This is a genomic window from Pseudomonas sp. ICMP 460, assembly GCF_002723595.1.
GTDB lineage: Bacteria > Pseudomonadota > Gammaproteobacteria > Pseudomonadales > Pseudomonadaceae > Aquipseudomonas > Aquipseudomonas kitaguniensis.
The window spans coordinates 1-49,953 of record NZ_LKBR01000034.1 but is presented as its reverse complement, the minus strand read 5'-3'; the positions used below and the strand labels follow the sequence as shown (position 1 = coordinate 49,953).

41 protein-coding genes, 1 rRNA gene and 1 pseudogene are annotated in these 49,953 nt (G+C 61.1%); 23 read left to right on the top strand and 20 right to left on the bottom strand.

Features of this window, described 5'->3' with window-relative positions:
- Positions 1-232 (top strand): hypothetical protein (locus AO240_RS28755; protein ID WP_218244396.1); only part of this gene is annotated, 232 nt, incomplete at its 5' end.
- A gap of 674 nt (positions 233-906) precedes the next feature.
- Here the strand turns inward: AO240_RS28755 and AO240_RS29395 are convergent.
- Both AO240_RS29395 and AO240_RS20400 read right to left on the bottom strand, forming a co-directional pair.
- On the bottom strand, positions 907-1,950 hold the full coding sequence (locus tag AO240_RS29395; protein ID WP_371918664.1) for a methyl-accepting chemotaxis protein: 1,044 nt from the start codon (positions 1,948-1,950) through the stop codon (positions 907-909).
- A 971-nt stretch (positions 1,951-2,921) separates the two neighbouring features.
- Complete coding sequence (locus tag AO240_RS20400) at positions 2,922-4,592, bottom strand: PleD family two-component system response regulator (RefSeq protein ID WP_099238726.1); 1,671 nt, start codon at positions 4,590-4,592, stop codon at positions 2,922-2,924.
- A 391-nt stretch (positions 4,593-4,983) separates the two neighbouring features.
- On the opposite strand from AO240_RS20400, the gene AO240_RS20395 reads away from it, so the two are divergent.
- The 5 genes from AO240_RS20395 (at position 4,984) to AO240_RS20375 (ending at position 10,079) form a co-directional block, all read left to right on the top strand.
- Positions 4,984-5,961 carry a DUF2333 family protein gene (locus AO240_RS20395; RefSeq protein ID WP_371918663.1) on the top strand — a complete coding sequence of 326 codons (978 nt, stop codon included), beginning with the start codon at positions 4,984-4,986 and terminating at the stop codon, positions 5,959-5,961.
- 2 nt (positions 5,962-5,963) lie between these two features.
- Positions 5,964-6,500 (top strand): NUDIX hydrolase, encoded by a 537-nt coding sequence (locus AO240_RS20390; RefSeq protein ID WP_099238722.1) that lies wholly within the window; start codon positions 5,964-5,966, stop codon positions 6,498-6,500.
- Between the two features lie 181 nt (positions 6,501-6,681).
- Positions 6,682-7,053, top strand: coding sequence for a translation initiation factor Sui1 (locus AO240_RS20385; RefSeq protein ID WP_025857628.1), 372 nt, complete (start codon positions 6,682-6,684; stop codon positions 7,051-7,053).
- Between the two features lie 143 nt (positions 7,054-7,196).
- Positions 7,197-9,110 (top strand): arginine decarboxylase, encoded by a 1,914-nt coding sequence (gene speA, locus AO240_RS20380; RefSeq protein WP_099238720.1) that lies wholly within the window; start codon positions 7,197-7,199, stop codon positions 9,108-9,110.
- Positions 9,111-9,185: 75 nt separating this feature from the next.
- Positions 9,186-10,079: an alpha/beta hydrolase gene (locus AO240_RS20375; RefSeq protein WP_099238718.1), complete on the top strand. Its 894-nt coding sequence runs from the start codon at positions 9,186-9,188 to the stop codon at positions 10,077-10,079.
- A gap of 7 nt (positions 10,080-10,086) precedes the next feature.
- Here AO240_RS20375 and AO240_RS20370 read toward each other — a convergent pair whose 3' ends face one another.
- A complete protein-coding gene (locus AO240_RS20370) occupies positions 10,087-10,542 on the bottom strand; it encodes a hypothetical protein (RefSeq protein ID WP_099238716.1) in 456 nt (151 codons plus the stop codon).
- Between the two features lie 100 nt (positions 10,543-10,642).
- A complete protein-coding gene (locus tag AO240_RS20365) occupies positions 10,643-11,998 on the bottom strand; it encodes an MATE family efflux transporter (protein ID WP_099238715.1) in 1,356 nt (451 codons plus the stop codon).
- Between the two features lie 303 nt (positions 11,999-12,301).
- Between AO240_RS20365 and AO240_RS20360 the strand changes: the two genes are divergently transcribed.
- Positions 12,302-17,200 (top strand): alpha-2-macroglobulin, encoded by a 4,899-nt coding sequence (locus AO240_RS20360; RefSeq protein WP_099238713.1) that lies wholly within the window; start codon positions 12,302-12,304, stop codon positions 17,198-17,200.
- Between the two features lie 95 nt (positions 17,201-17,295).
- Here AO240_RS20360 and AO240_RS20355 read toward each other — a convergent pair whose 3' ends face one another.
- Positions 17,296-17,586, bottom strand: a complete 291-nt coding sequence (locus AO240_RS20355) for a hypothetical protein (protein ID WP_058414647.1) — start codon at positions 17,584-17,586, stop codon at positions 17,296-17,298.
- Positions 17,587-17,789: 203 nt separating this feature from the next.
- Between AO240_RS20355 and pbpC the strand changes: the two genes are divergently transcribed.
- From pbpC to AO240_RS20325, 5 genes are all read left to right on the top strand, one after another.
- Positions 17,790-20,117 carry a peptidoglycan glycosyltransferase PbpC gene (gene pbpC, locus AO240_RS20350; RefSeq protein WP_099238734.1) on the top strand — a complete coding sequence of 776 codons (2,328 nt, stop codon included), beginning with the start codon at positions 17,790-17,792 and terminating at the stop codon, positions 20,115-20,117.
- A 662-nt stretch (positions 20,118-20,779) separates the two neighbouring features.
- Positions 20,780-21,088 carry a MazG-like family protein gene (locus AO240_RS20340; protein ID WP_071486172.1) on the top strand — a complete coding sequence of 103 codons (309 nt, stop codon included), beginning with the start codon at positions 20,780-20,782 and terminating at the stop codon, positions 21,086-21,088.
- Positions 21,081-21,830, top strand: a complete 750-nt coding sequence (locus AO240_RS20335; protein WP_099238711.1) for a methyltransferase — start codon at positions 21,081-21,083, stop codon at positions 21,828-21,830. The genes AO240_RS20340 and AO240_RS20335 overlap by 8 nt, the downstream gene beginning before the upstream one ends.
- 24 nt (positions 21,831-21,854) lie before the next feature.
- Positions 21,855-22,466: a DUF4136 domain-containing protein gene (locus tag AO240_RS20330; RefSeq protein ID WP_099238709.1), complete on the top strand. Its 612-nt coding sequence runs from the start codon at positions 21,855-21,857 to the stop codon at positions 22,464-22,466.
- A gap of 45 nt (positions 22,467-22,511) precedes the next feature.
- Positions 22,512-23,069 carry a DUF4136 domain-containing protein gene (locus AO240_RS20325; protein ID WP_099238707.1) on the top strand — a complete coding sequence of 186 codons (558 nt, stop codon included), beginning with the start codon at positions 22,512-22,514 and terminating at the stop codon, positions 23,067-23,069.
- Positions 23,070-23,087: 18 nt separating this feature from the next.
- Here AO240_RS20325 and AO240_RS20320 read toward each other — a convergent pair whose 3' ends face one another.
- Both AO240_RS20320 and AO240_RS20315 read right to left on the bottom strand, forming a co-directional pair.
- Entirely contained in the window at positions 23,088-23,936 is an 849-nt protein-coding gene (locus AO240_RS20320; protein ID WP_099238705.1) for a MaoC family dehydratase, read from the bottom strand.
- A gap of 2 nt (positions 23,937-23,938) precedes the next feature.
- The gene (locus AO240_RS20315) at positions 23,939-25,291 is read right to left on the bottom strand and encodes a 3-oxoacyl-ACP reductase (RefSeq protein WP_099238703.1); all 1,353 of its coding nucleotides are present in this window, start codon (positions 25,289-25,291) and stop codon (positions 23,939-23,941) included.
- A 109-nt stretch (positions 25,292-25,400) separates the two neighbouring features.
- On the opposite strand from AO240_RS20315, the gene AO240_RS20310 reads away from it, so the two are divergent.
- Together AO240_RS20310 and AO240_RS20305 are read left to right on the top strand one after the other, a co-directional pair.
- Positions 25,401-26,678, top strand: coding sequence for an acetyl-CoA C-acetyltransferase (locus AO240_RS20310; protein WP_099238701.1), 1,278 nt, complete (start codon positions 25,401-25,403; stop codon positions 26,676-26,678).
- 135 nt (positions 26,679-26,813) lie between these two features.
- The gene (locus AO240_RS20305; protein ID WP_058414639.1) at positions 26,814-27,713 is read left to right on the top strand and encodes a PA4780 family RIO1-like protein kinase; all 900 of its coding nucleotides are present in this window, start codon (positions 26,814-26,816) and stop codon (positions 27,711-27,713) included.
- 124 nt (positions 27,714-27,837) lie between these two features.
- Here AO240_RS20305 and cueR read toward each other — a convergent pair whose 3' ends face one another.
- The 3 genes from cueR to AO240_RS20290 all read right to left on the bottom strand — a co-directional run bounded on the left by cueR (position 27,838) and on the right by AO240_RS20290 (position 30,896).
- Complete coding sequence (gene cueR, locus AO240_RS20300) at positions 27,838-28,251, bottom strand: Cu(I)-responsive transcriptional regulator (protein WP_099238699.1); 414 nt, start codon at positions 28,249-28,251, stop codon at positions 27,838-27,840.
- Entirely contained in the window at positions 28,248-30,449 is a 2,202-nt protein-coding gene (locus AO240_RS20295; protein ID WP_099238697.1) for a cation-translocating P-type ATPase, read from the bottom strand. Before AO240_RS20295 ends, cueR begins: the two co-directional genes overlap by 4 nt.
- A gap of 66 nt (positions 30,450-30,515) precedes the next feature.
- Positions 30,516-30,896 carry a hypothetical protein gene (locus AO240_RS20290; protein WP_099238695.1) on the bottom strand — a complete coding sequence of 127 codons (381 nt, stop codon included), beginning with the start codon at positions 30,894-30,896 and terminating at the stop codon, positions 30,516-30,518.
- 159 nt (positions 30,897-31,055) lie between these two features.
- Between AO240_RS20290 and AO240_RS20285 the strand changes: the two genes are divergently transcribed.
- A complete protein-coding gene (locus tag AO240_RS20285; protein ID WP_099238693.1) occupies positions 31,056-31,253 on the top strand; it encodes a heavy-metal-associated domain-containing protein in 198 nt (65 codons plus the stop codon).
- Between the two features lie 87 nt (positions 31,254-31,340).
- On the top strand, positions 31,341-32,534 hold the full coding sequence (locus tag AO240_RS20280; protein WP_099238691.1) for a multidrug effflux MFS transporter: 1,194 nt from the start codon (positions 31,341-31,343) through the stop codon (positions 32,532-32,534).
- An 8-nt stretch (positions 32,535-32,542) separates the two neighbouring features.
- Here the strand turns inward: AO240_RS20280 and AO240_RS20275 are convergent, their stop codons facing one another.
- From AO240_RS20275 to AO240_RS20265, 3 genes are all read right to left on the bottom strand, one after another.
- On the bottom strand, positions 32,543-32,725 hold the full coding sequence (locus tag AO240_RS20275; protein ID WP_058414633.1) for a hypothetical protein: 183 nt from the start codon (positions 32,723-32,725) through the stop codon (positions 32,543-32,545).
- A gap of 145 nt (positions 32,726-32,870) precedes the next feature.
- A complete protein-coding gene (locus tag AO240_RS20270; RefSeq protein WP_099238689.1) occupies positions 32,871-33,884 on the bottom strand; it encodes a zinc-binding alcohol dehydrogenase family protein in 1,014 nt (337 codons plus the stop codon).
- 25 nt (positions 33,885-33,909) lie between these two features.
- Entirely contained in the window at positions 33,910-34,203 is a 294-nt protein-coding gene (locus AO240_RS20265) for a putative quinol monooxygenase (protein WP_099238687.1), read from the bottom strand.
- A gap of 117 nt (positions 34,204-34,320) precedes the next feature.
- On the opposite strand from AO240_RS20265, the gene AO240_RS20260 reads away from it, so the two are divergent.
- The 3 genes and pseudogenes from AO240_RS20260 to AO240_RS20250 all read left to right on the top strand — a co-directional run bounded on the left by AO240_RS20260 (position 34,321) and on the right by AO240_RS20250 (position 37,544).
- The gene (locus AO240_RS20260; RefSeq protein WP_058414630.1) at positions 34,321-35,250 is read left to right on the top strand and encodes a LysR family transcriptional regulator; all 930 of its coding nucleotides are present in this window, start codon (positions 34,321-34,323) and stop codon (positions 35,248-35,250) included.
- Between the two features lie 134 nt (positions 35,251-35,384).
- Positions 35,385-36,071, top strand: coding sequence for a helix-turn-helix transcriptional regulator (locus AO240_RS20255; RefSeq protein ID WP_099238685.1), 687 nt, complete (start codon positions 35,385-35,387; stop codon positions 36,069-36,071).
- A 103-nt stretch (positions 36,072-36,174) separates the two neighbouring features.
- Positions 36,175-37,544: pseudogene (locus tag AO240_RS20250) on the top strand (MFS transporter).
- A 79-nt stretch (positions 37,545-37,623) separates the two neighbouring features.
- Here AO240_RS20250 and AO240_RS20245 read toward each other — a convergent pair.
- Positions 37,624-38,577, bottom strand: a complete 954-nt coding sequence (locus tag AO240_RS20245; protein ID WP_099238683.1) for an adenosine deaminase — start codon at positions 38,575-38,577, stop codon at positions 37,624-37,626.
- 193 nt (positions 38,578-38,770) lie between these two features.
- Here AO240_RS20245 and AO240_RS20240 point away from each other — a divergent pair, with 193 nt between their 5' ends.
- Positions 38,771-39,865, top strand: coding sequence for a calcium:proton antiporter (locus tag AO240_RS20240; protein WP_099238681.1), 1,095 nt, complete (start codon positions 38,771-38,773; stop codon positions 39,863-39,865).
- Positions 39,866-40,241: 376 nt separating this feature from the next.
- On the opposite strand, the gene AO240_RS20235 is transcribed toward AO240_RS20240, so the two are convergent.
- The 6 genes from AO240_RS20235 to AO240_RS20210 all read right to left on the bottom strand — a co-directional run bounded on the left by AO240_RS20235 (position 40,242) and on the right by AO240_RS20210 (position 46,217).
- The gene (locus tag AO240_RS20235) at positions 40,242-41,600 is read right to left on the bottom strand and encodes an 8-oxoguanine deaminase (RefSeq protein WP_099238679.1); all 1,359 of its coding nucleotides are present in this window, start codon (positions 41,598-41,600) and stop codon (positions 40,242-40,244) included.
- A gap of 127 nt (positions 41,601-41,727) precedes the next feature.
- Positions 41,728-42,414: an SDR family oxidoreductase gene (locus AO240_RS20230; RefSeq protein WP_099238677.1), complete on the bottom strand. Its 687-nt coding sequence runs from the start codon at positions 42,412-42,414 to the stop codon at positions 41,728-41,730.
- A gap of 57 nt (positions 42,415-42,471) precedes the next feature.
- Complete coding sequence (locus AO240_RS20225; RefSeq protein WP_099238675.1) at positions 42,472-43,053, bottom strand: YigZ family protein; 582 nt, start codon at positions 43,051-43,053, stop codon at positions 42,472-42,474.
- 12 nt (positions 43,054-43,065) lie between these two features.
- A complete protein-coding gene (locus tag AO240_RS20220) occupies positions 43,066-43,725 on the bottom strand; it encodes a TetR/AcrR family transcriptional regulator (RefSeq protein WP_058415645.1) in 660 nt (219 codons plus the stop codon).
- Positions 43,726-43,813: 88 nt separating this feature from the next.
- Entirely contained in the window at positions 43,814-45,208 is a 1,395-nt protein-coding gene (locus AO240_RS20215) for a uracil-xanthine permease family protein (RefSeq protein ID WP_099238732.1), read from the bottom strand.
- 88 nt (positions 45,209-45,296) lie between these two features.
- Positions 45,297-46,217 carry a LysR family transcriptional regulator gene (locus AO240_RS20210; RefSeq protein ID WP_058415646.1) on the bottom strand — a complete coding sequence of 307 codons (921 nt, stop codon included), beginning with the start codon at positions 46,215-46,217 and terminating at the stop codon, positions 45,297-45,299.
- Positions 46,218-46,343: 126 nt separating this feature from the next.
- Between AO240_RS20210 and AO240_RS20205 the strand changes: the two genes are divergently transcribed.
- The 3 genes from AO240_RS20205 to AO240_RS20190 all read left to right on the top strand — a co-directional run.
- Complete coding sequence (locus tag AO240_RS20205) at positions 46,344-47,693, top strand: aspartate aminotransferase family protein (RefSeq protein ID WP_099238673.1); 1,350 nt, start codon at positions 46,344-46,346, stop codon at positions 47,691-47,693.
- Positions 47,694-47,732: 39 nt separating this feature from the next.
- Positions 47,733-49,226 (top strand): CoA-acylating methylmalonate-semialdehyde dehydrogenase, encoded by a 1,494-nt coding sequence (locus AO240_RS20200; RefSeq protein ID WP_099238671.1) that lies wholly within the window; start codon positions 47,733-47,735, stop codon positions 49,224-49,226.
- Positions 49,227-49,851: 625 nt separating this feature from the next.
- Positions 49,852-49,953, top strand: a 16S ribosomal RNA gene (locus AO240_RS20190); the annotation flags it as partial.

Sequence of the window (49,953 nt, the reverse complement as noted above, 5' to 3'; positions counted from 1 at the left end):
GTTCGGCCATCGTGGTTTAACGGGGCGCCTTAGATCAAGATCACAATCACAAGCAGGCGGCCTGAAAGCCGACCCAATCTCACACGCTGAATGCGGTCAAATGTGGGAGATTCCATGGCTGAAAAAGCTATCACAAGCAGGCGGCCTGAAAGCCGACCCAATCTCACACGCTGAATGCGGTCAAATGTGGGAGATTCCATGGCTGAAAAAGCTGGACGCAGAGCGTCCGTAGCGGCATTACCACGCAGAGCGTGGGAACGATCATCTAAGCCGACCCAATCTCCCAAGCCGAATGTGGTCAAACTGTGGGAGGGGGCTTGCTCCCGATGGCGGTGGGCCAGTCAACTCATGTATCAACTGTAAAACTGCTATCGGGAGCAAGCCCCCTCCCACAGAAAGCAGAAAAAGCAAAAAAAGCAGATCTGCTGTGTATGCAAAAGCCGCCCTTGATCTGCTTCAACCACTCAGGTCGGCTTTCAGGCCGCCGTGCTTTTGCTCTTGATCTTTGTGATCTTGATCTGAGAAGCGCCCCGTTAAACCACGATGGCCGCACGCAGGCTTGAATCCGTGGGTAACCCGGCAGGACGCCGGGTTAGCCGCGCTGGGCCAAGGATGGCCCATCGCGGCGGCCCACGGATTCAAGCCTGTGGGCGGGCATGCCGAGCCTAAGCGAGGCACCAAGGGGTGGGGCGAGGACCTTTTGGTTACTTTTGGGTCCTTTCAAAAGTGACTCGCTGTAAGAGCGAAACCGATATAAGCCATAAACTAAATAACGGATATACACGAAAATCCAAAGAACACCCCAAGCCCGTTTCCCGCGCGACAGCGCCACACCAAAGACGCAGCAGCCCCTCCCACCCACAGCCCTGCGCAGATTTTTTGATAGCCCCCCGGCAAGCACCCGGCTCAGACCCGGAAGGCCTGCACCGCGGTGCTAAGCTGGCCGCCAAGCACCAGCAAGTGCTCACCCTGGCGACGGCCCTCGCCGATGCGCAGCAAATTATCCTCACCCAACTGATGAATCCGCTCACTGTTATCGCGAATCTCGCTGACCGCGCCACTCTGCTGGGCCGTCACATCGGCGATGCGTACCGCCGTATCGGAAATAGTCTGGATCGCCTCGACGATTTCATCCAGCGCACCGTCGGCGGCCTGGGCTTGCTGCGCGGTGGCTTCAGCGTGTTCGACCTGAGCGCGCATGCCTGCCACCGATTGGCCGGCAGCGGTTTGCAGGCCCGCAATCAGTGCCTGTATTTCGGCTGTCGCACCGGCCGTGCGCTGAGCCAGCGAGCGCACTTCATCGGCGACCACGGCAAACCCGCGCCCGGCCTCACCGGCACGCGCTGCTTCGATGGCGGCATTCAGCGCGAGCAGGTTGGTCTGGTCGGCAATCGAGCGAATCACCGTGAGTACGCCGCCAATGGTGGCGGATTCTTCGGCGAGTTTTTCGATCATTTGCGCGTTTTGCTGCACTTCGCCGACCAAGGCATGCAGCCCGGTCAGGCTCAGGCCGATCACGTGTTGGCCCTGTTGCACTGCCTGGCCGGCGCTGCGGCTGGCAGCGGCGGCCTGGCTGGCATCACCGGCCACTTGCTGAATGGTCGCTTCCAGCTCGCCCAACGAATCGCGGATCTGCGCGGTATCGCCCGCCTGGCGTTCGGCGCCGTCATGCAGGCCGCTGCTCAGCTCGGCAAGCGCGCGGCTGGTGCCGGCGACTTCTTCGGCATTGCCGCGAATAGTCCCCACCAAGTCCACCAGATAAGCGCGCAGGCGGTTGAGCGAGGCTTCGATGTCGCGCAGTTCGCGGTTGGTTTTGCCCAAGGCAATCGGCTTGCTGAAGTCACCTTCGGCCCAAGTCGACAGCGCCGGTGCGAGGTTGGTCAGCACACGTGCCAGGCGCCGTTGCAGGGTGTCGATGAGCAGCGCGATCAGCAGGATCAGGCCGATCATTACGCCTTGCATCAGGCGTACTTCGCCCTGGATCTTGCCGTGCTGCTCGCGCACCACCGGCTCCAGGCCGGCGATGGCATGTTGCACGGCGGCGATTTTCAAGTGAGTGCGGTCGGCCAGCGCCGTGCGCAGTTGAATTTGCTCGCGGGTACGCTTGAGTTCGCCGGGGTAGCGGGTCAGCAGGCTGTTGAGTTCGCGTTTAAGGTCGACGCCGGTGTCTTGGGCTGCAGTTTTTTCGCTGTTTTCCAGGCCCATCATGGCGGAAAAATCATCGGCGCTGGATTCCGCGCTGGCCTTTACACCGAGCAACGGTAATTGCGCCACTACGTCGGCCTGTGTGCGCATGCTGGCGACTTCGCGCTCAACCTCATCGGCCAGTTCTGCGCGCCCGCTGCTCACCAGTTTGTCGCGCGCCAGTGACAGTTTGCCCAAGTGCTGGGCCGCAGCCAGCAGCGGCGGCAGGTAGCGTGCGGCGTCTGGCGAATTAACGCCGATGGCGTACTGGCCCAGTTGCTCCAGGTTGGCGCCGAGTTCGCGTTCGGCTTGCAGCAGCAGCGCTTGCGGGTCACCGGCCAGCTTGCCAGCGGCCAGCAGGTCGGTCTTGCTGAAGGTGTCGAGGTCTACCAGGCTGGGGCGCAGGGTTTGCGCCAGTTCGGCGGGCAGTTCATCAAGGTTTTTCAACAGGCTTTCGAGGCTCTGGCCGGCGCTGCTCAAGCGCAAGGCGTCGCCGCTGGCCAGGTAGTCGTCGATGTTGCGCGCGGCCTGGTTCTGAAACGTCTGCGACAGGCCCAAGTAGCGTTCCATTAGCAGGTAAGGCCGCTCCAGCGCGCGTTGCGACCACCACAACGTCGCCCCGAGTGCCAAGCATACGGCCACCAGCAGAAGGGTATTCAAATTGGTCAGCAGCTTCAGGCGCATGCGTGGTTTCAACCGACAGCAAAAGATAAGTGCCTGAACTTATTGCGTTTTAGTTACAGAGTGATGACGGGCTGAGTGAATTCTGATGAAAAGATGGCACTTTGCTTTGATGCGTGTACGGCTTGCACGCGGTTACGCCCGGCGTCCTTGGCGCGGTACAACGCTTCATCCGCTTGGGCCGCCATCATCAAGCTGTCGGAACCGTCGCAGAGCTCCACCAGCCCGGCGCTGAAGGTGCAACATAAATCCTGGGGCTGCGCCGGGTAGTGAATTTCGGCAAAGCGCCCACGGATTTCGTCGAGTACCTTGCAGGCCGATTCCAGGTCGGTGTCGGGCATCACGATGGCGAACTCTTCACCGCCGTAGCGGCCGATGTAGTCGGTCTTGCGCAACCGTTGCTTGAGAAACAGCGCCAGGCTTTTGATCACGCGGTCGCCCATCGGGTGGCCGTGGCTGTCATTGACCCGCTTGAAGTGGTCAATATCGAGCATGGCAAAGCTCAATGGCTTGTTTTCACGGCGCGCGCGAAAGCTGCAGTCTTCGAGCAATTGCAGAATATGCGTGTGGTTGTACAGCCCGGTGAGGCTGTCGCGCACCATCCGCGCCTTGAGGTTGCGCGCGCGTGCGGCGCGGTTGCGCACAGTGGTGATCAGGTGGCGCGGCTTGATCGGCTTGGTGAGGAAGTCGTCGCCGCCTTCGCTCATGGCATCCAATTGTTTGTCGAGGTCGTCTTCGGCCGACAGGTAAATGATCGGCACGCTGACATAGCGGTCGTTATGGCGAATCACCTTGGCCAGTTCGGTGCCGGTACACGCGGGCATGTACATGTCGAGGATGATCAGGTCCGGCTGGAAATCCGCCAGCTCGGCCATGGCCTGGATCGGCTCGATCAAGGTGCGGGTGACGATGCCGGCGCTGTTCAGCAACCGCTCGGTGTGCAGCGCCTGCGCGCGTGAGTCGTCGATGATCAGTACTTTATATGGCTCGTACTGCGCGACGCAGGTGAGGACTTCGATCTTTTCCAGCAGGCTTGAGGCTTCCAGCGTGCCGGTGAGAAATTCCTGGCCGCCAGCGCGCACGGCGGCCAGGCGCGTCGGCGTGTCGGTTTCATGCAGGCTGAAAAACAACAGCGGCAGCTTGTGCTCCAGGCCTTCCTGGGCTTGGGCCGCGAGCTTGAGGCCCAGCCCCGTGCCGCAAAAGTCCACGTCCATTACAATCGCCGACGGCAGGCGCTCGGCCATCGAGGCGTGAAACGCCGCCACGCTGCCGAGGGACTGCGCGCTCATGCCAAAGAATTCGAGTTGCTTGGCCAGCCGCTCGGCGCGGTCGTGATCGGCCAGCATCACGTAGATCGGCTTGCGCATCGGCGGCAAAAGCGTTTGCTCAAGCTGGTCGCCCTGGCGCAGGCCGGTGCGGGACAAGCGCTGCATCAGGCGGTTGAGTTCGGTGATGACATGGCTGCTGAGGCGGCCACGATTTTCGTCGACCGCCTTCAGGGACTCGCCGATATGCCGCGCCAGGTGGCCGTGCTCCGGCTGTTCAAAGCGCTCGGCAAAACGCAGCAAGCGCAAGTTGGCATCGCTGAGTTCGGCTAAATCTGCGCTCGACCATTCGTTGTGTTGCAGACGCTGCCATATCTCAAGAATTTGACGTGCCTGATGAATTACCCGCTGGGCAAAATGCTGCTTGAGACGCTCACGGCTGGGGTCTTCTGGCTCGGTCATATCCTGACTACTACGGTAGGGTGCATGCTGAGGTCGACTGATGGCGCTATGCTAGCACCTCTTTTCTATTACATGAGTGTCATACGTCAATTAAGTACAAGTCTTTGCTATTCAGTTTCCGACCTTGTGGTCGCGCAGCGTAAAAAGCGTGCATCCTTTATAGTCGAACCTGCCCTGTGCGCCACTTTTGGCTAAAAGCCCCGCACTGATGGGCACGATGGAGTAGGGTTGCGGTCGGAATGTTTGAACGCACCCGGACAATTTGACGTGCATGAACTCAAGTGATTGAAAGGATATCGCCATGCTGGACTGGAAAAACCGTGCAGGCAGTGCCAAAGGCCCCGCCCCTGAATCGACCTCGGCCAACCGCGGCTACTTTCGCAACCTGCTGATGAGCAAAGCCTTGCTCTGCTTGTTGGCGGTGTATTTGTTGATCACAGGCGGCCTGGGTTGGTTTTGGAGTGAAGAACCCGCGCTGTTCCCGGTCCAGCAAAATGCCCAGCTTGCCGCCGAAAAGGAAGGCAAGCAGATGGTGGTGGGCTACACCACCGTTGAAACCCTCAAAACCGTGGTCGGCACGTTGCTCAACAAGCCCGGCGGTTACATTTCCAATGACCGCTTCCCGCCAGGCCTGTGGATGGACAACATGCCGAGCTGGGAGTACGGCGTGCTGGTGCAGGTGCGTGACCTGACCCGCGCGTTGCGTAAAGACTTCGCCCGCTCCCAGTCGCAGTCGGCCGAAGATGCTGACTTGGCCAAGGCCGAGCCGCGCTTCAACTTCGATAACAAGAGCTGGGTGTTGCCGTCGAGTGAGTCGGAATACCAGGAAGGCATCAATTCGCTGAATCGTTACGAGGCGCGCCTGTCTGACCCCAACCAGCGCGGCGCGCTGTTTTATGCGCGTGCCGATAACCTGAATAACTGGCTGGGCGACGTCGCTACCCGTTTGGGCTCGTTGTCGCAGCGCCTGTCGGCCAGCGTGGGCCGCGTCAAGCTGAACACCACATTGAAAACCGAAGCGCTGAAGCCGGGCGAAGTGCCGCAGGTCGATGAAGAAGTGGTCGAAACCCCATGGATGCAAATCGACAATGTGTTCTACGAAGCGCGTGGCCAGGCGTGGGCCTTGTCCCATCTGCTGCGCGCTATCGAAGTCGATTTTGCCGACGTGCTGGCGAAGAAAAACGCCACCGTCAGCGTGCGCCAGATCATTCGTGAGCTGGAGGCTTCGCAAGAGCCGGTGTGGAGCCCGATGATCCTGAACGGCAGCGGCTTCGGCGTTCTCGCCAACCACTCGCTGGTCATGGCCAACTATATTTCCCGGGCCAATGCCGCAGTGATCGACTTGCGTCAGCTGCTTAACCAAGGGTGATGATGGACGCTACCCAAAAGGAGGCCGCGCACCGCGCGGCCTCCGACGCTGAACTGATCTGCTGGGTCGACGAGCGCGACAACCTGCTCGGCAGCCTGGTCAGGTCCGACCTTCGCCAGCGCGGCCTGATTGGCCGTTGCACGTTTATCTTCCTGTTCAATTCGGCCGGCCTGCTCTGTGTGCATCGGCGCACGTTGAGCAAAGCCGTGTATCCCGGTTTTTGGGACACGGCGGCGGGCGGGATGGTCGCGGCAGGCGAGAGTTACGCCGATTCGGCAGCCCGTGAGCTGGAAGAAGAGCTTGGGGTTGGCGGCGTGGAACTGGTCGAGCATGACCATTTCTACTTTGAGGACGGTGACAGCCGGCTGTGGTGCACCTCCTACTCGGCCGTCTGGGATGGCCCTTTGCATCTGCAGCCCGAAGAAGTCATGGAAGCGCGCTTTTTACCGATCGAAACAGTGCTGCAGGAAGCGCAACACAAGCCTTACTGCCCGGACGCCCAAGAGGGCTTGCGGCGCTATCTGGCCTCACGTCGCTAAACTTGCATAAATTGGCGCCATTTGGCCCTTAGCAAGTTGGCTTTTTGCCGTTACACTGCGCGACTTTTCACCCGAACCACCTAGGCGGTTCGGTAGCGCTGCCCCTGCCTGAGTGGGGCTTCGCGGTCGGTAGGCGCCTTGCGAGTACCGATCAGTCTTTGTCCTCCCAAGAGGATTGCCGGTGGCCAAAAAAGCCGCATCCTTCGCCGCCCTTGGTGGCTTGGTATTTTCCACCGACGCAGGTCGACACTGCCCGGACTGTCGACAGCCCGTGGATTCGTGCACCTGCAAACAAACCCTGATCCCTGAAGGTGACGGCATTGCCCGCGTGCGACGCGAGAGCAAAGGCCGTGGCGGCAAGACGGTGACCACCATCACCGGCGTGCCCCTGGCCGAAGACGCCCTGAAGGAGCTGGCCACTGCGCTGAAAAAACGCTGTGGCACCGGTGGCGCGTTGAAAGACGGGGTCATCGAGATTCAGGGCGATCACGTCGAATTGCTGTTAGCCGAGCTGATCAAGCTGGGTTACAAGGCCAAGAAGTCCGGCGGCTGAAAGCCTCTTCCCAACCTGTGTCTAAACTCTGTCCTGCGAGCGCGGTCTTACCTTGCTTACAGGCAAATCGTCATTTTCATTCTTTAGACTGCGCCAGCCTCTACCAGAGGTGGCGCCTTCGCCTTCATATATAGGGGACTTCGATGTCCGTACGACGCACACGCAAAGACGATGGCAGCCAATGGACAGTTGCGGACAGCCGCAGTGTTTACGGGATTCGCCATTGGGGGGCCGGGTATTTCGCGATCAATGAAGCCGGTCGCGTTGAAGTCCGTCCGAACGGCCCGAACAGCACGCCCGTCGACCTGTACGAGCAAGTCGACGAGCTGCGCAAAAGCGGCCTGTCCTTGCCATTGCTGGTGCGTTTCCCCGACATCCTGCAAGACCGCGTGCGCCAGTTGACCGGTGCGTTCGACGCCAACATCGAACGCCTCGAATACCAAAGCAAGTACACCGCGCTGTACCCGATCAAGGTGAACCAGCAAGAAGCCGTGATCGAAAACATTATCGCCACGCAAGACGTGTCGATTGGCCTGGAAGCCGGCTCCAAGCCTGAGCTGCTGGCCGTGCTGGCCCTGGCACCCAAGGGCGGCACCATCGTGTGCAACGGTTACAAGGACCGTGAGTTCATCCGCCTCGCGCTGATGGGCCAAAAGCTTGGCCACAACGTGTTCATCGTGATCGAAAAAGAATCCGAAGTAGCGCTGGTGATCGAGGAGGCGGCAAACCTCAAGGTCAAGCCTCAGGTTGGCCTGCGCGTGCGTTTGTCGTCCCTGGCGTCGAGCAAGTGGGCCGACACCGGCGGCGAAAAATCCAAGTTCGGTTTGTCGGCGGCGCAACTGTTGTCGGTGGTCGAGCGTTTTCGCGCGGCGGGCCTGGACCAGGGCATCCGCTTGCTGCACTTCCACATGGGTTCGCAAATCGCCAACCTGGCCGACTACCAGCACGGGTTCAAGGAAGCCATTCGTTACTACGGCGAACTGCGTAACCTCGGCCTGCCGGTGGACCACATCGACGTCGGCGGCGGCTTGGGCGTGGACTACGACGGCACGCACTCGCGTAACGCCAGCTCGATCAACTACGACATGGACGACTACGCCGGTGTAGTCGTGGGCATGCTCAAGGAATTCTGCGACGCGCAGAGCCTGCCGCACCCGCATATCTTCTCCGAGAGCGGCCGCTCGCTGACCGCGCACCACGCCATGCTGGTGGTGCAAGTCACCGACGTCGAAAAACACAACGACGAAATCCCGCTGATCGAGAACAAGGAAAACCTGCCGGAAACCGTGCAGTGGCTGGTCGACCTGCTAGGCCCGACCGACATTGAGATGGTCACCGAAACCTACTGGCGCGCCACGCACTACATGAGCGACGTGGCCACCCAGTACGCCGACGGCAAACTGACCCTGGCCGAAAAAGCCTTGGCCGAACAGTGCTACTTCGCAGTGTGCCGCCGTTTGCACAACTCGTTGAAAGCCCGCCAGCGCTCGCATCGCCAGGTGCTCGACGAACTCAACGACAAGCTCGCCGACAAGTACATCTGCAACTTCTCGGTATTCCAGAGCCTGCCGGACACCTGGGCCATCGGCCAGGTGTTGCCGATTCTGCCGCTGCACCGCCTCGACGAAGAGCCGATGCGCCGCGCCGTGCTGCAAGACTTGACCTGCGACTCCGACGGCAAGATCAAGCAATACGTCGACGAGCAGAGCATCGAGACCAGCCTGCCGGTGCACGGCTTGAACGAAGGTGAAGACTACTTGCTGGGGATCTTCCTGGTGGGCGCTTACCAGGAAATTCTCGGTGACATGCACAACCTGTTTGGTGACACCGACTCGGTAAACATCTACCAGCGTGAAGACGGCTCGGTGTACAGCGCCGGGATCGAGACCCACGACACCATCGAAGACATGCTGCGCTACGTGCACTTGTCGCCGGAAGAACTGATGACGCATTACCGCGACAAGTGCGCGAGCGCGAACATCAGCGCCGGTGAGCGTACGCAGTTCCTCGATGCGCTGCGCTTGGGCCTCACGCGTTCGTCTTACCTGTCGTCATAACAGTGGGGGAGGGGCTCACCGCCCCTCCCGTATTTGCGTCGCCGCAAGTCCTACAGTTTTTATAGGGCCTGAATAATGTCGAAACCGCTCCTGCACGTGTTCACCCTGGCGATCGCCGCTTTGCTGGCGGCCTGCTCGCCGGTCAAAGTGCTCAACGCACTGACGCCCTCCAGCACCTTCACTAAAACCTCGGCCATTGCATACGGCGATGACCCACGGCAAAAACTCGACGTTTACCGACCTGCCCCCGCCCTGGCCAATGCCCCCGTGGTGGTGTTTTTCTATGGCGGCAGTTGGAACAGCGGCGCCAGGGAAGACTACGCGTTTGTCGGCGAAGCCTTGGCATCACGCGGCATCGTGGCAGTGATCGCCGACTACCGGCTCTACCCGCAAGTGCGTTACCCGGCGTTTCTTCAGGACGGCGCCCGAGCGGTGGCCTGGGCGCACCAACACATTGCCGACTACGGCGCCGACCCACAGCAGATGTATGTGATGGGCCACAGCTCCGGTGCCTACAACGCGTCGATGTTGGCGCTGGATGCGCGCTGGCTTAAGGCAGTGAACCTGTCGCCATCGATATTCAAGGGCTGGATCGGCCTGGCCGGGCCGTATGACTTCCTGCCGATTGAAAACAAGGACGTGCGGCCGGTGTTTTTCTTTCCCGACTCACCGCCGGAGTCGCAACCGATCAACCACGTCAGCCATGACGCACCGCCGAGCCTGTTGATCGCCTCAGTCAGCGACACGTTGGTCAACCCCACGCGCAACACCGGCGGGCTGGCGAAAAAACTGCGCGAAGCGGGTGTGCCGGTTGAAACGTTTTACGTGACCAAAACCAACCACGTGACCTTGGTCGCATCCCTGGCAAAGCCGCTGCGCTGGCTGGCGCCGGTGCTGGATCGCGTCACGGCGTTTATCCACGCTACTGACCCTGGCGCTGCAAGCACCGGGCAAGCGCCAACACCGTAAAGACGCGCTATTTTTCGAGGCTGTGCACGATCAGGCATTGGCGTTCGCCGCCAGTGCCGGTGCCCTGCAACGAGACAGAGTGCAAGGTGTTATCCGATGTCGCGGGATTGACGGTCAGAGGGAACCGGCTATCCATTTGCGCTCTGCCTTGGGGCGCCAGTGTCGCTCTAATGCCTTGTTGCGTGACGAACACTTGAAAATCAGTTTGATTCCAGACCTCGACGTTTGCCGAGATCTCGGACAACGGCGGGTCTGCGGCTGGTTCCGGGTCCAGTGTGATGTTTGAGATGCTCATCTCCGGTGTCATTTGCGCTGCCGGGACGATGACCGGTTCGGCGATTGGTTCGGCAATCTCTTCGCTGGGCCGCCTGGATTTTTTAGCCTCGGCCGCACGCATCAGGGCTGCAATGATGAGCGCGACCACGATCGCAGCGCCGATGATGAAGTAGGTAGTGGCACTCATGTTTGATCGTCCCTGAATTGAGATAAAAGTGGGCCTGAAAAACTCAGCTTTCTTCAGGTGCCACGTTCATTCAACGCGGGTTGCGCGGCGTTGTAACCTGTCAAATCTGACAGGTCGTATCGCCCAGCCATAGATTTTTTTTGCTCAACCGCCAGGCAATTACCCACAGCGTGAGGCTGCGCAAGGCCATGAACAGCAAGAAGGTTATCCACACGCCGTGGTTGCCCAAACCCTGCAACGCCCAGGCGAACGGCAGCGCCAACAGCACCGTCAGCAGCATGCCGTTGCGCATTTCGCGCGCGCGTGTAGCGCCGATAAACAGGCCGTCCAGCAGGTAACTCCACACCGCAATCAATGGCAGCACCGCCAGGTAGGGCAGGTAGATGTCGGCGGTGTCGCGCACGCTGGGAATGTCGGTTTGCATGGCGATAAACAGGTGGCCGGCGAACGTGAACAGCAGGGCGAACCCCACACTCGCGATCAACGACCACCCGCAGGCAACCACCAGCGAGCGGCGCAACGCTTGGCGATCATGCGCGCCGATGGCGTGACCGCACAGGGCTTCGACCGCGTGGGCCAGGCCGTCCAGGGCGTGGGCGGTCAGCAGCAACCCGTTGAGCAGCAGCGCATTGGCCGCCACGGTGGCATCGCCCAGACGCGCGCCCTGCACGGTAATCATGAAAAACACGGATTGCAGCGCCAGGCTGCGGATGAAGATGTCGCGGTTCACTGCCAGCAACGGGCGCCAGCTTTGCCACAGCCCGAGCGCAGCCCAGGCGATATGGCCGGGATAGGCACGCAGGGCTTTTTGCGTGAGGGCCAGGCCGAGCAGGGCGCCGGTCCATTCGGCGATGACCGACGCGCGTGCGGAGCCGACTACGCCCCACTCCAGCCCGAGTACGAACCACAGGTTCAAGGCGATGTTGACCAGGTTAGTGGTCAGCAGAATCGCCAGCGGCGCGCGCGCATTTTGCGTGCCCAGGAACCAGCCGACCAAGGCGTAGCTGGCTAACGCTGCGGGCAGGCCGAACAGGCGCGTGTGGAAAAACTCGCGGGTCAGTTGGTTCAGTTCGGGCGAGGGTTGCATCCATTCCAGCGCGAGGTGGCTGAGGGGGATGCCGAGGGTGCCCAACACGATGGCCAGGCCGAGTGCCAGCAGCAGGCCTTGCAGGAGGATTTGCCGCAGTGCCGCGCCGTCATTGCGCCCGGCGGCTTGGGCGGAGAAGCCGGTGGCGCCCATGCGCAAGAAACCCATGGCCCACGCCAGGAACGTGTAGAGGCTGGCGCCTACGGCCACGGCGCCCAGTTGATGCGCGTGGGGCAGGTGGCCGATGACCATGCTGTCGACCAGCGCGACCAGTGGTACGGAGATGTTCGACAGGATCATCGGCGCGGCCAATGCCCAGACGCGGCGGTGCGTGGGGCGGTGGCGCCAGTCGGTGAGCAGGGTGGGCATGCGGGCTGGCTCCTTGGGGTGCGGCATTGTAACTGGCGCCTGGAATGGGCACACCTGCATCATCATGTGATCGTTCCCACGCTCCGCGATCGTTCCCACGCTCTGCGTGGGAATGCCGCCTTGGACGCTCCGCGTCCCGCTGTTGATCAGCCCAAACTCTGCAGCGCGTGTAGGATTTGGCTTGGCTTCACGTCTTCGCAGAACCAAACCACCCTCTGTCGGTCAATGTGACCAGCATCGCATCGGCCCCGCCCGGGCTGATATATAGTTCAACCCCCGGATTCTCTTACGACGAGTGCCCCCATGCTTAACAAAGGATTGTTCCTGGCCTGCGCGTTAGCGCTGCTGAGTGCCTGCGATTCCTCCGACAAACCGGCGGCCCCGACCGCACCGGCGGCGACCACGGCAGTACCGAAACCGGCCGGCGCGGCGGTGGATGTGGCGGCGCTGAAGCAGCGCTATGCCGGGCGTGAGTTGAGCGTGGTGGACGTGTCCGAGGTGCAGTTGGACGGCGCCAGCACGTTGTCCGTGAGTTTTTCCATTCCCCTCGACCCTGATCAGAAGTTCGCCGACAAACTGCACTTGGTGGACAGCAAGACCGGCAAGGTCGACGGTGCCTGGGAGCTTTCCGATAACTTGATGGAACTGCGCCTGCGCCACCTCGAACCGCAGCGCAAACTGGTGCTGACGGTCGACGCCGGTGTAAAGGCGGTCAACGCCAACACGCTCGCCGCCGAATACAGCGCGCGCCTGGAAACCCGAGACCTGCAAGCCACGGTCGGTTTCGCCAGCCGGGGCACCTTGCTGCCCACGCGCCTTGCTGAAGGCCTGCCGGTGATCGCGCTGAACGTCGACAAGATCGACGTCGAATTCTTCCGCATCAAGCCCGAATCGCTGCCCGCGTTTCTGGCGAAGTGGGGGCGCAATACCAGCCTGCAAAGCTATGAGGCCAGCGAATTGCTGCCGATGGCCGACCTGGTCTACGGCGGCCGTTTCGACCTGAACCCGGCACGTAACACCCGCGAAACCTTGCTGCTGCCAATCGCCGGCCTCAAGCAATTGCAGCAGCCGGGCGTGTACCTGGCGGTGATGCGTGCCTCGGGCACCTACAACTATTCGCAACCGGCCACGCTGTTCACGCTGAGTGATATTGGCTTGTCAGTGCACCGCTATGCCAATCGCCTGGATGTCTTTACCCAAGCGTTGGAAGGCGGCAAGGCACTCGATGGCGTCGACCTCGAAGTGCTGGATGCCGAGGGCCGCGTGCTCGGCCAAGGCAAGACCGAGAAGGGCGGCTACGCTGAGTTGCCATTGCCGAAAAAGGCGCAGGTGTTGTTGGCCAAGCAAGGCGAACAAACCAGCCTGTTGCGCCTCGACAGCGCCGCGCTGGATTTGGCGGAGTTCGACATTGGTGGCCAACCGGCGCACCCGCTGCAATTTTTTGTGTTCGGCCCGCGCGACCTGTATCGCCCCGGCGAAACCGTGCTGCTCAACGCCCTGTTGCGCGATAAAGACGGCAACGCGGTCAAGCCGCAACCGGTGAGTGTTGAAGTTCGCCGCCCGGATGAACAGGTGAGCCGCAAGTTTGTGTGGGAGGCCGATGCATCCGGGCTGTATCAGTACCAACTGCAACTGGCCGGCGAAGCGCCGACCGGGCGCTGGCAGTTGGTGTTTGACCTGGGCGATGGCAAGCCGCAGTTGTATGAGTTCCTCGTTGAAGACTTCCTGCCCGAGCGCCTGGCGCTGGAGCTCAAGGGCAGCGACACGGCGTTGAGCCCGGCGGATAACCCGGTCATCCACGTCAACGGTCGTTACCTTTACGGTGCGCCGGCGTCGGGTAACCGCGTCAGTGGGCAAGTCTATGTGCGGCCACTGCGTGAAGCGGTCAAGGCATTGCCGGGTTACCAGTTTGGCTCCGTCACCGAAGAGGAACTGAGCCAGGACTTCGAACTGGACGAAAGCGTACTCGACGCCAAAGGCGAGCAAGCGCTGACCCTGGAAAGTAAATGGGCCGAGGCCAAGTCGCCGTTGCAACTGATCGTGCAGGCCAGCCTGCAAGAGTCGGGCGGGCGGCCGATCACGCGGCGCCTGGTGCAACCGATCTGGCCGGCTGAGCAATTGCCGGGCCTGCGCGGGTTGTTTGACGGCAAGGAAACCAATGGCGACGGTCCTGCGGAATTCGAAGTGCTGGTGGCCAACCAGGACGGGCAAAAACTCGCCGCGCAAGACCTCAAGGTGCGCCTGGTGCGCGAACGCCGCGACTACTACTGGAACTACTCCGACAACGACGGCTGGAGCTACCACTTCAACGAGAAATTCCTCAACCTCGATGAGCAGACCCTGACTATCAAGGCCGGTGACACCGCCAAGGTCAGCTTCCAGGTGGAGTGGGGCCCTTACCGCGTCGAAGTTGAAGACCCAAAAACCGGGTTGGTCAGCAGCCTGCGTTTCTGGGCAGGCTACCAGGCCCAGGACAATACCGAAGGCGGCGCTGTGCGGCCGGATCAGGTCAAGCTGGCGTTGGATAAACCCGCCTATGGCGATGGCGATACCGCCAACATTACCGTTACCCCGCCGGCTGCCGGCAAGGGCTACTTGTTGGTTGAGTCCAGCGAAGGGCCGTTGTGGTGGCAGGAAATCGATGTGCCGGCCGAGGGCAAAAGCTTCGCCGTGAAGCTCGACCCAAAATGGTCGCGCCACGACCTGTACGTCAGCGCCTTGGTGATTCGCCCCGGTGAGCGCAAAACCAACATCACCCCGAAACGTGCGGTGGGCCTGCTGCACCTGCCGCTGGATCGCACCCAGCGCAAACTTGACCTGACCCTCACCGCGCCGGAAAAAATGCGCCCCAAACAACCGTTGACGGTGAAAATCGCCGCCAAAAATGCCGATGGCAGCGTGCCCAAGCAGGTGCATGTGCTGCTGGCGGCGGTGGACGTGGGCATCCTTAATATCACCGAATACCCGACGCCGGACCCGTATTCCAGCCTGTTCGGCCGCAAGGCGTATGGTGTCGACCAGTTCGATATTTACGGCCAGTTGATCGAGGCTGGCCAGGGCCGTTTGGCCAGCCTGGCTTTCGGTGGTGACGCCGCGTTGGCCAAGGGCGGCAAGCGCCCGGACACCAGTATCACCATCGTTGCCTTGCAGAGCGCCCCGGTGACGTTGAATGAACAGGGCGAGGGCGAAGTCAGCGTCAATATCCCTGACTTTAATGGCGAGCTGCGCCTGATGGCACAGGCCTGGAGTGATGATCGCTACGGCATGGCCGAAGGCAAGACGGTGATTGCCGCGCCGCTGATCGCAGAGCTGTCGGCGCCGCGTTTTCTGGCCGGTGGTGACCAGACGAGCCTGGCCCTGGACCTGTCCAACCTGTCGGGCAAGGCGCAGAAACTCGACGTGCAATTGACCGCCGAAGGGCAGTTGGAATTGGTTAACGGCGCTGCGCAGTCGATTGAATTGAAACAAGGCCAGCGCACCACGCTGCGCATCCCGGTGAAAGCCTGGGGCGGTTTGGGGCAGGGCAAGCTCAAAGTCACGGTGAACGGCCTCGACTTGCCGGGTGAAAACCTGCCGCCCTTCAGCCGCGAATGGACCTTGGGTGTGCGCCCAGCCTACCCGGCGCTGCTCAAACATTACCGCGCAGTGCTTAAGGATCAGCCGTGGAGCCTGCCGTCGGGCGCGCTGGATCAGTTCGATGCCTCGGGGCGTGAAGCGCTGCTGAGCCTGTCGAGCCGACCGCCGCTGAACCTTGGCGCGCAGATCAGCGCGCTCAAGGCTTACCCTTATGGCTGCCTGGAGCAGACCGCCAGCGGCCTGTACCCATCGCTGTATGCCGATGATGCATTGCTCAAGCGCCTTGGGGTCAAGGGCGAGCCGGATGCCGAGCGCAAACGCAAGATCGAACTGGGCATCGAGCGCCTGCTGGGTATGCAACGCTACAACGGCAGCTTTGGCTTGTGGGGCGCCGATGGCGAAGAGGAATATTGGCTGACCGCTTACGTCACCGACTTTTTGTTGCGCGCGCGTGACCAGGGTTTTGCGGTGCCGCCCGACGCGCTGAAAAAAGCCAGCGAGCGCTTGCTGCGTTATGTGCAGGAACGCAACTTGATCGAGGTGGATTACAGCGAGAATGCCGACCACACCCGCTTTGCCGTGCAGGCCTACGCGGGCATGGTGCTGGCGCGCAGCCAACAGGCGCCATTGGGCGCGTTGCGCAGTATCTTCGACCGTCGCAGCGATGCGCGCTCCGGCTTGCCGTTGGTGCAGCTGTCCATCGCCCTGCAAAAAATGGGTGACCAGCCGCGTGCCGATCAAGCCTTGCTCGCCGGGTTGGCGGCGCAGCGTAATGCCAATGAATGGCTGGCCGACTACGGCAGCCCGTTGCGCGATCAGGCGATGATTCTGGCGCTGCTCGAAGAGAATGATTTGGCCAAAGGTCAGCGTGAGGAGCGCTTGTTTACGCTGTCGGACCAATTGGCGGCCAGCCCGTACCTCTCGACGCAGGAGCGCAATTCACTGTTCCTCGCCGGGCGCCTTGGGTTCTCACAGCCGGAGTCGAATTGGCAGGTGGCGCTGACCGGCAGTGGCGGTGCACATGCGTTGAATAATCAACAGTCGACGTTGGCGTTGGAAGGCGCGCAACTCTCCGCTGACTTGAGCCTGAGTAATCAGAGCGAGACGCCGGTGTATCAGCAACTGACGATCTCGGGTTATCCACAACTACCACCGCCAGCGGGTGGCGACAACCTGAGCATCCGCCGCGAATACCTGGGCATGAACGGCCAGCCGCTGAACCTGCGTAACGTTAACAGCGGTGACCTGGTGCTGGTGCATTTGGCGGTCAGCGCCAAGCAGCGCGTGCCGGATGCCTTGGTGGTGGACCTGTTGCCGGCGGGCCTGGAGCTGGAAAACCAGAACCTGGCGCAAAGCGCTGCCAGCCTGGAAAACGCCAGCAGCCAAGTCAAGCAATGGCGCGAGTCGATGCAGAACGCGTCGCTCAAACATCAGGAGTTCCGCGATGACCGCTACGTGGCGGCGATGAATCTGGACGGCTACGGCACCACGCACCTGTTGTATCTGGCGCGGGCGGTGACGCCTGGCACTTACCGTGTGCCGCCGCCGCAAGTGGAGTCGATGTACCGGCCTAACTGGCAGGCGGTTGGCGAAACGCCAGCGGACCTGGTGATCAAGGGCCGCTGAATGTGCGAAGCGGTGGGCCAGTTAGCGCAGGGGTTGGCTGACCCGCCGCCATCGCGAGCAAGCCCGGCTCCCACAGGGGCCGGGGTGTTTTCGCGTTAGTGCACGACCCAACTGAGCAGCCACAGGCCGAGCATCAACCAGATAATGCCCGCGATGATCGAGGCGCGCATGAACGCGCGCACCGCCGAATACAGAAACAGCAAGCCGATGATCAAGGTGATGATGCTGATGATCGAGGTGTCCATGCCCAGCGCTCGGGACATGCCTCCTACAAAATCACCGCCGGCATTGGACAGCATGTTAAACAGCCCACTGAAGAACTCGACGATGTAATGGATGATCAAGCCAAGTGTGTGACCCAGCCATCCGAAAAAGTCTGCTTGCATAGGTGTGTCTCGATGATTGAGTGGACAAAATTGTCAGGACTCAGCCTTTGGTCGCGACGGGGCGAGGCTAGTTCCCTGAGCATAGAGGTTTGCGGGTTTGAATTTGCGATTAGTTGTGGGTCAGTGTGGCCTGGGCTTGATTCGATTCAAGCGGTGGCTGCGCGGTGAGTGAGGTTGCGCATAAGCCGCTGTCGCGAGCCGGCGTGTGCTCACGTTTATTACGCTGGGCGGTTGCGGCTGTGCTGTTGGTCGTTGCGCTGTTGTGGCTGGCTGACCGGATTTGGCCGTTGCCGTTGCCTGCGGATGATTTGGCCCGTGTGGTACTGGCTGAGGATGGCACGCCGTTGTGGCGGTTTGCCGATGCCAACGGCGTGTGGCGTTACCCGGTGCAAAGCAGCGAAGTGTCGCCGTATTACCTCGACGCGTTGCTGACCTACGAAGACCGCTGGTTTTACCGGCACCCCGGCGTAAACCCGCTGGCGCTTGCGCGCGCGACCTGGCAAAACCTCACGGGCGCGCGGGTGGTGTCGGGCGGCAGCACGTTGTCGATGCAGGTGGCGCGGTTGCTCGACCCGCACTCGCGGACCTTGCACGGCAAGCTGCGCCAACTGTGGCGCACTGCGCAGTTGGAATGGCACCTGTCCAAAGAGCAGATTCTTACGCTGTACCTGAACCGTGCGCCGTTCGGCGGTACGTTGCAGGGTGTGGCGGCGGCCAGTTGGGCGTACTTGGGCAAGTCGCCGGCACAGTTGACCCACGCCGAAGCCGCCTTGCTCGCCGTGTTGCCGCAGGCGCCGAGCCGCCTGCGCCCCGACCGCCATCCGCTGCGCGCCCAGCAAGCCCGCGACAAAGTGCTGCGCCGCTTGGCTGAGTTCCAGGTATGGCCGCAATCGACGGTCGATGAAGCACTCGAAGAACCGCTGTTGCTCGCGCCGCGCCTGGAACCCAGCCTGGCGCCCTTGCTCGCGCGCCGCCTGAACCGCGCCGACAGCCCGCCGCTGATCCGCACCACGCTGGACGCCACGCTGCAACGGCGTCTTGAAGATTTGCTGCTGGGCTGGCGCGCACGTTTGCCGGAGCACACCTCCGCCGCGATTCTGGTGGTCGAGGCAGAAACCATGGCCGTGCGCGCGTACTTGGGCTCGGTGGACATCAACGACGCCAAGCGCTTTGGCCATGTGGACATGATCAGCGCGCTGCGTTCGCCGGGTTCCACCTTGAAACCGTTTCTGTATGGCATGGCCCTGGACGATGGGTTGATCCACTCCGAGTCGCTGTTACAAGACGTGCCCCGGCGCTATGGCGATTACCGGCCGGGCAACTTCTCGATGGGTTTCAGCGGCGCGGTGCCGGCGAGTACGGCGCTGTCCAGTTCGCTGAACCTGCCTGCGGTGCAGTTGCTGGAGGCCTACGGGCCAAAACGTTTTGCCGCCGAAATGCGCATCGGCGGCATGCCGCTGGCGTTGCCGGCGTTGGCCGAACCGAACCTGGCGCTGATCCTCGGCGGTGCGGGTAGCCGTCTGGAAGATCTGGTCGGTGGTTACAGCGCCTTCGCCCGGGACGGCAAGAGCGCGAATATTCGATTACAACCGGACGACGCGCTGCGCGAACGGCCGTTACTCTCGCCAGGCGCCGCCTGGATTGTACGGCGCATCCTCAGCGGCCAGGCGCGGCCCGATCGCGACGCGCGTGCCGAACTGGTGCAGCGCCCGGCGCTGGCCTGGAAAACCGGCACCAGTTATGGCTTTCGCGATGCCTGGGCGATTGGCGTGGGGCCGCGCTATTTGATCGGCGTGTGGATCGGCCGACCAGACGGCACCCCGGTGCCTGGCCAGTTCGGACTGGCTTCAGCGGCGCCGTTGATGCTGCAAGTGCATGACGTGTTGACCAACCGCGACAGCCAGCGCGGCATTAGTGCGCCAGTCAAGCCGGTGCCTGCGAACGTCGGTGTGGCGGCGATCTGTTGGCCATTGGGCCAGCCGATGAGCCGCAGCGACCCCAATTGTCGTCGCCAGCGTTTTGCCTGGACGCTGGATAACACTACGCCGCCGACGTTGCAGGCGTTGGATCAGCCTTTGAGTGTGGGTTTGAAGGAAACAGTTTGGGTGAATGCCAAGGGCTTGCGGGTGGCCGCTCATTGCCCGGGTGCGGTGGCTAAGGACATCGCGTTGTGGCCTGCGCCGTTGGAGCCTTGGTTGCCCAAGGTGGAGCGCCGTGAGGCGCGCATTCCGGCGGCTGATAACGACTGTCCGCCACCGGCGTTGGCGGCGGCGTCGCCGTTATCGATTGTTGGCGTGCGTGAGGGGGATCAGTTGCGGCTTCCCGCAGGGAGCCAGCAGGGGTTGCGGCTGAAAATCTCGGCGCTGGGGGGCAGTGGCCGGCGTTGGTGGTTCCTGAACGGGGCACCGTTGGGGGACAGCGGTAATCAGGAATTCATTAATACCGGTTTGGAGCAGTTGGGGCGTTACCAGCTGAGTGTGCTTGATGAGGCTGGGCAGACTGCACGGGTTGAATTCAGTGTGGTTGAGTGAGCGGAGCGCCTCAAGGATCGTCTTTGATGTAGCGCTTTCGCGCAGCAAGCGGGTTCGATGTGTTCTTTGGGTTTTTGTGCATATCCGTTCTTTGGGTGATGGCTTGTATCGGTTTCGCTCTTACAGCGAGTCACTTTTGAAAGGACCCAAAAGTAACCAAAAGGTCCTCGCCCCACCACTTGGTGCCTCGCTTAGGCTCGGCATGCCCGCACGCAGGCTTGAATCCGTGGGCCGCCGCGATGGGCCATCCTTGGCCCAGCGCGCCTAACCCGGCGTCCTGCCGGGTTACCCACGGATTCAAGCCTGCGTGCGGCCATCGTGGTTTAACGGGGCGCTTCTTAGATCAAAAGCAAAAGCACGGCGGCCTGAAAGCCGACCTGAGTGGTTGAAGCAGATCAAGGGCGGCTTTTGCATACACAGCAGGTCTGCTTTTTTTTTGCTTTTTGTGGGAGGGGGCTTGCTCCCGATAGCAGTGTGTCAGTTGAAAAATATTTATCTGGCCCACCGCCATCGGGAGCAAGCCCCCTCCCACAGTTTGAATGCATTCTGCTTGGGGGATTGTGGTCTTGGAGGCCTGCAGCAAACAACCTGAATATGCCCAAGGGATTCACTTGCCTTCATCCTTCATCCCCCCGAAGCTATACACCTTCAGGAGCCCCCGCATGAACCTTGAACACCTCACCGAACGCCTGCACCGTATTCGCGATACCAACGATTGGAAGCAGTTCCACAGCCCTAAAAACCTGGCCATGGCGGCCAGCGTCGAAATGTCCGAGCTGGTGGAAATTTTCCAATGGCTGACCGAAGACCAGTCGCGCCAGTTGCCCGCCGACAAGCTTGCGCATGCCGGGCAGGAAGTCGGCGATATTGTGCTTTACCTGCTGTTGCTGTGCAGTGAGTTGGGCCTGGACATGAACGAGGTGGTGCGCGCCAAACTGGCCGACAGCGAGCGGCGGTTTGCCCATGAGTGATCGTCATTTCGACCAGTTGGCCACGCGTTTTGCCGAAAAAATCTACGGTGGTGCCAAGGGCGCGATTCGCTTGGCGGTGCTGCAGGCCGACCTGGTCGAAGCCCTGCCGGACCGCCCGTTGCGTGTGCTGGACATCGGCGCGGGCTTGGGGCATATGTCGCTGTGGCTGGCCGAACGCGGCCATCAGGTAACGTTGGCGGAACCGGCCGAGCCGATGCTCGAAGGCGCGCGTCAACGGTTTGCCGAGGCCGGGCAGACTGCTACGTTTATTCATGCGCCGTGGCAAGAACTGCTCGGCCAACTCACCGAACCTTACGACCTGGTGCTGTGCCACGCGGTGTTGGAATGGCTGGCCGAGCCGCATGCGATATTGCCGGTGCTGCACCAGCTCACGGTGCCTGGTGGCTGGCTGTCGCTGGCGTTCTACAACCGCGATGCGCTGATTTATCGCAACTTGCTCAAAGGCCACTTCCGCAAGATGCGCAAGAACGACATGGCCGGCGAAAAGCAGAGCCTCACGCCGCAACAACCGCTCGACCCGCGCGAGTTGGCGGCGCAACTCGAAGGGCTTTGGCAGGTCGAAAGCCAAAGTGGCGTGCGGGTGTTTCACGACTATATGCCGGTGGAATTCCAGGCCCGCGCCGATTTGCAGGGCGTGTTGGAGATGGAACTCGCGCACCGTCGTCACCCAAGCTTTGCCGGGCTTGGGCGTTATTTACACTGGATATGCCGTCCGATTTAAGCGGCCCAGTTTGCGGAGGTCGAAATGCGTCGTCTCTGTTTGATCCTGTTGTCGGTGGGTCTGAGCGCCTGCTCCAGCCCCAACCCTTATGTGGCCGCTTCGGCGCCGATACCGCCCGCGCCGATCCAGGCGGCGAATACCTTTGATGCCAGCGCCTACCCGGCGCCGGTGCGTGACTATGGCGCCTACCGCAGTTGGGGCTGGCTGAACGGCCAACTGCCTGCGGGCACGGCGTGGGCTGACTCGGCGCAAATTGCCGAAGCGGTCAGCGGCGCCCTCGACCAGCGCGGTTTACGCCCGCTGCATGACAACCGCGCGCCCGACCTGCTGGTCAGCGCCGACGTGCGCATCGAAAAGCGCCTCAGGCAAGTTCAGGACGACTACGGCTATGGTGGCGGCGGTTATGGCGGTTATAACCGCTATGGGAACGGCTATGGCGCTTACAACACGGTGCCAATCGTGCGCACTTATGAAGTGACGGTAGCGGTGGCACGTATCAGCCTGTTTGACGCGCGCACCCGCCAGCCGGTCTGGAGCACCAGCGCCGAAACCGCCAGCCAGGGCAGCCTGAGTGAGCGCGCTGATGCATTGCGCGAGGCGATGCAGAAGGCCATGACCGCTTACCCGCCCAGTTAGCCGCTATTCTTATCTCAGGCTCACACCGTCTTTTGGAGAAACACCATGCTTCGTCGCATCGCTGCACTGGCTGCTGTTGTGTTGTTGGGGGGTTGCCAGACCAGCCAGGTTAACCACGATTTTGACGCCAGCCGTGATTTCGGCGCCTACCGCAGTTGGGCCTGGAAAAGCCCGGCCTTGCAATATCGCCCGGACGATCCGCGCATCGAGAGTGACCTCACCGAGCAACGTGTGCGCCAGGCCGTGGGCGAGCAGCTTGACCAGCGCGGTTTGCGCCCCGCAGCGGCAGGCGCCAAAGCCGACCTGAACATTCAGGCCTACCTGATCGTCGAAGATCGCCAGCAGCAAGTCACCACCAACTACGGCGGCGCTTGGGGTGGCCCGTGGAATGGTTATTGGGGCGCGCCGGTGTACAACGAAACGCGCAATGTCACCTATAAAGTCGCGACCCTGCAGATCGACCTGTTGGATGGCAAAGACGGCAAGCTGGTGTGGCGCGGCAGTGACGAGCAGATGATGGCCAGCTCGCCCAACCCGCAGGACCGCAGCAATGCGATTCGCACCACCGTGGCTAAAATCCTCTCCAATTACCCACCGCGTTAAACCCTGGCCGGTGAGTATTCAGGCAATCGGCCGCCACCGACCGACCATGTGTTCAATATCGCCCGCGCCCTTTAACAGCAGCTCGCCACTGGAGCCGGGCGCGCTGGTGAGTAACGTGACTTCACTCGGCAGGCGTACCGGCTTTTTGAACTCGACGACTATTTCGATATTCGCCGCAGGCAGGTGTTCGCCCAATACCGCGAGGGTGTGCGCCTTATTCCACAAGCCGTGTGCGATGGCCTGCGGGAAACCGAAGAGTTTGGCGGTCAGTGCGCTCAAATGGATCGGGTTGTAATCGCCGGACACTCTGGCATAACGCCGGCCAATGTCGGCAGGTGCCTTCCAGGCGGTCAAGTGACTGACCTGCGTGGGGCTGGGCACTGTGTGATCGGTGGGCGCGCCATCAAGTTTTACGCCCCGGCAGAGCATGCGGCTCTCGGCTTCCCACAGCAGGCCGAGCGAGTCGACCACGGCGGTGACCACCTCAAAAGTAGCGCCCTTGGCGTGTGGCTGCAGGTTTTGTGCGTGCACCGCCACCGTCAAATCACTCACGGCGCCCAGAGGCCGATGGATACGGATACGGTTGCTCAGGTGAATCAGCCCGAGCAGCGGGAACGGGAAGTTTTTTGCGGTCAGCAGTTGCATCTGCAGGCCGAACGCGAGGATGTGCGGATACGTCGCCGGCAGCATCGGGCTGTCGGCAAACCCGCAGACCTTACGGTAGGCCGCCACGTCCGTGGGGTTCACCTGCACGCGGCAACGCAAGCCCTGTTCGGGCAACGTACTGCCGGTGATCTTGCGCTTGAGCGCCGCGCGCCAATACAACGGCGGCAACAACGGCGTACTGCCTAACGTCTGCCAATCCATGTTTATGCTCCCAGTAGACTTTGCCCGCACACCCGCAGCGCTTGGCCGCTGACCGCACCGGAACCCGGCTGGCCGAGCCAGGCCACCGCCTCGGCAACGTCTTGCGGCAAGCCGCCCTGGCCCAGCGAACTCATGCGCCGCCCGGCTTCACGCAGGGCAAACGGGATGTGCGCGGTCATTTGGGTTTCGATAAAACCCGGCGCCACCGCATTGATGCTGATCCCGCGTTCGCCCAGCAACGGCGCCCACGCTTGCGCCAGGCCGACCAAACCGGCCTTGCTCGCGGCATAGTTGGTTTGCCCGCGATTACCGGCGATGCCGCTGATGGAGGCCAGCAGCACCACGCGGCCATTGTCGTGCAGTGTGCCGCTGTCCAGCAGCGCCTTGGTCAGCACTTGCGGCGCGTTGAGGTTGACCGCGAGCACCGCGTCCCAATAGTCCGGGGTCATGTTCGCCAGGGTTTTATCGCGGGTGATACCGGCGTTGTGCACCACGATGTCGATGCCGTCCGGCAGGTGTTCGATCAACTGCGTGGCCGCGTCTTCAGCGCAAATATCCAGCGCGATGGCGCGGGCACCGAGGCGCGCGGCCAAGGCTTCGAGGTCGGCTTTGGCCTGGGGCACGTCGAGCACGATCACCTGTGCGCCGTCGCGCGCCAGGGTTTCAGCGATGGCGGCGCCGATCCCACGCGCGGCGCCGGTGACCAGTGCCTTGCGCCCGGCCAGCGGGCGCGTCCAATCCTCAACCGGCGTGGCGCACGCCTGCAGGCGAATCACCTGGCCGGAGATATACGCGCTTTTCGGCGACAGAAAAAACCGCAGCGCGCCTTCCAGTTGGTCTTCGGCGCCGTCGCCGACGTACAGCAACTGCAACACACCGCCGCTGCGCAACTCTTTGGCCAATGAGCGGCTGAACCCTTCAAGGGCGCGCTGGGCGCTGGCGGCGAACGGGTCTTTGAGGCTTTCCGGCGCACGGCCAAGGATCACCACGTGCGCGCTGTGATCGAGATTTTTCAGCAGCGGTTGAAAGAATTCGCGCAGTTGCTTGAGCTGGTCGGTGTGCTGCAAAGCGCTTGCATCGAACACCACGGCTTTGAGCTTGGGGCCGTGCCCCGGAATCCACGCGGGCGCCGCCAGCGGTGCAGGGCCGTAGCTGTAAATCGCGTCGGTGAGCTTGTTCGCAAAGGGCAGCACCTTGGCCGCCAGTTCGCCACCGCCCAGCAGCAGCGCGCCTTCCACGGGGCGCAGGCGCCCGGCTTGCCAGCGTTCCAGGCGTACCGGTGACGGCAGGCCAATGGCGGCGACCAGGCGTTGGCCGAGGCCTGAGTTGGCGAAGTCGATATAACGGTCAGACATGGAACGCTCTCCGAGTGCTGGGGTTCAAACGGTGGACCATCGATAGGTGAAAGTCGTTCGATTGAGGCTAGTCTCAAAGACTCAACCCACAACCTTCAGGGAGTTTTCCATGACTCAATTGCGCCGTGTAGCGATTATAGGCGGCAACCGCATCCCCTTCGCCCGTTCCAACGGCCCCTACGCCACGGCGAGCAACCAGGCGATGCTGACCGCTGCCCTGGAGGGCTTGATCGAACGCTACAACCTGCACGGCCTGCGCATCGGCGAAGTGGCGGCGGGTGCGGTGCTCAAGCACTCGCGCGACTTTAACCTGACCCGCGAATGCGTGCTGGGCTCGCGCCTCTCGCCGCAAACGCCCGCCTACGATATTCAGCAGGCGTGCGGCACCGGCCTCGAAGCTGCGTTGCTGGTGGCCAACAAAATTGCCTTGGGGCAGATTGAATGCGGTATTGCCGGCGGCGTCGACACCACCTCTGATGCGCCGATCGGGGTAAATGAAGGGCTGCGCAAGCTCTTGCTGCGCGCCAACCGCAGCACGTCCATGGCGGATAAATTAAAAGTCTTGTTACAACTTCGCCCGCAGCACCTCAAGCCGGAGTTGCCGCGCAACGGCGAACCGCGCACGCGCCTGTCGATGGGCCAGCACTGCGAATTGATGGCGCAAACCTGGCAGATACCGCGCGCCGAGCAAGACCAGTTAGCCTTGGAAAGCCACCAGAAAATGGCCGCGGCCTACGCCGAAGGCTGGCACGACGATTTGCTCACGCCGTTTCTCGGCCTGACCCGCGACAATAACCTGCGCCCTGACTTGACCCTGGAAAAACTCGCCAGCCTTAAACCGGCGTTCGAGCGCAGCGAAAAGGGCACGCTCACCGCCGGTAACTCGACGCCGCTCACCGATGGTGCAGCGTTGGTGTTGCTGGGCAGTGAAGCCTGGGCCAAGGAGCGCGGTTTGCCGATTCTGGCGTATTTGCGCGACGGTGAAACCGCAGCGGTGGACTTCGTCAACGGCGCCGAAGGCTTGTTGATGGCGCCGGTGTACGCGGTGCCGCGTTTGCTGGCGAGAAACGGCCTTACCTTGCAGGACTTCGATTACTACGAAATTCACGAAGCGTTCGCCGCCCAGGTGTTGTGCACACTCAAGGCCTGGGAAGATGCCGACTACTGCAAGACGCACCTGGGCCTGGACGCGCCGTTGGGCGCCATCGACCGCAGCCGGCTCAACGTCAAGGGCAGTTCGCTGGCCGCCGGTCATCCGTTTGCCGCCACCGGCGGGCGTATCGTCGCCAACCTGGCCAAGTTGCTCGACGCGGCGGGCAAGGGGCGCGGGCTGATTTCTATCTGCGCGGCTGGCGGGCAGGGTGTGACGGCGATTATCGAGCGTTGAATCGAGCAAAAAATTGGCATATTGAATGCATTCTTAACGCGTCAAAGGTCGGTAGCCCCTCCCACCGGCGAGTGGATTGCCGTATAACGAGTGCCATACGCGTATTTGGTAATAAAGGACCCACAATAAAAGCTGATGAAGACTCCTAAACGCATTGAACCCCTGATCGAGGACGGTCTGGTCGACGAGGTGCTGCGCCCACTCATGAGTGGTAAAGAAGCAGCTGTTTATGTGGTGCGCTGTGGCAACGAATTGCGTTGCGCCAAAGTTTACAAGGAGGCGAATAAACGAAGCTTTCGTCAGGCGGCCGAATACCAGGAAGGCCGTAAGGTGCGTAACAGTCGCCAGGCCCGAGCGATGGCCAAGGGCTCCAAATTCGGCAAGAAAGAAACCGAAGATGCCTGGCAGAACGCCGAAGTAGCGGCGCTGTTCCGCTTGGCCGGTGCGGGCGTTCGCGTGCCCAAGCCTTACGACTTCCTTGAAGGCGTGCTGTTGATGGAGCTGGTGGCTGACGAGTACGGCGATGCTGCGCCGCGTCTGAACGATGTGACGCTGGAGCCCGATCAGGCGCGCGAATACCACGCCTTCCTGATTTCGCAGATCGTGCTGATGCTGTGTACCGGCCTTGTGCACGGTGACCTCTCCGAGTTCAACGTGCTGCTCACGCCGACCGGCCCGGTGATTATCGACCTGCCACAAGCGGTCGATGCAGCGGGCAACAACCACGCGTTCAGCATGCTGGAGCGCGATGTGGGCAACATGGCTTCCTACTTCGGGCGCTTTGCCCCGGAGCTGAAGAAGACCAAGTACGCCAAGGAAATGTGGGCGTTGTACGAAGCCGGCACCTTGCACCCGGCGAGCATCTTGACCGGCGAGTTCGACGAGCCGGAAGAGTTGGCGGACGTCGATGGCGTGATCCGCGAGATCGAAGCGGCACGGCTGGATGACGAGCGTCGCCAAGCGATTCGCGCGGCGGATGATGTGCCACAGAGCAAAGTACCGGACGAGCCCCCGCCACCGCCCTGGATGCAATAATCTTCAGGTANAAAAACTGTGGGAGGGGGCTTGCCCCCGATAGCGGGGTGTCAGTCAATACAGGTGTTGACCGACACTCCGCCATCGGGAGCAAGCCCCCTCCCACAGTTTGTCTTGCACTTATTCAGTTGGATTCAATCAGGCAGCAGTTACCTGAAGCCAATTCCTTGAGAATCGGGCAATCGGGCCTGTGATCGCCCTGGCAGTGCTCTACCAGGTCCTGCAACGTATCGCGCAGTTGCCCCAGCTCGCGAATCTTCTGATTCAGCGCCTCAATATGCCCACGCGCCAAGGCTTTCACGTCAGCGCTGGCGCGTTGCCGGTCTTGCCACAACGTCAGCAACTTGCCGACTTCCTGCAATGAAAACCCCAAATCGCGCGAACGCTTGATAAACGCCAGCGTGTGCAAGTCGTCGCCGCTGTACACGCGATAGCCGCTGTCGGTGCGCTGCGCAGCGTTGAGCAAGCCGATGGATTCGTAGTAGCGAATCATCTTTGCGCTCAACCCGCTGTGGCGAGCGGCCTGGCCGATATTCATGGGCGTTGATCCTCCAAATCCTTGGGTTTCCAGGTTTTTAACAGTAACGCATTGCCCACCACACTCACGCTGGACATGGCCATCGCCGCACCGGCCAACACCGGGTTGAGCAGGCCGAACGCGGCCAGGGGAATGCCGATCAAGTTATACACAAAGGCCCAGAACAGGTTTTGGCGAATTTTCGCGTAAGTCTTGCGGCTGATCTCCAGCGCGGCAGGCACCAGGCGCGGGTCGCCGCGCATCAAAGTGATACCGGCTGCGTGCATGGCCACGTCAGTGCCGCCGCCCATCGCGATGCCAATATCGGCGGCGGCCAGGGCCGGGGCGTCGTTGATGCCGTCGCCGACCATCGCCACCACGCCGCTCTGTTTAAGGTGGGCGACCGTGGCGGCTTTGTCGGCCGGGAGTACTTCGGCGTGTACATCGTCGATGCCCAGCGCGTCGGCCACCAGCCGTGCACTGCCGCGATTGTCGCCGGTCAGCAAATGGCTGCTGATCTGCTGCGCTCGCAGTTGCTGCACGGCCGCCAGGGCGCCGGGTTTGAGCGTGTCGCCAAACGCGAACACCCCCAGCACACGCGGTTGTGCGCCTTGTTCAATGAGCCACGACAACGTGCGGCCTTCGGCTTCCCACTGGCTTGCGCTGGCGCCCAGGTCCCCGGCGCTCAACGCGTTTTCTTCGAGCATGCGGCGATTGCCCAGCGCCAGTTGCTTGCCATCCAGTGTGCCGGCAATGCCACGCCCGGCCAGGGCTTGGCTGGCACTCACATTCGCCACGCTTAGCCCTTGCTCGCGGCAGGCCTGGAGCACGGCCTTGGCCAACGGGTGTTCGCTGCCGCGTTGCAGCGCGCCGGCCTGTTGCAACAGCAGGCGCTCATCGCCATCGACTGCCGCCAGATGAGCGATTTTCGGCGCACCGCAGGTGAGTGTGCCGGTCTTGTCGAACACCACCGCGCTCACCGCATGCGCGCGCTCCAGCACGTGGGCGTCCTTGATTAATATGCCGTAGCGCGCCGCGACGCCGGTGCCGGCCATGATCGCGGTGGGCGTAGCCAGGCCGAGTGCGCACGGGCACGCGATCACCAGCACCGCCACCGCGTTAATAATCGCGTTCTCAAGCGGCGCGCCGTACAGCCACCAACCCACCAGCGTGATCAGCGCCAGCACCAGCACCGCCGGCACAAATACCTGGCTGACTTTATCCACCAGTGCCTGAATCGGCGCCTTGGCCGCTTGGGCGTCTTCCACCAGGCGGATGATGCGTGCCAGTACGCTTTCTGCGCCCAACGCCCGCGTGCACACCAGCAAACGGCCTTCGCCGTTAATGGCGCCGCCGGTGACTGGGTCGCCGGGCTGTTTCGGCACCGGTAGGCTTTCGCCGCTGATCAGCGCCTCGTCCGCATGGCTTTGGCCGTCGAGCACTTCACCGTCCACCGGAAAGCGCTCGCCGGGTTTGACCACCACTTGATCACCGAGCCTCAACGCGCTGATCGCGACGTCTTCTTCGCGCCCGTCGCGCAGCCGAATCGCGCGTTCCGGGCGCAGGGCTTCGAGGGCACGAATGGCGCTGGCGGTCTGGCGTTTGGCGCGGCTCTCCAGGTATTTACCCAGCAGCACCAGGGCGATGACCACGGCGGACGCTTCGAAATACAGGTGCGGCGCAGTGCCCGCCGGCGCGCTGAGCCAGGCATAGAGGCTTAGGCCGTAACCGGCGCTGGTGCCGATAGCCACCAACACATCCATATTCCCGGCCCCGGCCCGCACGGCTTTCCAGGCCGCTGTATAGAAGCGCGCGCCAACGATGAATTGCACCGGCGTGGCCAATGCAAACTGCACCCAGGCGGGAAGCATCCAGTGCAGCCCGAACGGTGCTGCCAGCATCGGCACTACCAACGGCAGCGCCAACAGAATGGCGAGCAACAGCCACCCGCGCTCGCGCTGCAAGCGTTGAGTCTGGTTGGCATCGGTAGCGGTTTCACTGTGCGGCAGGGTCGCGGTGTAGCCGGCTTTGTCGACGGCCGCGATCAATACGTCGGGGTCCATTTGGCCCAGCACGTCGACATGTGCGCGTTCGTTGGCCAGGTTGACGCTGACGTTTTGCACCCCCGGCACCTTGCCCAGCGCGCGTTCGACTCGGCCAGCACAGCTGGCGCAGGTCATGCCGCTGATCGGCAGATCAAACGTGGTGGGTCGGTTCATGGGGCAGCTCTCCTAGAGAAGTTGCCCCTATGATCAACCTTGACCTGTGGGGAAGGTCAAGCGTGTTTAATATTCCAGCGCGGCAGGTTTCAGGTACATACCGTCCGGGCCTTGGGCGATACGCCACTTACTCACATCACCGGCTTTCAGCGTGATGTTCTGCTCCGGTGGCGCCAGCATTCCGGGCAGGCAGCCGGGGGATTGCCCCGGCAGCAACTTCAGGCGCATTGACACGTTGCCTGCGGGCAAGTTGAACGAGGTGGACTGTTCCTGAAACAGGCGCCCGGCCAGTTGGTCCTGAATGTACAGGCCGATTTCGCAGTTGGTCGGCACTTCCAGGCGCTCGCGGGAAATGATCAGCACCGCATAATCTTGATCGGCACTCGCCATGGGCGCAGCGGCAGACAAACTCAACAGGCCGATAAGGCTAAAAAACGACCAGCGCATGGCAATGCTCCATGATTCATATCCAAGAGAGATGAAGCTTGGCCGAGGCTGCGACCGAATACCAGCCCGGCGCATCGTTTAAGCGCTACGTTTAGACGCTTGACCTTGCCATCGTGGCAAGGTCGACACTGCGCTCACCCTCAGTAAAGGAGTCATGTGATGCACGTATTCAGCGTTGAAGGAATGACTTGCGGCCATTGTGTTCGGGCGGTAACCCAAGCGGTGCACAGCCAGGACCCGGCGGCGAGCGTGAACGTCGACCTGGCGGCGCAAACAGTCGCGGTTGAAAGTCGCCTGTCTGCCGACCAAGTGATCAGCCTGATCAGCGAAGAAGGCTACACCGCCACGCCGGTTTGAAGTTTCTGATAGTTAGCGAGCTATCGTTATGTTCACGGCACCCAAGCGCGGCTAGACTGTCGGGCTGCCGACTCACTTGGGTGTCTGATGAACCTCCGCATAATCCTGATTCTGGGCGCCTTGAGCGCTTTTGCGCCGCTGGCGATCGACTTTTATCTGCCAGGCTTCCCGGCCATGGCGACGGCCTTTGCAACCGACGAAAAACATATCCAGTTGACCCTCGCGGTGTATTTCGGCGGCCTGGCGATTGGCCAATTGGTCTACGGCCCGCTGGCCGACCGCTTTGGTCGGCGCGGCCCGCTGCTCAGCGGTGTGGTCCTGTTTACGCTGGCGTCCTTTGCCTGCGCCTACGCGCCGTCGTTGGAGTGGCTGATCGGCGCGCGTTTTGTGCAAGCGCTGGGCGGTTGTGCGGGTATGGTGATTTCGCGGGCAGTGGTCAGCGATAAATGTGATGCGGTGGGCTCGGCCAAGGTGTATTCGCAACTGATGCTGGTGACCGGCCTGGCGCCGATCCTCGCGCCGCTGGCGGGCGGGGTGATGGTCGGGTTGTGGGGCTGGCAGTCGATTTTCCTGGCGTTGTCGATGTTCAGCGTGCTGGCGGCTATCGCGGTGGCGGTCGGGTTGCCCGAAACGTTCCCGGCCGACAAGCCGCGCCAGCCTTTGTCCGGCTCGCTGCGCCGCTATGCCGGGCTGCTCTCGGACCGGGTATACCTCGGTTACGCGCTGACCGGTGGCATCTCGATTGCCGGGATGTTTGCCTACATCGCCGGTTCACCGTTCGTCTTCATCAAACTGTATGGCGTGCCCGCCGAGCATTACGGCTGGGTATTTGGCTCCAACGCTGCGGGCTTTATTTTGGTGGCGCAGTTGAACGCGCGGTTGCTGGCTAAACGCGGCCCGGCGTTTTTGCTCTCGCGCACGGTGTGGGTGTATGTGCTGGCGGCGTTGACGCTGCTCGGTGTCACCGCCTTGCGCACCGACGCGCTGTGGCCATTGCTGGTGCCGCTGTTTATTTGCATCGCCAGTTTGGGCTGTATTTTGCCGAATACCTCGGCTTGCGCCATGAGCGGGCAAGGTGCTCGCGCCGGCAGTGCCTCGGCATTGCTCGGCTGCATTCAGTTCGGTGTGGCGGCCGGGGCGGCGTCATTGGTCGGCGTGTTGCACGACGGCACGGCGATGCCGATGGCAATGGTCATCAGCCTGTGCGGTGTGTTGGCGGTGACGGTGGCCGTGTCGACCCAGCGCCTGCAACGGGCGAGGGCCGCGCAAGCGCAGGTCTGAAGGGCTGGTCAGCCAGCGGCGGAGCGCTGCTGGCCAAGCGGGAAACGGTGGGGCGCCTGGATACGTGCTTGCAGGGTGTCGGCGAAGGCGCGGGCCTCGGCCTCGCTGCGGAAGGTGAACGCGTCGCCGTCGAGACGCACCTGCCATTTGGCGCCGGGGGATTTTGCTAACGCTTTTATCAGGATTTTCATTGCTGACTTCCTTACGTAAAAGAATCGTGGCAAAGGCGGCCAATATAAACCCGTACGCGTTCACACATATTACAAAGATCAACTCTCTGACTAGCGGTGTCGTCCATTACCCACAGCAATAACAGACGACACTGACAGCCGTTTTTTAGAACCCTTCCAACACGATCTTGCCCTTGGCCTTGCCGCTCTCCAGCAGCGCGTGGGCGCGGCGCAGGTTTTCTGCGTTGATCACACCGAAGTGCTCGCCTACCGTGGTTTTCAAGGTGCCGGCGTCGATCAGTTCCGCTACCCGGTTGAGCAGGTGGTGCTGTTCGATCATGTCCGGCGTCTCGAACATCGAGCGCGTGTACATGAACTCCCAGTGCAACGACAGGCTCTTGCGCTTGAGTGAGCTGACATCCAGCGCTTTGGGATCGTCGATCAGCGCCAGTTTGCCTTGAGGTTCCAGGGCTTCCACCAATTGGCTCAAGTGATGGTCGGTCTGGGTCAAGCTGGCAACGTGGGTGACTTGGGGGTGGCCCGCCGCTTTCAGCGCTTCGCTCAACGGTTGGCTGTGGTCAATCACCAGGTCGGCGCCGAGTGCCTTGGCCCATGCCTGGGTTTCGGGGCGCGAGGCGGTGCCGATGACTTTCAGCGCAGTCAATTGGCTGGCCAATTGGGTCAGGATCGAGCCCACACCGCCGGCGGCGCCGACGATCAGCAAGCTCTGGCCCTCGTCCTCTTTGCCTTCACGCACTTGCAGGCGCTCGAACAGCAATTCCCAGGCGGTGATGGCGGTCAGCGGCAGCGCGGCGGCGTCGCTGAAGCTCAGGCTCTTGGGCATATGGCCGACGATGCGTTCATCCACCGTGTGCAGTTCGCTGTTGCCACCGGGGCGCACCAGGGAACCTGCGTAGTAGACCTTGTCGCCGACGTTGAACAGTGTCACGTCACTGCCGACCGCCTTGACCACACCGGCCACGTCCCAACCCAGTACCTTGGCGTCGCCATTTTCCGGGGCCACGTTGTGGCGCACTTTGGTGTCCACCGGGTTGACCGAGATGGCTTTGACTTCCACCAGCAGGTCGCGCGGGCCAGCGACCGGCTCGGGCAGTTGAATATCTTGCAGGGATTTTGCGTCGGTGATCGGTAATGAGGCGTAGTAGGCAATAGCTTTCATGAGGGCTCCGGGAAAAGGGCGATGATCAGGCGAGGAAGTTCAGGCGCTTGATGTCGACGTGTTCAAGCACGTCGGCGGCCTTGGCGCGGAAACTCAGGATATGCGCGCTTTGGTCGTGGTCGGCCAGCGCCGCGTCGTCGCTCCAGCGTTCGAGCATGTAAAAGGTCTCGGGGTGTTTCAGATCTTGGTACAGGTCGTATTGCTCGCAACCGGGTTCAACCCGGGTCGGCTCCAGCAGTTCACGCAGCATGGGTTCCAGCGTGGCGTGTTGGCCGGATTTGGCGATCAGCGTGGCGATAACGTTAAACGCAGTGGGCATATTCAACTCCTGACACGTAATGAACGGGATGGGCAGATAATTGGCTATTTCCCGTGAAGATAAAAGCCGCTAAAACAGCAGTCTGTTTCAATGGAATTTTGATAATGAGGCGGATGCATGCTGCGTTTTGATGATTTGCAGTTGTTTGTGCGCGCGGCCGACTTGGGCAGCTTGTCGGCCGCTGCGCGGGTCATGGACCTGTCGCCTGCGGTGGCCAGCGCGGCCCTGAAACGCATCGAGCAGCAACTCGGCGCGCGCCTGCTGGCACGCTCCACCCGCAGCCTGCGCCTGACCGCCGAAGGTGAGGGCTTTTTGGAGTACGCGCGTGCCGCGTTAAGCTCGCTGGACGAGGGGCGGCGCTTATTGGCCAGTGGCCAGGACCACGTCAGCGGCGTGCTGCAACTGTCGGCGCCGTCGGATTTGGGGCGTAACCAGCTGTTGCCATGGTTGGATGAGTTCCAGCGTGAGTACCCGCAACTGAGCGTACGCCTGCTGCTGGGCGACCGAATCGCCGACCTGTTCCGCCAGCCGGTAGACATCGCCCTGCGTTACGGCGAGCCCGAAGACTCCAGCCTGATCGCGCTGCCTATCGCGCCACACAATGTGCGCGTGCTGTGCGCCGCCCCCAGCTACCTTGCCCGGTATGGCGAACCGCGGCATTTGGAGCAATTGGCCCAGCACAATTGCCTGCTGTATATGCTCGGCAGCCGCGTGCATGACCACTGGGCTTTTCACGACGGCAAGCGCGAAGTCAGCCTGACGGTCAGCGGTGACCGTTTCAGTGACGACGCCGACGTGGTGCGCCGCTGGGCGGTGGCGGGTGTCGGTATCGCCTACAAATCCTGGCTGGATGTGAGCTGCGACGTGCTGGCCGGGCGCTTGCGCGTGATTCTGCCGGAACTGCGCGGCGAGCATACGCCGCTGAATCTGCTGTGCGCGCACCGCGCGCAACTGAGCAAGCCGATCAACTTGCTGCGCGAAATGCTCGTGTCCCGCTGTGCGAATTTGACGGCGCAATGGCCGGGGCGATTGAACACTGCGCAATAGCTTGCACAAAAGCCGGAAATTTCACTCAGGTGCTGTCCCTTTCTGCGCTGTCAGACGCCGCGGAATCGAGGGTTTGCGCCCCTATACTTTGGTTCCAACCGCAGCAGATAAATGATTTAACAAGGAGTGAATACATGGAATCAGCACCGTGCATCAGTCAGATCGCCAGCTTGCTCTGCGAGCCCAAACGCGCCGCCATACTCTGGGCCTTGATGGACGGCTCGGCCAAGTCTGCAGAGGAGTTGGCGACGCTGGCCGGGTTGTCGTCGGCATCGACAATCGCGCATTTATCCAGGCTCACCGCAGGCGGTTTGCTGCGCATTGAGGCGCTGCGTGGCAAGCGGCTGTTTCGCGTGGCGGCGACCGATGTCAGTACCGCCATCGACGCGTTGGCCAACACCACCGTTGCCAGTGCCGCGCGCAGCATGCCGCATGTGTTAGCGCCGCCCTTGCTGGCGCCAGCGCCGTTGCGGCGAGCCCGCTTATGCCACGGCCACTTGGGCGGTGAGGTGGCCGCCGGGCTGTACCAGCGGTTGATCGCCGCAGGCTGGATCGACCGGCATGAACTGCGTACCGGCGTTACCGTTGCAGGGGTGAAACGCCTGGCAGGGGTGGGCATTTTTACCCATGCGTTGGCCGCGCCGGTTGCCTGCGACTGTTTTGACTGGAGCCAGCAGCAACCGCACTTGGGCGGCGCATTGGGCGCGGGGCTGTTGCAACTTTTTTTGCAGTCCGGCTGGATCAGCGTGGTCAGCGAGTCGCGTGCCTTGCTGGTCACCGACAGCGGGCTTGCGCGCATCAACCAATTGGCTGCGGCCTAGGCGCTCAGCGTCGTTCAGAGTTTCAGTCAGGTCGCATCCAGCAATAACCAGCGAAAACGATGCCGCACACTCACCGAGGGGTTTTTCACACAGGGGGTGCGGCATGGGTATGCAGGGCTATAGCGCAGCGGAACGGCTGGAACGGTTGCCCATCAGCGGTTACCACCGAATCATTTTTATCATCATCGCCCTGGCGTTTTTGTTCGACTCCATGGACTTGGCGATGATGACCTTTCTGTTGGGCTCGATCAAAACCGAGTTCGGCCTGAGCACGGCCCAGGCCGGTTTGCTCGCCAGTTCGAGTTTTTTTGGCATGGTGCTCGGTGCTTCGTTGTCCGGAATGCTGGCGGATCGTTTTGGTCGCAAGCCGGTATTCCAATGGAGCATCGTGTTGTGGGGCATCGCCAGTTACCTGTGTTCCACGGCGCAAACGCTGGAGACGCTGACGCTATTTCGCATCTTGTTGGGAATCGGCATGGGCATGGAGTTTCCGATCACGCAGTCGATGCTGTCGGAGCTGATTCCGGCCAAGGGGCGCGGGCGTTATATCGCCTTGATGGACGGTTTTTGGCCGTTGGGTTTTGTCGCGGCGGGTGTGCTGTCGTACTTTTTGCTGCCGGTGATCGGTTGGCGTGACATCTTTTTGGTGTTGGCAGTGCCGGCAGTGTTTGTGTTGGCGATTCGGTTTTTTATCCCGGAGTCGCCGCGCTGGCTTGAACAGGCGGGGCGGCATGCCGAGGCGGATAAGGTGTTGCAGGGCATTGAGCAAAAAGTGCGCGATTCACTGGGGCGCGCAGACTTGCCCGAACCGGTGGCAATGCCACGGGTTGAAAGTGTGCCGGGGACTTTTTTCTCGGCGTTTCAGCAGTTGTGGTCGGCGCAGTACCGCCAGCGAACGATGATGATCTGGAGCGTGTGGTTTTTTGCGTTACTCGGCTTCTACGGGCTGACCTCGTGGCTAAGTGCGTTGTTGCAGCAGTCGGGGTTTGCCGTGACTCAGTCGGTGTATTACACGGTCATCATTTCACTCGGCGGGATTCCAGGCTTCTTGATGGCGGCTTGGCTGGTGGAACGCTGGGGGCGTAAACCGGTGTGTATCGTGACGTTGCTGGGCGGTGGGGTGATGGCGTTTCTGTATGGGCAGAGTGCAGTGTTTGGCGGCAACGTGGCGCTGTTGATTACTTCGGGGCTGTTGATGCAGTTCTTTTGTTTGGCATGTGGGCGGTGCTCTACACCTACACGCCCGAGTTGTACCCCACCTCGGCGCGGGCCACCGGTTCCGGGTTTGCTTCGGCGATTGGCCGGGTAGGGTCGTTGCTCGGGCCGTTGGTCACCGGTTTGGTGTTCCCGATAACCGGGCAGGGCGGCGTGTTTGCCTTGGGCGCGCTGTGTTTTGCAATCGCGGCACTGGTGGTGTGGTTATTCGGGATGGAGACCAAAGGCAAAACCCTGGAAGAACTCACCGAACGCTAACCGCCAACACAAAACAACTGTGGGAGCCAGATGGCTCCCACATTTTTGGTCTGTGTTTAATGGGGCTGTGTTTAACCTGTCACGGCTTTACCAACCGCGCATCCAGGCTGTTTTGCGCCAGGCGTTTGGCCTGGTCCTGGGTCATGCCCAGGGAGGTGTACAGCGCGTGGAAGTTCTCGGTCACATAGCCGCCGAAGTACGCCGGGTCATCCGAGTTCACGGTCACCTTCACGCCACGCTCAAGCATGTCGAGGATGTTGTGCTGGGCCATGTCGTCGAACACGCAGAGTTTGGTGTTGGACAGCGGGCACACGGTCAGCGGGATCTGTTCGTCGATGATCCGCTGCATCAGGCGCTCATCTTCAATGGCGCGCACGCCATGGTCGATGCGCTGGATTTTCAGCAGGTCGATGGCTTCCCAAATGTACTCGGGCGGGCCTTCTTCGCCCGCGTGGGCGACGGTGAGGAAGCCTTCGTGGCGGGCACGGTCGAACACGCGCTGGAACTTGCTCGGCGGGTGGCCCATTTCTGAACTGTCGAGGCCCACGGCCACAAACGCGTCACGGAACGGCAGCGCCTGGTCGAGGGTTTTTTCGGCCTCGGCTTCGCTCAAGTGGCGCAGGAAGCTCAGGATCAAACCGCTGGTGATGCCCAGTTGCTGTTCGCCATCTTTAAGTGCGGCGGCGATGCCGTTAAGCACCACTTCGAACGGCACACCACGGTCGGTGTGGGTTTGCGGGTCGAAGAACGGCTCGGTGTGGATCACGTTCTGAGCCTTGCAGCGCAGCAGGTAGGCCCAGGTCAGGTCGTAGAAGTCCTGAGAGGTGCGCAACACATCGGCGCCCTTGTAATACAGGTCGAGAAATTCCTGCAGGTTGTTGAAGGCGTAGGCCTTGCGCAGGGTTTCGACGTCGTTCCACGGCAGCGCAATCTTGTTGCGTTCGGCCAGGGCGAACATCAACTCAGGCTCCAGCGAGCCCTCCAGGTGCAGGTGCAATTCAGCCTTGGGCAGGGCGTTGAGCCAATCGTACATGTCTAAATTCTCATCAGGTGCAATGGCGGCATTCTACAGGCCATGGCCGAAATAATCGGCAAAACCTGACCAGCAGGAGAGTTTTGGCTTTATTCACGCAAGGGCCGTGCGAACCAAGATGTAACGAAACGTTAGCGGCGTGATGCAGTCTGTACACCATCAATGACTGATTCACCGTTCAATAAGGCCCGGAATGCTCACATCCCTCAAGCAAGAAAAATACATGCTGCTGGCGCTGATTGCCGCCATCGCCGCCTACCCGCTGGAGCATTTTATGCTGCACAGCGGGCAGATGGTGGCGTTGCTCGCCGGTTTAGCGCTGATTGGCTTTATCGTTATGGCGTCGATGCGCGTGGCTCACCATGCCGAACAATTGGCGGAAAAAGTCGGCGACCCCTACGGCACCATGATCCTGACGCTGGCTGCGGTGCTGGTGGAAGTGGTGATCCTGGCGATCATGATGAGCAACGAGCCTTCGCCGACGTTGGTGCGCGACACGATTTATTCGGCGGTAATGCTCGACATTAACGGCATTCTCGGCCTCGCCGCGCTGATGGGCGGCATCAAGCATGGCGAACAGTCCTACAACGATGATTCGGCGCGTACCTACAGCGTGATGATCCTCACCGCCATGGGTGTGTCGATGGTGGTGCCGGAATTTATCCCCGAAGCCGACTGGAAAATTTACTCGGCCTTCACCATCGGCGCGATGGTGGTGCTCTACACCTTGTTCCTGCGCATGCAGGTGGGGCCGCACAGTTATTTCTTCAGCTACAGCTACCCGGAAAAACGCCGCAAGAAGCAGCCCGAAGAACAACAAGAGGAAGCGCCGGTCAACCTGGCGTTCTCGATTGGTACACTGGTGTTTGGCGTGGTGGTGATCGGCGCGCTGGCCGAAGTGATGTCCAAAACCCTCGACTTGGGCCTTGAAGGCACAGGCGCACCGCCGGTGATTACGGCGATTGTGGTGGCGGCCATTTCGGCGGCGCCGGAGATTTTGACCGCATTGCGCGCAGCGTTGGCCAACCGCATGCAATCGGTGGTGAACATCGCCTTGGGCGCGTCGTTGTCGACGGTGATCCTGACCGTGCCGGTGATGGAAGCCATGGCGCTTTATACGGGCCAGCCGTTCCAGATGGCGATGACGCCGGTGCAAACGGTGATGGTGTTTATCACGCTGATCGTCAGCGCTATCAACCTCAACGATGGCGAAACGAACGCTATTGAAGGCATGACGCATTTTGTGTTGTTTGCGACGTTTATCATGCTGTCGCTGCTTGGGCTGTAAGCGCTCAACACATGTGGGAGGCGCTACTGCATCTTTGATGTAGCGCTGTTGCGCAGCAAGCGTGTTCGATGTGTTCTTTGGATTTTCGTATATATCCGTTCTTTGGGTGATGACTTGTATCGGTTTCGCTCTTACAGCGAGTCACTTTTGATAGATCCGGAAGCCTGCGGGCGGCCAGCGTGGTTTAACGGGGCGCTTCTCAGATCAAAAGCAAGAGCACGGCGGCCTGAAAGCCGACCTGAGTGGTTGAAGCAGATCAAGGGCGCTTTCTGTGGGAGGGGGCTTGCTCCCGATGGCGGTGTGTCAGTTGAAAAATACTTATCTGACACACTGCAATCGCGAGCAAGCCCGCTCCCACAGTTGATCTTTGTTGGGCTTAGCTTCCGGTGATCAGTTGGCGCGCCGCCTGGCTGTGATCGGCGATCAGGCCTTTGAGGTCGAGGCCTTCGATCTGGCCGTCGATCACGCGCCACTTGCCTGCCACCATCACCCGGTCCGCGCGGTCGGCGCCGCACAGCAGTAGCGCTGAAATCGGATCGTGGCTGCCGGAAAAGCGTAGCTCGTCGAGCTTGAACAGCGCCAAGTCAGCTTGTTTGCCTACCGCCAACTCACCAATATCGGTACGACCGAGCAATTGCGCCGAGCCTTTAGTCGCCCAGCCAAGTACACCTTCGGGGGTGATTTTTTCTGCGCCATAACGCAGGCGCTGTATGTACAGGGCCTGGCGCGCTTCAAGGATCATGTTCGACGCGTCGTTGGAGGCGGAGCCGTCGACGCCCAAGCCGATCGGCGCACCGGCCGCGAGCAGGTCGAGGGTTGGGCAGATGCCGGAAGCCAGGCGCATGTTTGAACTTGGGCAATGGCAAATACCCGTGCCGGCGGCGCCCAGGCGGGCGATTTCATCCGGGTTGAAATGAATCCCGTGTGCGAGCCAAGTGCGCGGGCCGAGCCAGCCGACGCTGTCGAGGTAGTCAACGGTGCGCAGGCCGAAGCGCTGCAGGCAGAAGTCTTCTTCGTCCAGTGTTTCCGCCAGGTGCGTGTGCAGGCGCACGTCGAGGTTGTCGGCCAGTTCGGCGCTGGCTCGCATGATTTCCGGCGTCACCGAAAACGGTGAGCAGGGCGCGAGCGCAATCTGGATGTGCGCGCCGTCGCCACGCTCGTGGTAGGTGCGGATCAGGCGTTGGCTGTCGTCGAGAATCACTTGGCCTTGTTGCACGGTTTGCTGCGGCGGCAGGCCGCCATCGGCTTCGCCCAAACTCATCGAGCCGCGCGTGAGCATGGCGCGCATGCCCAACTCGCGCACGCTGTGAACTTGCACGTCGATGGCGTTTTCCAGGCCGTCGGGAAACAGGTAGTGGTGATCCGCCGCCGTGGTGCAGCCAGAGAGCAGCAGTTCAGCCAAGGCGACTTTGGACGCGAGCGCGAGTTTTTCCGGTGTCAGCCTGGCCCACACCGGGTACAGGGTTTTCAGCCAGGGAAATAGCGGCTGGTTAACCACCGGCGCCCAGGCGCGCGTCAGGGTTTGGTAGAAGTGGTGATGCGTGTTGATCAAACCGGGCAGGATTACATGCTCACGCGCATCGAACACCTGCGCACAGGGCTGTGCGGGTTGTTGTCCCAAGGCAAGTACCTCGGTGATCACCGCGTCTTGCAGCACCAGGCCACCACGCGCGTCGAGGCCATTGGCAGTGAAAATTGCGAGGGGGGTTTTTAACCAGATACGGGTCGCAGGCATGGGCCGGCTCCTCTGAATGATGGGTTCAGGTTTGCCAGCTCAGTGTTGCCCTGTCTGCTGATCCAGGGTCGCCGTTGCGGGCGAGGTGGGTAGTTTAGCGGGAGGGAGCAAGCCCCTCCCACCTTTTTTACCAGGCGATGGTGTCGCCTTTGTAGTCCACAAAGTGATGGCCGCCTTTACCGGTGTAGGCGTTAACCTGATCGATCAGGCCGCGCACGCTGGTCTCGACGTCGATGCTGGCGTTTTCGCCGCCCATGTCGGTTTTGACCCAGCCCGGGTGCAACGACAGCACCGTGAGTTTTTGCCCGCCGAGTTGGGTGATAAAGCTATTGGTCATGGAGTTGAGCGCGGCCTTGCTGGCCTTGTACAGCGCCAGGTCGGCGCCGTCCGGGATGGTCACGCTGCCCAGCACCGAACTCATGAAAGCGAGTACGCCACTGTCTTTGCGGATCTGCCCGACAAAACGCTGGGCCAGGTTGATCGGCGCAACGGCGTTGGTGAAAAACAGTTGGCCGACCTCCGCCAAAGTGGCGTGGCCAGGTTCCTGGTTGGCCGGGCCTTTGACGCCGGCGTTAACGAACAGCAGGTCGAAGGTGTGTTCTTTGAGGCGCTGGCTCAAGGCGATCACGGCTTGCTGATCGTCCATGTCCAACTTCTCGATGTGTACATTACCGGCGGCTTTGAGCGCGTCGGCCTTGCTCGGATCACGCACCGTGGCGGTCACGTCCCAGCCGTCCTGGAGCAATTGCTTGACCAGGCCGAGGCCCAGCCCGCGCGAGGCGCCGATGATCAGTGCGGTTTTTGGCGTAGACATGAAGGGCTTCCTTTAGAGTCGCAGTTCAGGGGAGAGCAGCGTACAACCATAGCAGCTTCAGCGTTGCAACAGGATACGCCCACGGCTGAGGTCGGCCAGTTGGGTTTGCAGCGTGTCGATGTGGGCCTCGCCCAGCGCAAGCTGGAGGTCGACGCCATTGGCGGTGAAGGTTTCTTCCACCACCAGCCCGCCGAGTTCGGCAACGCGCAGTTTCAGCAGGTTCAGTTCGGCGAACGCGCAGGCGCAGCTCAGTGGCACGCGGCTGATCAGCTCGATGCGCTCGGCATTTTGCAGACATTTATTTGCGCCGCCGCCGTAGGCGCGGGCCAAACCGCCGGTGCCAAGTTGAATGCCGCCGTACCAGCGAATCACCAGCACCGCGACTTGATCAAACCCCTGCGCTTCGATGGCCGCAAGGATCGGTCGCCCGGCCGTGCCGCCGGGTTCGCCATCGTCGTTGCTGCGGTACTGCTCGGCCAGCTTCCAGGCCCAGCAATTGTGCGTGGCGTTGAGGTCGCTGTGTTGCTCGAAAAACGCTTGGGCGTCTTGCGGGCTGGTGATCGGCGCGGCGAGGGTGATGAAGCGGCTTTTGCGTATTTCTTCACGAAATTCGCAAAGGCCGGTGAGCGTGAAAGGCATAAGTCGCTTCGTTTAGAGGGCTGGCTTGATGCCACAGCCTTTGAGAATGATGTGGATCAGGTTGCTGCCGGCGTCGTCCATGTCCTGTTTGGTCAGCTTGGTGCGACCGGTGACGCGGCAGATCTGGGTGGCGAAATCGGCGTAGTGCTGGGTGCTGCCCCACAGCAGGAATATCAGGTGTACGGGGTCTATCGGGTCCATCTTGCCGGCGTCGATCCAGGCTTGAAACACCGCCGCGCGCCCACTGAACCAGGCGCGGTAGTCCTGGCTGAAATATTCGGTGAGGCATTCGCCACCGCTGATGATCTCCATCGCGAAGATCCGCGAGGCCTGCGGCTGGCGCCGCGAAAACTCCATCTTGGTGCGGATGTAGCGGGTGAGCGCCACGGCCGGGTCGTCCTCGGCGGTCAGCGCGTTGAAGGTGCTGTCCCACAGTTCGAGGATATTACTGAGCACGGCGATATACAGGCCGAGCTTGTTGGTGAAGTAGTAGTGCAAGTTGGCCTTGGGCAGCCCGGCACTCGCAGCAATGGTGTTCATGCTGGTGCCTTTGTAACCGTGGCGCGCGAACTCGTCTTCAGCAGCCTGCAGAATCGCTTGTTCGTTCTTTTGCCGAATGCGGCTGGCGGGTTTACCGGCGTGGTTGCTGTGGGCAGGAACTTCGAGGCTCATGTGAGGTTTCCGTGCTGATCGATAGAGACGACGTGTGCACAGATAACTCACCCTCAAGCCTCAGACAAGTCCCGATGCAATAAAACCGTTAAAGCGGTTCCAGTGTGTCGCTTTCCGCCGCGTGATTTGCGGCAGCGGCGCTGGTTTTGGTTTCAGGCAGTAACAGGCACAACACGATGGCAGTGATGCCGCCGCTGGTGATGGCGGAGTCGAACAGGTTCTGCACCAGGCTTGGCATCAAATGCAATAAGTTCGGTTGCGCGGCAATGCCCAGGCCGACGCCGAACGAGGTGGCGATGATCAGCATGCTGCGCCGGTCCAGCGGCGCTTGGGCGAGGATGCGCACACCGGCCGCGGCCACGCTGCCGAACATCACCAACGTAGCGCCGCCCAATACCGGTTTGGGGATTTGCTGCAGCACGGCGCCGATCAACGGAAACAAACCGAGGCAAAACAGCAGCACGCCGATATACAGGCCGACATAACGGCTGGCCACGCCGGTGAGTTGGATCACACCGTTGTTCTGCGCGAAGGTGGTGTTGGGGAAGGCGCTGAAGGTGGCGGCGATCATGCAACTGACGCCATCGCCGAGAACGCCGCCCTTGAGCCGGCTTATATAAGAAGCGCCGCTGATGGGCTGGCGCGCGATCATGCAGTTGGCCGTCAGGTCGCCGACGGTTTCGATGCTGCTGATCAGGTAAATCAGTGCGATCGGCAGGAAGGCGCTCCAGTCGAAGCTGAAACCAAAACGAAACGGTATCGGCAGGCTGATCAATGGCAGATCGGGCAGCGCCTGGGGCACCAGTTTGCCGCTGAACCACGCCGCGAGGCTGCCCAACGCCAGGCCGATGATGATGGCCGAGAGGCGCACCCACGGGGTATTCGAGCGGTTAAGCAGGATAATGGTCAGCACCACGAACAGGCCCAGCGCCAGGTTGATCGGCGCGCCAAAGTCGGGCGCATTAAAACCGCCGCCGAGGTCGGTGATGCCGACTTTGATCAGGCTGATACCAATCAGCGTGATCACAATGCCGGTGACCAACGGCGTAATCACCCGGCGCAGTTGCCCGATAAAGCGGCTCAACACGATTTGTACTGCCGCGCCGAAAAAGCACACGCCAAAGATCATCGCCATGATGTCTTCCGGGCTGCCACCGCGTTGCTTCACCAGAAAGCCCGCTGACAATACCGCCCCAAGAAACGCAAAGCTGGTGCCTTGCAGGCAGATCATCCCGGCACCGATACCAAACGGCCTGCGCGCCTGGATGAACGTGCCGACGCCGGAGACCATCAGCGCCATGCTGATCAAGTAGGGCAGATGGGCAGTGAGGCCCAGCGTAGAGCCGATGATCAACGGCGGGGTGATGATGCCGACGAATGCCGCCAGTACATGTTGCAACGCGGCCAATACCGCGGGGATCGGTTTTGGTCGGTCGTTGAGGCCGTAGATCAGGTCGCTGGGGCTGGAAGATTCTGGTGGCATGGCGGGCAAACTCGAGGCGGACAATTCAAGGTGCGTGGTGCCTTGCAAAAAGCTGTCCAGTTGCTCAAGTTTTTGTGAGAGCCCCGTGCTAGCGCGTTGACGCCAGGCTTTCGAGAAAGCTCTCCAGCACCAAATGAGGGCGACGGCCCTTGCGCGTGACCGATGCGAGGCTCAAATCGTAAAAACGCGTAGCCGGTTTCAGCGCGCGCAGTCGGCCTTGTTGCACCCACAGGCTGGCGTAGTGGTCGGGCAGGTAGCCGATGTAACGGCCAGTCAGAATCAGAAACGCCATGCCTTCACGGTCCGACGCGCTGGCGGTGCAATTGAGCGCCTGGTAGTGCGCCTGGACCTCGGCGGGCAGGCGAAAGGTCGGCGCGATGGCGTCCTGGCTGTCGACGCGGGTGTCGTCCAACTGCTTATCGTCGGCGTAAAACAGCGGGTGGCCGACCGCGCAATAGAGCAGTGAGCGTTCGCTGTACAACGGCTGATATTCCAGGCCGGACAACGCGCTGGCCTGGGGCACCACGCCAACATGCAGGCCGCCGTCGAGTACGCCTTGTTCGACTTCGTTGGGCGCAATCATGCGTATCTGGATTTGCACGTCCGGGCCGCGTTCCTTTAACTGCGCCAGGGCGTGGGTGATGCGCATATGCGGCAGCGTGACGAGGTTGTCGGTGAGACCGATGATCAACTCGCCGCGCAGGTGCTGGTGCAGGCCATTGACCTCGGTGCGAAAACTTTCCAGTGCACTTAGTAGCTGAAGTGCCGACTGGTAGACCTCGCGGCCTTCCTCGGTCAGCGAGAACCCGGCGCGCCCGCGCTGGCACAGGCGCAGGCCCAAGCGTTGCTCGAGGTCACCCATCTGCTGGCTGATGGCCGAACGCCCGATGCCGAGCACGGCTTCCGCCGCCGAGAAGCCGCCGCATTCCACCACGCTGCGAAAAATGCGCAACAGACGAATATCAAAGTCGCTGACTTGCGCCAACGGGTCGGGGCGACGGCTGCTCATAGTTTAGTCAAGGCCTGACTGAAGGTTAGAAGAGTTGCATTTCATCGACTTTATCCGCGTGGCAATTTAGCTGCAACTACGCTTTTTTATTCCCGCCGCTGCCTTTTGCCCCGCGAGGTTTTGCTGATGAACATGCCCGAAACCGCACCATCGTCCCTGGCCAGCCAATTGAAGTTGGATGCGCATTGGATGCCCTACACCGCTAACCGCAGCTTCCAGCGTGACCCGCGCCTGATCGTGGCCGCCGAAGGCAGTTGGTTAACCGATGACAAGGGCCGCAAGGTGTACGACTCGTTGTCGGGCCTGTGGACCTGCGGCGCCGGGCACACGCGCAAGGAAATTCAGGCTGCGGTCTCCAGGCAACTGGGCACCCTGGACTACTCCCCGGGCTTCCAATACGGTCATCCGTTGTCGTTTCAACTGGCGGAAAAGATTACCGACCTGACCCCAGGCAACCTCAATCACGTGTTTTTCACCGACTCCGGCTCCGAGTGCGCCGACACCGCGGTGAAGATGGTGCGTGCCTATTGGCGCCTGAAAGGCCAGGCGACCAAGACCAAAATGATCGGCCGCGCGCGTGGCTACCATGGCGTCAACATCGCCGGTACCAGCCTGGGCGGCGTCAACGGCAACCGTAAGTTGTTCGGTCAGGGCCTGATGGATGTCGACCACCTGCCGCACACCTTGCTGGCCTGTAATGCCTTCTCGCGTGGCATGCCGGAACAGGGCGGTGTCGCCTTGGCCGATGAGTTGCTCAAGCTGATCGAGCTGCATGACGCATCCAACATCGCGGCGGTGTTCGTCGAGCCGATGGCGGGTTCTGCCGGCGTGCTGGTGCCGCCACAGGGTTACCTGAAACGCCTGCGTGAAATCTGCGACCAGCACAATATCCTGTTGGTGTTTGACGAAGTGATCACCGGTTTCGGCCGCACCGGCTCGATGTTCGGTGCCGACAGCTTCGGCGTCACCCCAGACCTGATGTGCATCGCCAAGCAAATCACCAACGGCGCGATCCCAATGGGCGCGGTGATTGCCAGCAGCGAGATCTACCAGACCTTCATGAACCAGGCGACGCCTGAGTACGCGGTGGAATTCCCTCACGGCTACACCTACTCGGCGCACCCGGTCGCGTGCGCGGCTGGCCTGGCGGCATTGGACCTGTTGCAGAAAGAAAACCTGGTGCAGAGCGTGGCCGATGTGGCCCCGCACTTTGAGAATGCACTGCACGCGCTGAAGGGCTCCAAAAATGTGCTCGACATCCGAAACTATGGTTTGGCCGGCGCGATCCAGATTGCCCCGCGTGACGGTGATGCCATCGTGCGTCCCTTCGAGGCTGGCATAGCGTTGTGGAAGGCCGGTTTTTACGTGCGTTTTGGCGGCGACACCTTGCAGTTCGGGCCAACCTTTAACAGCAAGCCGCAGGACCTGGATCGCCTGTTCGACGCGGTCGGCGAAGTGCTGCACAAGATCGACTGATTTCTCCTTCTATATAGAACAACTTTTCAGGAGCCCTGCATGAGCCTTATCCAGCATTTGATCAATGGCGAGATGGTCACCGAAAACGGTCGCACGGCCGACGTGTATAACCCGTCCACTGGCCAGGTGATTCACCAGGTGCCGCTGGCCAGCCGTGAAACCATTCAACGTGCTATCGACGCGGCCAAGGCGGCGTTCCCGGTCTGGCGTAATACTCCGCCGGCCAAGCGTGCCCAAGTGATGTTCCGTTTCAAGCAATTGCTGGAGCAGAACGAAGCGCGTATCTCGCAATTGATCAGCGAAGAGCATGGCAAGACGTTGGAAGACGCCGCGGGCGAATTGAAGCGCGGGATCGAGAACGTTGAGTACGCGTGCTCCGCGCCGGAAATTTTAAAAGGCGAGTACAGCCGTAACGTCGGGCCAAACATTGATGCCTGGTCGGACTTCCAGCCGCTGGGTGTGGTGGCGGGCATTACCCCGTTCAACTTCCCGGCGATGGTGCCGCTGTGGATGTACCCGCTGGCGATTGTTTGCGGTAACTGTTTCATCCTCAAGCCTTCGGAGCGTGACCCAAGTTCCACGCTGCTGATTGCGCAGTTGCTGCAAGAAGCCGGTTTGCCTAAAGGCGTGCTGAGTGTGGTGCACGGCGACAAGGGCGCGGTGGATGCGTTGATCGAAGCGCCGCAAGTGAAAGCGCTGAGCTTTGTCGGCTCAACGCCGATTGCCGAATACATCTACGCCGAAGCGACCAAGCGTGGCAAACGCGTGCAGGCGTTGGGCGGGGCGAAGAACCATGCGGTACTGATGCCGGATGCAGACCTGGACAATGCGGTCAGTGCCTTGATGGGCGCAGCGTATGGTTCGTGCGGTGAGCGCTGCATGGCGATTTCGGTGGCGGTGTGCGTGGGGGACCAGGTGGCGGATGCGTTGATCGCCAAATTGGTGCCGCAGGTCAAAGCGCTGAAGATCGGCGCAGGCACCTCTTGTGGTCTGGACATGGGGCCACTGGTGACGGGGCAGGCGCGAGATAAAGTCAGTGGCTATATAGAAGACGGTGTAGCGGCGGGTGCCGAGCTGGTGGTCGACGGTCGTGGTTTGAGTGTTGCAGGGCATGAGCAGGGTTTCTTCCTGGGCGGCAGCTTGTTTGATCGCGTGACGCCGGAGATGCGTATCTATAAAGAAGAAATCTTCGGGCCGGTGCTGTGTGTGGTTCGGGTGAATAGCCTGGAAGCGGCGATGCAACTGATCAACGATCACGAGTACGGCAACGGTACGTGCATCTTCACGCGTGACGGCGAGGCTGCGCGGCTGTTCTGTGACGAAATTGAAGTGGGCATGGTCGGCGTGAACGTACCTTTACCGGTGCCGGTGGCGTATCACAGCTTCGGTGGTTGGAAGCGTTCGCTGTTTGGTGACTTGCATGCTTATGGGCCGGATGGGGTGCGTTTCTATACGCGTCGCAAGGCGATCACCCAGCGTTGGCCGCAACGGGCCAGCCATGAAGCGTCGCAGTTCGCGTTCCCGAGCTTGTAAGTCGAGCGCTGAAAGCCGGCCCCTGGGGCCGGCTTTCGCGTTTTTGCGGGGTTTTTGACCGATATGACAGAAATGTGAAAAAAGGTGTTGACGGCAGATTCTGGAAGTCTATAATTCGCCCCACTTCCGGCGCAGTCGAAACGGAAAACTCCTTGGTAAACAAAGAGTTATGCGAGATTCGACAGTGAGTTGCTTCAGTTCATCGAAGTCCAGAAGGAGTTGGTAGAGCAGTGTTGTTTGGCTCTATTAACGTTTCGATCTTCTCGGTCGAAAGCGGAGAAAAAGAGGTGTTGACAGCAGCGTGTAACGCTGTAGAATTCGCCTCCCGCTAACGAGAGATCGGAAGCGCAAGTGGTTGAAGTTGTTGAAGAATTCTTCGAAAACTTCTGAAAATAATCACTTGACAGCAAATGAGGCTGCTGTAGAATGCGCGCCTCGGTTGAGACGAAAGATCTTAACCAATCGCTCTTTAACAACTGAATCAAGCAATTCGTGTGGGTGCTTGTGGAGTCAGACTGATAGTCAACAAGATTATCAGCATCACAAGTTACTCCGCGAGAAATCAAAGATGTAACCAACGATTGCTGAGCCAGGTTTAGGGTTTCTTAAAAACCCAAAGATGTTTGAACTGAAGAGTTTGATCATGGCTCAGATTGAACGCTGGCGGCAGGCCTAACACATGCAAGTCGAGCGGTAGAGAGAAGCTTGCTTCTCTTGAGAGCGGCGG

Bases quoted from the DNA above. Each gene is read 5' to 3' on its own strand.
- AO240_RS29395 (WP_371918664.1), bottom strand. From the start codon at position 1,950: ATGATCGGCCTGATCCTGCTGATCGCGCTGCTCATCGACACCCTGCAA.
- AO240_RS20400 (WP_099238726.1), bottom strand. From the start codon at position 4,592: ATGACCGAGCCAGAAGACCCCAGCCGTGAGCGTCTCAAGCAGCATTTT.
- AO240_RS20395 (WP_371918663.1), top strand. From the start codon at position 4,984: ATGAGCAAAGCCTTGCTCTGCTTGTTGGCGGTGTATTTGTTGATCACA.
- AO240_RS20390 (WP_099238722.1), top strand. From the start codon at position 5,964: ATGGACGCTACCCAAAAGGAGGCCGCGCACCGCGCGGCCTCCGACGCT.
- speA (WP_099238720.1), top strand. From the start codon at position 7,197: ATGTCCGTACGACGCACACGCAAAGACGATGGCAGCCAATGGACAGTT.
- AO240_RS20375 (WP_099238718.1), top strand. From the start codon at position 9,186: ATGTCGAAACCGCTCCTGCACGTGTTCACCCTGGCGATCGCCGCTTTG.
- AO240_RS20370 (WP_099238716.1), bottom strand. From the start codon at position 10,542: ATGAGTGCCACTACCTACTTCATCATCGGCGCTGCGATCGTGGTCGCG.
- AO240_RS20365 (WP_099238715.1), bottom strand. From the start codon at position 11,998: ATGCCCACCCTGCTCACCGACTGGCGCCACCGCCCCACGCACCGCCGC.
- AO240_RS20360 (WP_099238713.1), top strand. From the start codon at position 12,302: ATGCTTAACAAAGGATTGTTCCTGGCCTGCGCGTTAGCGCTGCTGAGT.
- AO240_RS20355 (WP_058414647.1), bottom strand. From the start codon at position 17,586: ATGCAAGCAGACTTTTTCGGATGGCTGGGTCACACACTTGGCTTGATC.
- AO240_RS20340 (WP_071486172.1), top strand. From the start codon at position 20,780: ATGAACCTTGAACACCTCACCGAACGCCTGCACCGTATTCGCGATACC.
- AO240_RS20335 (WP_099238711.1), top strand. From the start codon at position 21,081: ATGAGTGATCGTCATTTCGACCAGTTGGCCACGCGTTTTGCCGAAAAA.
- AO240_RS20330 (WP_099238709.1), top strand. From the start codon at position 21,855: ATGCGTCGTCTCTGTTTGATCCTGTTGTCGGTGGGTCTGAGCGCCTGC.
- AO240_RS20325 (WP_099238707.1), top strand. From the start codon at position 22,512: ATGCTTCGTCGCATCGCTGCACTGGCTGCTGTTGTGTTGTTGGGGGGT.
- AO240_RS20320 (WP_099238705.1), bottom strand. From the start codon at position 23,936: ATGGATTGGCAGACGTTAGGCAGTACGCCGTTGTTGCCGCCGTTGTAT.
- AO240_RS20315 (WP_099238703.1), bottom strand. From the start codon at position 25,291: ATGTCTGACCGTTATATCGACTTCGCCAACTCAGGCCTCGGCCAACGC.
- AO240_RS20310 (WP_099238701.1), top strand. From the start codon at position 25,401: ATGACTCAATTGCGCCGTGTAGCGATTATAGGCGGCAACCGCATCCCC.
- AO240_RS20305 (WP_058414639.1), top strand. From the start codon at position 26,814: ATGAAGACTCCTAAACGCATTGAACCCCTGATCGAGGACGGTCTGGTC.
- cueR (WP_099238699.1), bottom strand. From the start codon at position 28,251: ATGAATATCGGCCAGGCCGCTCGCCACAGCGGGTTGAGCGCAAAGATG.
- AO240_RS20295 (WP_099238697.1), bottom strand. From the start codon at position 30,449: ATGAACCGACCCACCACGTTTGATCTGCCGATCAGCGGCATGACCTGC.
- AO240_RS20290 (WP_099238695.1), bottom strand. From the start codon at position 30,896: ATGCGCTGGTCGTTTTTTAGCCTTATCGGCCTGTTGAGTTTGTCTGCC.
- AO240_RS20285 (WP_099238693.1), top strand. From the start codon at position 31,056: ATGCACGTATTCAGCGTTGAAGGAATGACTTGCGGCCATTGTGTTCGG.
- AO240_RS20280 (WP_099238691.1), top strand. From the start codon at position 31,341: ATGAACCTCCGCATAATCCTGATTCTGGGCGCCTTGAGCGCTTTTGCG.
- AO240_RS20275 (WP_058414633.1), bottom strand. From the start codon at position 32,725: ATGAAAATCCTGATAAAAGCGTTAGCAAAATCCCCCGGCGCCAAATGG.
- AO240_RS20270 (WP_099238689.1), bottom strand. From the start codon at position 33,884: ATGAAAGCTATTGCCTACTACGCCTCATTACCGATCACCGACGCAAAA.
- AO240_RS20265 (WP_099238687.1), bottom strand. From the start codon at position 34,203: ATGCCCACTGCGTTTAACGTTATCGCCACGCTGATCGCCAAATCCGGC.
- AO240_RS20260 (WP_058414630.1), top strand. From the start codon at position 34,321: ATGCTGCGTTTTGATGATTTGCAGTTGTTTGTGCGCGCGGCCGACTTG.
- AO240_RS20255 (WP_099238685.1), top strand. From the start codon at position 35,385: ATGGAATCAGCACCGTGCATCAGTCAGATCGCCAGCTTGCTCTGCGAG.
- AO240_RS20245 (WP_099238683.1), bottom strand. From the start codon at position 38,577: ATGTACGATTGGCTCAACGCCCTGCCCAAGGCTGAATTGCACCTGCAC.
- AO240_RS20240 (WP_099238681.1), top strand. From the start codon at position 38,771: ATGCTCACATCCCTCAAGCAAGAAAAATACATGCTGCTGGCGCTGATT.
- AO240_RS20235 (WP_099238679.1), bottom strand. From the start codon at position 41,600: ATGCCTGCGACCCGTATCTGGTTAAAAACCCCCCTCGCAATTTTCACT.
- AO240_RS20230 (WP_099238677.1), bottom strand. From the start codon at position 42,414: ATGTCTACGCCAAAAACCGCACTGATCATCGGCGCCTCGCGCGGGCTG.
- AO240_RS20225 (WP_099238675.1), bottom strand. From the start codon at position 43,053: ATGCCTTTCACGCTCACCGGCCTTTGCGAATTTCGTGAAGAAATACGC.
- AO240_RS20220 (WP_058415645.1), bottom strand. From the start codon at position 43,725: ATGAGCCTCGAAGTTCCTGCCCACAGCAACCACGCCGGTAAACCCGCC.
- AO240_RS20215 (WP_099238732.1), bottom strand. From the start codon at position 45,208: ATGCCACCAGAATCTTCCAGCCCCAGCGACCTGATCTACGGCCTCAAC.
- AO240_RS20210 (WP_058415646.1), bottom strand. From the start codon at position 46,217: ATGAGCAGCCGTCGCCCCGACCCGTTGGCGCAAGTCAGCGACTTTGAT.
- AO240_RS20205 (WP_099238673.1), top strand. From the start codon at position 46,344: ATGAACATGCCCGAAACCGCACCATCGTCCCTGGCCAGCCAATTGAAG.
- AO240_RS20200 (WP_099238671.1), top strand. From the start codon at position 47,733: ATGAGCCTTATCCAGCATTTGATCAATGGCGAGATGGTCACCGAAAAC.